Annotated in this window: 60 protein-coding genes (1 of these 60 running past the window's edge); 32 read left to right on the top strand and 28 right to left on the bottom strand. The window is 32.8% G+C overall.

Annotated elements, in window-relative coordinates; translation table 11 throughout:
• From DPN68_RS06085 to DPN68_RS06070, 4 genes are all read left to right on the top strand, one after another.
• Positions 1-846, top strand: the 3' end of a protein-coding gene (locus DPN68_RS06085) for a glycoside hydrolase family 3 N-terminal domain-containing protein (protein ID WP_113988763.1). Its footprint begins 2,037 nt before the window's first position; the window shows 846 of its 2,883 coding nt (coding positions 2,038-2,883); the start codon falls outside the window, past its left edge; it ends in the stop codon at positions 844-846.
• Positions 847-848: 2 nt separating this feature from the next.
• Complete coding sequence (locus DPN68_RS06080) at positions 849-1,304, top strand: iron chaperone (protein ID WP_113988762.1); 456 nt, start codon at positions 849-851, stop codon at positions 1,302-1,304.
• A gap of 64 nt (positions 1,305-1,368) precedes the next feature.
• Complete coding sequence (gene bshA / locus DPN68_RS06075; protein ID WP_113988761.1) at positions 1,369-2,499, top strand: N-acetyl-alpha-D-glucosaminyl L-malate synthase BshA; 1,131 nt, start codon at positions 1,369-1,371, stop codon at positions 2,497-2,499.
• 6 nt (positions 2,500-2,505) lie between these two features.
• Positions 2,506-2,934 carry a protease complex subunit PrcB family protein gene (locus DPN68_RS06070; RefSeq protein WP_113988760.1) on the top strand — a complete coding sequence of 143 codons (429 nt, stop codon included), beginning with the start codon at positions 2,506-2,508 and terminating at the stop codon, positions 2,932-2,934.
• Between the two features lie 47 nt (positions 2,935-2,981).
• On the opposite strand, the gene DPN68_RS06065 is transcribed toward DPN68_RS06070, so the two are convergent.
• The 3 genes from DPN68_RS06065 to DPN68_RS06055 form a co-directional block, all read right to left on the bottom strand.
• Complete coding sequence (locus tag DPN68_RS06065; protein WP_113988759.1) at positions 2,982-3,476, bottom strand: hypothetical protein; 495 nt, start codon at positions 3,474-3,476, stop codon at positions 2,982-2,984.
• 77 nt (positions 3,477-3,553) lie between these two features.
• Positions 3,554-4,357 carry a hypothetical protein gene (locus tag DPN68_RS06060; protein ID WP_113988758.1) on the bottom strand — a complete coding sequence of 268 codons (804 nt, stop codon included), beginning with the start codon at positions 4,355-4,357 and terminating at the stop codon, positions 3,554-3,556.
• Positions 4,358-4,404: 47 nt separating this feature from the next.
• Complete coding sequence (locus DPN68_RS06055) at positions 4,405-5,229, bottom strand: UDP-2,3-diacylglucosamine diphosphatase (protein WP_113988867.1); 825 nt, start codon at positions 5,227-5,229, stop codon at positions 4,405-4,407.
• 169 nt (positions 5,230-5,398) lie between these two features.
• Between DPN68_RS06055 and aroC the strand changes: the two genes are divergently transcribed.
• Together aroC and DPN68_RS06045 are read left to right on the top strand one after the other, a co-directional pair.
• The gene (gene aroC / locus DPN68_RS06050; RefSeq protein ID WP_113988757.1) at positions 5,399-6,442 is read left to right on the top strand and encodes a chorismate synthase; all 1,044 of its coding nucleotides are present in this window, start codon (positions 5,399-5,401) and stop codon (positions 6,440-6,442) included.
• Between the two features lie 44 nt (positions 6,443-6,486).
• Positions 6,487-7,407 (top strand): T9SS type A sorting domain-containing protein, encoded by a 921-nt coding sequence (locus tag DPN68_RS06045; RefSeq protein WP_113988756.1) that lies wholly within the window; start codon positions 6,487-6,489, stop codon positions 7,405-7,407.
• A gap of 36 nt (positions 7,408-7,443) precedes the next feature.
• Here the strand turns inward: DPN68_RS06045 and DPN68_RS13235 are convergent, their stop codons facing one another.
• The 3 genes from DPN68_RS13235 to DPN68_RS06035 all read right to left on the bottom strand — a co-directional run bounded on the left by DPN68_RS13235 (position 7,444) and on the right by DPN68_RS06035 (position 10,320).
• Positions 7,444-7,587, bottom strand: a complete 144-nt coding sequence (locus DPN68_RS13235) for a hypothetical protein (RefSeq protein WP_164496738.1) — start codon at positions 7,585-7,587, stop codon at positions 7,444-7,446.
• A 77-nt stretch (positions 7,588-7,664) separates the two neighbouring features.
• The gene (locus DPN68_RS06040; protein ID WP_113988755.1) at positions 7,665-8,078 is read right to left on the bottom strand and encodes a thiol-disulfide oxidoreductase DCC family protein; all 414 of its coding nucleotides are present in this window, start codon (positions 8,076-8,078) and stop codon (positions 7,665-7,667) included.
• A gap of 73 nt (positions 8,079-8,151) precedes the next feature.
• Complete coding sequence (locus DPN68_RS06035; RefSeq protein ID WP_113988754.1) at positions 8,152-10,320, bottom strand: endonuclease MutS2; 2,169 nt, start codon at positions 10,318-10,320, stop codon at positions 8,152-8,154.
• 84 nt (positions 10,321-10,404) lie between these two features.
• Here DPN68_RS06035 and ung point away from each other — a divergent pair, with 84 nt between their 5' ends.
• On the top strand, positions 10,405-11,073 hold the full coding sequence (ung, locus tag DPN68_RS06030) for a uracil-DNA glycosylase (RefSeq protein WP_113988753.1): 669 nt from the start codon (positions 10,405-10,407) through the stop codon (positions 11,071-11,073).
• A 3-nt stretch (positions 11,074-11,076) separates the two neighbouring features.
• On the opposite strand, the gene DPN68_RS06025 is transcribed toward ung, so the two are convergent.
• From DPN68_RS06025 to DPN68_RS05995, 7 genes are all read right to left on the bottom strand, one after another.
• Complete coding sequence (locus tag DPN68_RS06025) at positions 11,077-12,027, bottom strand: toxin-antitoxin system YwqK family antitoxin (protein ID WP_113988752.1); 951 nt, start codon at positions 12,025-12,027, stop codon at positions 11,077-11,079.
• Positions 12,028-12,030: 3 nt separating this feature from the next.
• Entirely contained in the window at positions 12,031-12,957 is a 927-nt protein-coding gene (locus DPN68_RS06020) for a transglutaminase domain-containing protein (RefSeq protein ID WP_113988751.1), read from the bottom strand.
• Between the two features lie 28 nt (positions 12,958-12,985).
• A complete protein-coding gene (locus DPN68_RS06015) occupies positions 12,986-13,831 on the bottom strand; it encodes a substrate-binding domain-containing protein (protein ID WP_113988750.1) in 846 nt (281 codons plus the stop codon).
• Positions 13,832-14,139: 308 nt separating this feature from the next.
• Complete coding sequence (locus DPN68_RS06010) at positions 14,140-15,006, bottom strand: nucleoside phosphorylase (protein ID WP_113988749.1); 867 nt, start codon at positions 15,004-15,006, stop codon at positions 14,140-14,142.
• Between the two features lie 110 nt (positions 15,007-15,116).
• Positions 15,117-15,449, bottom strand: a complete 333-nt coding sequence (locus DPN68_RS06005; protein WP_113988748.1) for a translation initiation factor — start codon at positions 15,447-15,449, stop codon at positions 15,117-15,119.
• Positions 15,450-15,494: 45 nt separating this feature from the next.
• Entirely contained in the window at positions 15,495-15,893 is a 399-nt protein-coding gene (locus DPN68_RS06000) for a GxxExxY protein (protein WP_113988747.1), read from the bottom strand.
• A gap of 168 nt (positions 15,894-16,061) precedes the next feature.
• The gene (locus tag DPN68_RS05995) at positions 16,062-17,015 is read right to left on the bottom strand and encodes an isopenicillin N synthase family dioxygenase (protein WP_113988746.1); all 954 of its coding nucleotides are present in this window, start codon (positions 17,013-17,015) and stop codon (positions 16,062-16,064) included.
• 344 nt (positions 17,016-17,359) lie between these two features.
• Between DPN68_RS05995 and DPN68_RS05990 the strand changes: the two genes are divergently transcribed.
• Both DPN68_RS05990 and DPN68_RS05985 read left to right on the top strand, forming a co-directional pair.
• Positions 17,360-19,336, top strand: a complete 1,977-nt coding sequence (locus DPN68_RS05990) for an alpha-ketoacid dehydrogenase subunit alpha/beta (RefSeq protein WP_113988745.1) — start codon at positions 17,360-17,362, stop codon at positions 19,334-19,336.
• A gap of 77 nt (positions 19,337-19,413) precedes the next feature.
• Positions 19,414-20,031, top strand: a complete 618-nt coding sequence (locus tag DPN68_RS05985; protein WP_113988744.1) for a matrixin family metalloprotease — start codon at positions 19,414-19,416, stop codon at positions 20,029-20,031.
• A gap of 76 nt (positions 20,032-20,107) precedes the next feature.
• On the opposite strand, the gene DPN68_RS05980 is transcribed toward DPN68_RS05985, so the two are convergent.
• The 10 genes from DPN68_RS05980 to DPN68_RS05935 form a co-directional block, all read right to left on the bottom strand.
• Positions 20,108-20,731, bottom strand: a complete 624-nt coding sequence (locus DPN68_RS05980; RefSeq protein ID WP_113988743.1) for a hypothetical protein — start codon at positions 20,729-20,731, stop codon at positions 20,108-20,110.
• 76 nt (positions 20,732-20,807) lie between these two features.
• A complete protein-coding gene (locus DPN68_RS05975; protein ID WP_317047766.1) occupies positions 20,808-21,554 on the bottom strand; it encodes a maleate cis-trans isomerase family protein in 747 nt (248 codons plus the stop codon).
• Positions 21,555-21,572: 18 nt separating this feature from the next.
• A complete protein-coding gene (locus DPN68_RS05970) occupies positions 21,573-22,481 on the bottom strand; it encodes a fumarylacetoacetate hydrolase family protein (protein WP_113988742.1) in 909 nt (302 codons plus the stop codon).
• Between the two features lie 83 nt (positions 22,482-22,564).
• Positions 22,565-23,677: a cupin domain-containing protein gene (locus DPN68_RS05965; RefSeq protein ID WP_113988741.1), complete on the bottom strand. Its 1,113-nt coding sequence runs from the start codon at positions 23,675-23,677 to the stop codon at positions 22,565-22,567.
• Positions 23,678-23,708: 31 nt separating this feature from the next.
• Positions 23,709-24,689: a carbon-nitrogen hydrolase family protein gene (locus DPN68_RS05960; protein WP_113988740.1), complete on the bottom strand. Its 981-nt coding sequence runs from the start codon at positions 24,687-24,689 to the stop codon at positions 23,709-23,711.
• A gap of 58 nt (positions 24,690-24,747) precedes the next feature.
• Positions 24,748-25,170 (bottom strand): acyl-CoA thioesterase, encoded by a 423-nt coding sequence (locus DPN68_RS05955; protein ID WP_113988739.1) that lies wholly within the window; start codon positions 25,168-25,170, stop codon positions 24,748-24,750.
• 38 nt (positions 25,171-25,208) lie between these two features.
• Complete coding sequence (locus tag DPN68_RS05950; RefSeq protein ID WP_113988738.1) at positions 25,209-26,798, bottom strand: AMP-binding protein; 1,590 nt, start codon at positions 26,796-26,798, stop codon at positions 25,209-25,211.
• A 9-nt stretch (positions 26,799-26,807) separates the two neighbouring features.
• Positions 26,808-29,105, bottom strand: coding sequence for an oxidoreductase (locus DPN68_RS05945; protein ID WP_113988737.1), 2,298 nt, complete (start codon positions 29,103-29,105; stop codon positions 26,808-26,810).
• Between the two features lie 72 nt (positions 29,106-29,177).
• Positions 29,178-29,633 (bottom strand): SRPBCC domain-containing protein, encoded by a 456-nt coding sequence (locus DPN68_RS05940; RefSeq protein WP_113988736.1) that lies wholly within the window; start codon positions 29,631-29,633, stop codon positions 29,178-29,180.
• Between the two features lies 1 nt (position 29,634).
• The gene (locus DPN68_RS05935) at positions 29,635-30,240 is read right to left on the bottom strand and encodes a flavin reductase family protein (protein ID WP_133256571.1); all 606 of its coding nucleotides are present in this window, start codon (positions 30,238-30,240) and stop codon (positions 29,635-29,637) included.
• Between the two features lie 179 nt (positions 30,241-30,419).
• Here DPN68_RS05935 and DPN68_RS05930 point away from each other — a divergent pair, with 179 nt between their 5' ends.
• The 12 genes from DPN68_RS05930 to DPN68_RS05875 all read left to right on the top strand — a co-directional run bounded on the left by DPN68_RS05930 (position 30,420) and on the right by DPN68_RS05875 (position 44,227).
• The gene (locus DPN68_RS05930) at positions 30,420-30,839 is read left to right on the top strand and encodes a transposase-like zinc-binding domain-containing protein (protein WP_113988734.1); all 420 of its coding nucleotides are present in this window, start codon (positions 30,420-30,422) and stop codon (positions 30,837-30,839) included.
• 97 nt (positions 30,840-30,936) lie between these two features.
• Positions 30,937-32,175 (top strand): hypothetical protein, encoded by a 1,239-nt coding sequence (locus DPN68_RS05925; protein ID WP_113988733.1) that lies wholly within the window; start codon positions 30,937-30,939, stop codon positions 32,173-32,175.
• Between the two features lie 27 nt (positions 32,176-32,202).
• Positions 32,203-32,460: a DUF4212 domain-containing protein gene (locus tag DPN68_RS05920; protein ID WP_193477835.1), complete on the top strand. Its 258-nt coding sequence runs from the start codon at positions 32,203-32,205 to the stop codon at positions 32,458-32,460.
• Between the two features lie 28 nt (positions 32,461-32,488).
• Positions 32,489-34,201 carry a sodium:solute symporter family protein gene (locus DPN68_RS05915; protein ID WP_113988731.1) on the top strand — a complete coding sequence of 571 codons (1,713 nt, stop codon included), beginning with the start codon at positions 32,489-32,491 and terminating at the stop codon, positions 34,199-34,201.
• A gap of 100 nt (positions 34,202-34,301) precedes the next feature.
• Positions 34,302-34,496 carry a hypothetical protein gene (locus DPN68_RS05910; protein ID WP_113988730.1) on the top strand — a complete coding sequence of 65 codons (195 nt, stop codon included), beginning with the start codon at positions 34,302-34,304 and terminating at the stop codon, positions 34,494-34,496.
• The gene (locus DPN68_RS05905; protein ID WP_113988729.1) at positions 34,489-37,182 is read left to right on the top strand and encodes an ATP-binding protein; all 2,694 of its coding nucleotides are present in this window, start codon (positions 34,489-34,491) and stop codon (positions 37,180-37,182) included. The genes DPN68_RS05910 and DPN68_RS05905 overlap by 8 nt, the downstream gene beginning before the upstream one ends.
• Positions 37,183-37,188: 6 nt before the next feature.
• Entirely contained in the window at positions 37,189-37,551 is a 363-nt protein-coding gene (locus DPN68_RS05900) for a response regulator transcription factor (RefSeq protein WP_113988728.1), read from the top strand.
• Positions 37,552-37,568: 17 nt separating this feature from the next.
• A complete protein-coding gene (locus DPN68_RS05895) occupies positions 37,569-38,123 on the top strand; it encodes a hypothetical protein (protein WP_113988727.1) in 555 nt (184 codons plus the stop codon).
• Positions 38,124-38,213: 90 nt separating this feature from the next.
• Positions 38,214-40,127: an acetate--CoA ligase gene (locus DPN68_RS05890; RefSeq protein ID WP_262510104.1), complete on the top strand. Its 1,914-nt coding sequence runs from the start codon at positions 38,214-38,216 to the stop codon at positions 40,125-40,127.
• A 220-nt stretch (positions 40,128-40,347) separates the two neighbouring features.
• The gene (acs, locus tag DPN68_RS05885) at positions 40,348-42,255 is read left to right on the top strand and encodes an acetate--CoA ligase (protein ID WP_113988725.1); all 1,908 of its coding nucleotides are present in this window, start codon (positions 40,348-40,350) and stop codon (positions 42,253-42,255) included.
• Positions 42,256-42,386: 131 nt separating this feature from the next.
• Positions 42,387-43,514, top strand: coding sequence for a chromate efflux transporter (gene chrA / locus DPN68_RS05880; protein WP_113988724.1), 1,128 nt, complete (start codon positions 42,387-42,389; stop codon positions 43,512-43,514).
• Positions 43,515-43,555: 41 nt separating this feature from the next.
• Positions 43,556-44,227, top strand: coding sequence for a hypothetical protein (locus DPN68_RS05875; protein ID WP_113988723.1), 672 nt, complete (start codon positions 43,556-43,558; stop codon positions 44,225-44,227).
• Between the two features lie 5 nt (positions 44,228-44,232).
• Here DPN68_RS05875 and DPN68_RS05870 read toward each other — a convergent pair whose 3' ends face one another.
• Positions 44,233-44,838 (bottom strand): 3'-5' exonuclease, encoded by a 606-nt coding sequence (locus DPN68_RS05870; protein ID WP_113988722.1) that lies wholly within the window; start codon positions 44,836-44,838, stop codon positions 44,233-44,235.
• Between the two features lie 3 nt (positions 44,839-44,841).
• A complete protein-coding gene (locus tag DPN68_RS05865) occupies positions 44,842-46,761 on the bottom strand; it encodes a DUF294 nucleotidyltransferase-like domain-containing protein (RefSeq protein WP_113988721.1) in 1,920 nt (639 codons plus the stop codon).
• Positions 46,762-46,937: 176 nt separating this feature from the next.
• On the opposite strand from DPN68_RS05865, the gene DPN68_RS05860 reads away from it, so the two are divergent.
• The 7 genes from DPN68_RS05860 to DPN68_RS05830 all read left to right on the top strand — a co-directional run bounded on the left by DPN68_RS05860 (position 46,938) and on the right by DPN68_RS05830 (position 51,432).
• Positions 46,938-47,306, top strand: a complete 369-nt coding sequence (locus tag DPN68_RS05860; RefSeq protein ID WP_113988720.1) for a hypothetical protein — start codon at positions 46,938-46,940, stop codon at positions 47,304-47,306.
• A gap of 131 nt (positions 47,307-47,437) precedes the next feature.
• Positions 47,438-48,046, top strand: a complete 609-nt coding sequence (locus tag DPN68_RS05855; protein ID WP_113988719.1) for a short-chain dehydrogenase — start codon at positions 47,438-47,440, stop codon at positions 48,044-48,046.
• Positions 48,043-48,330: a DUF3817 domain-containing protein gene (locus DPN68_RS05850; protein ID WP_113988718.1), complete on the top strand. Its 288-nt coding sequence runs from the start codon at positions 48,043-48,045 to the stop codon at positions 48,328-48,330. Before DPN68_RS05855 ends, DPN68_RS05850 begins: the two co-directional genes overlap by 4 nt.
• Positions 48,331-49,569 carry a mechanosensitive ion channel family protein gene (locus DPN68_RS05845; protein ID WP_113988717.1) on the top strand — a complete coding sequence of 413 codons (1,239 nt, stop codon included), beginning with the start codon at positions 48,331-48,333 and terminating at the stop codon, positions 49,567-49,569.
• Between the two features lie 85 nt (positions 49,570-49,654).
• Entirely contained in the window at positions 49,655-50,044 is a 390-nt protein-coding gene (locus DPN68_RS05840) for a glyoxalase (RefSeq protein WP_113988716.1), read from the top strand.
• 66 nt (positions 50,045-50,110) lie between these two features.
• The gene (locus DPN68_RS05835; protein WP_113988715.1) at positions 50,111-50,497 is read left to right on the top strand and encodes a hypothetical protein; all 387 of its coding nucleotides are present in this window, start codon (positions 50,111-50,113) and stop codon (positions 50,495-50,497) included.
• A gap of 71 nt (positions 50,498-50,568) precedes the next feature.
• Positions 50,569-51,432 (top strand): HAEPLYID family protein, encoded by an 864-nt coding sequence (locus DPN68_RS05830; RefSeq protein WP_113988714.1) that lies wholly within the window; start codon positions 50,569-50,571, stop codon positions 51,430-51,432.
• Between the two features lie 80 nt (positions 51,433-51,512).
• Here the strand turns inward: DPN68_RS05830 and DPN68_RS05825 are convergent, their stop codons facing one another.
• The gene (locus DPN68_RS05825) at positions 51,513-52,178 is read right to left on the bottom strand and encodes a DUF2461 domain-containing protein (protein ID WP_113988865.1); all 666 of its coding nucleotides are present in this window, start codon (positions 52,176-52,178) and stop codon (positions 51,513-51,515) included.
• Between the two features lie 108 nt (positions 52,179-52,286).
• On the bottom strand, positions 52,287-52,673 hold the full coding sequence (locus DPN68_RS05820) for an acyl-CoA thioesterase (protein WP_113988713.1): 387 nt from the start codon (positions 52,671-52,673) through the stop codon (positions 52,287-52,289).
• 79 nt (positions 52,674-52,752) lie between these two features.
• Between DPN68_RS05820 and DPN68_RS05815 the strand changes: the two genes are divergently transcribed.
• The 4 genes from DPN68_RS05815 to DPN68_RS05800 all read left to right on the top strand — a co-directional run bounded on the left by DPN68_RS05815 (position 52,753) and on the right by DPN68_RS05800 (position 56,907).
• Positions 52,753-53,490: a hypothetical protein gene (locus tag DPN68_RS05815; protein ID WP_113988712.1), complete on the top strand. Its 738-nt coding sequence runs from the start codon at positions 52,753-52,755 to the stop codon at positions 53,488-53,490.
• 59 nt (positions 53,491-53,549) lie between these two features.
• Positions 53,550-55,049 (top strand): hypothetical protein, encoded by a 1,500-nt coding sequence (locus tag DPN68_RS05810; RefSeq protein WP_113988711.1) that lies wholly within the window; start codon positions 53,550-53,552, stop codon positions 55,047-55,049.
• A gap of 134 nt (positions 55,050-55,183) precedes the next feature.
• A complete protein-coding gene (locus DPN68_RS05805; RefSeq protein WP_113988710.1) occupies positions 55,184-56,263 on the top strand; it encodes a DUF262 domain-containing protein in 1,080 nt (359 codons plus the stop codon).
• Positions 56,263-56,907, top strand: a complete 645-nt coding sequence (locus DPN68_RS05800; RefSeq protein ID WP_113988709.1) for an MAE_28990/MAE_18760 family HEPN-like nuclease — start codon at positions 56,263-56,265, stop codon at positions 56,905-56,907. Before DPN68_RS05805 ends, DPN68_RS05800 begins: the two co-directional genes overlap by 1 nt.
• An 11-nt stretch (positions 56,908-56,918) precedes the next feature.
• On the opposite strand, the gene hisIE is transcribed toward DPN68_RS05800, so the two are convergent.
• Positions 56,919-57,518, bottom strand: a complete 600-nt coding sequence (gene hisIE / locus DPN68_RS05795; RefSeq protein WP_113988708.1) for a bifunctional phosphoribosyl-AMP cyclohydrolase/phosphoribosyl-ATP diphosphatase HisIE — start codon at positions 57,516-57,518, stop codon at positions 56,919-56,921.
• Positions 57,519-57,671 lie beyond the last annotated feature (153 nt).

Below are 57,671 nucleotides of genomic sequence, written 5' to 3'. Positions count from 1 at the left end.
ACGCATCAAGCGCGTTTTCATCCGTGGATTGCTTTTTATAAAGCTACTTTGGATAGTGTTAACAAACCGAGTTTAAAATATTACAGAAATCGTTATTCCGAAGAATTTCCAATTAATGTAGCCGAACAATTGTATTTGAGAAAAGATTATAACGATACTATTTTAAAAACGATTGCTAATAGCAAATTATTGCCAAAAGTACAGTACAAATACAGCGATTTCTCTTTTATTTTGATGAAAGAATATTTAGAGCGAATTACAGATAAACCTTTGGACGAGCTTTCCAATGACAATTTTTACAAGTTAATTGGCGCTAACCGAATGTTATACAATCCGTTGAAAAAGTTCAAAAAAGAAGCAATTATTCCATCTGAAATTGACAATTATTTCCGTTACGATACCATTCAAGGTTATGTTCATGATATGGCCGCGGCAATGCAAGGTGGAGTAGCAGGTCATGCCGGAATTTTTTCAAATAGTCTTGATGTTGCTAAAATGATGCAACTCTTCCTTCAAAAAGGGAATTATGGCGACCATCAGTTTTTCACGGAAGAAACGTTCCAAAAGTTCAATACGTGTTACTTTTGTAAAGATCAAAACAGAAGAGGTTTAGGTTTTGATAAACCACAATTAGGTCAGGAAGGTCCAACTTGTGGTTGTGTTTCGATGACAAGTTTTGGTCATACAGGGTTTACAGGAACTATGGCTTGGGCTGATCCTGATAAAGAATTGGTTTATGTATTTTTGTCAAATAGAACGTATCCAGATGCGAATACAAATTTATTATCTAAGGAAAATATCAGAGAAAAAATTCAAAAAATCATTTACGAAGCGATAATGGAATAATCATGCAATCAAAAGCAACAACCGTAGATCAATATATAGCAGAAGCTCCTGAAGAAAGACAAGTTGCTTTGCAAAAACTTAGAACAACTATTTTAACACATTTACCAAAAGGTTTTGAAGAAGCAATGGGTTACGGAATGGCTGGTTATGCGGTTCCGCATAGTATTTATCCGGCTGGATATCATTGTACACCTCATTTACCATTACCATTTATGGGTTTTGCTTCTCAAAAAAATAGCATCAATTTTTACCACATGGGAATTTATGCAGATGAAACGCTTTATAATTGGTTTTTAGCCGAATATGCTAAATTTTCTAAGAACAAATTAGACATAGGAAAAAGTTGTATGCGATTTAAAAAACCAGAAGATATTCCGTTTGATTTAATTGGAGAATTGGTTACTAAAATTTCTGTTCAAGATTGGATTGCGACTTACGAAAGCAAGTTTAAAAAATAATTTAACTTAATTTTAAAGTGAGTTCAGTCCAAAAAGCCCTACTTTTATTCATTAAAAAAGAAACATGAAAATAGCAATAGTTTGTTATCCAACATTCGGAGGAAGTGGCGTTGTAGCTACTGAATTAGGTTTGGAATTAGCAAAACGAGGTCACGAAATTCACTTCATTACGTATAGCCAACCGGTTCGATTGGCATTACTTAGCAAAAACGTATATTATCACGAAGTTCACGTTCCAGAGTATCCTTTGTTTCATTACCAACCTTATGAATTAGCATTATCAAGTAAGTTGGTGGATATGATTAAGTTGTTCGGTATAGAATTGTTGCACGTACATTACGCTATTCCACATGCCTATGCAGGTTATATGGCAAAAAAAATGCTACAAGACGAAGGAATCAATATTCCAATGGTTACCACGCTTCATGGAACCGATATTACTTTGGTAGGAAATCATCCATTTTACAAACCAGCGGTGAGTTTTAGTATCAATCATTCGGATTATGTTACGAGTGTTTCCCAAAGTTTAAAGGATGATACGTATCGTTTATTTGATATTGATAAAGAAATTGTGGTTATTCCAAATTTCATTGAAAACAATAAGGAATTAGTAAAAAAAGACGAACCTTGCCATAGAAATTTAATGGCGAATGAAAATGAAAAAATTATTACGCACATTTCCAATTTTAGAAAAGTAAAACGAATTGATGATGTAGTAAAGATTTTTTACGAAATCCAAAAAGAAGTTCCATCCAAATTAATGATGGTGGGTGAAGGACCAGAAAAAGAAGCAGCAGAAAATTTATGTGCCCAACTAAAAATTCATGATAAAGTAATTTTCTTTGGAAACAGTAATGAAATTGACAAAATTCTATGTTTTTCAGATTTATTTTTGTTACCATCTGAAACGGAAAGTTTTGGTTTAGCAGCATTGGAAGCTATGTCGTGCGGAGTTCCAGTGATTTCAAGTAATTCAGGAGGTTTACCAGAAGTAAATCAAGATGGAATTACGGGTTTTTTGAGTAATGTAGGTGATATTGAAAGCATGAGTAAAAATGCTATTTCTATTTTAAAAAACGAAGCTACTTTATCACAATTTAAAGCAAATGCTAGAGAAGTAGCTAAGACTTTTGATATTCAAAATATTCTTCCGTTGTATGAAGATTTGTATTTTAAAGCGCTACAAAACAAATAAAGTGATATGAAAAAACTAGTTCTTTTATCAGGTATTATTCTTTTTGCATGTAATGCAACATCTAAATTGAATAGTAATGATTTTTCAGTTATTCTTCAAGGTGAATATGGTGGGAAAGAAGAAAAAAGGCATGAAATAATTACCAATAATAATGATTTTATAAATTCCATTGAATCTTTTCCAATTACAGAAGAAGAACTTTCTAAATTAATTTCAATTGATTTTTCGCAACACAACGTAATTATTGTTCATGCAGGACAAAAAAATAATGGCGGATACAGTATTACCATTGATAGAGTAGAAGTTATTAAAAACGAATTATTGGTTTACGTTAAAGAATCAGGACCAAAAAAAGGGGAGAATGTTACAATGGCTTTAACTAATCCATATTGTTTAGCTACCATTCCAAAGGCAAAAAAAGTTATAATAAAATAAAAGTCCCGATTTTTATCGGGACTTTTCCTATAATATATTTCAAAAAATTAGTTGAATCTATATCTAATTCCTAAAGCGATATCAGGTCCAAATCCATCTCTAAAATCAGCATAGTCTCCACCAAAGTAAATCTCTGGTCTAAAATCTAAAGATAATTGTAGTGGAAAATCGAAATTGTATTCGATACCAATATCACCTGCTAAGGCTACAAAAGAACCACTATCCTTAAAACCATCTCTGTTGTAGTTCCAGCTACCAACACCACCACCAACACCAGCATACCAATTGAAACCACCTTCAATGTTCCATACCCATTGGTATAAACCAATTAATTTAAAGGCATCAACATCTTTGCTATTTCTCCATCCTAAGTCAAATTCTAGTCTATTTTTTGCAGATAATCCTCTTTGGTACGAAATTTCGCCACCAAACCCATCATTATCACCTAAACGAAGACCAATAGCGTTTTTAGAAAAGTTTTGTGCTTCAGCGCTAAATGCTAGTCCCACTAACATAATAGCTGTAAATAATAATTTCTTCATAAATAAATTGATTTTATCAAATGTACGAAAAAAATATCAACTATTGTGCCAAAATGAAATAAATAATAAGATAATTCTTAATTAATTTGATAATCGTCTAAAAATTCCTTCTGATTTTGACTTCCCGAAGCTGGAATTCCAAATTCATCTGCAATTGAACTATTAATAGTGTATGAAGTAGTAGTATTGGTATGAACAACACCGATTCCAGAAGCTATATATTGGGTTGATACAATTACGTCTTGTGGAGTTAAAACATTTATGGTTACTGGAAAACCCAAAATTTCTTGAACAGTAGTTACCGTTACATTAAGTTTAATAAGAACTGACTTTACGTTTTCGTAAGAATCGCCATTAGGTGAAGTATATGTATTTAATGTTTCTCCGCCAAAAGATTTCAATGAATAATTGATAGTAACAGGAACTCCATCAAAATCTTCTTCAATAGTTCCAGATTTTGTAGAAAGTAATTGACCTGAAGTGGCATTTCTATTAAAAATAATGAAATCATCTAAGTTTAAGTCAAAATCTAAACCTAAATCTGCCCCACCTGCCAAAGATAAATCTCCGGACATTAATAATTTTCCATCTAAAAATCTAACACCATTGTTTCTTAATGAAGATGAATAAAATCCAGTGGCTATATTATTTTTAGTCTTGAATTTTTTATACGTTTTAGAATTGATAATCGTATCATTGGAAATGTATAATGAATCACGTGTGTTTTCCGTTTCGTTTTCTACATTGTAAGTCCAAAAACTACCATCTGTTAAAGAAATTTGAAAAGAAGAATTATCATTATTGCCACTATTATCGTCACTTGAGCAACTAAAAAAGATTAATGAGTTAATTAAGACTAAGAAAATTTTAGTAAGCTTCATTTGGGTTTTAATTTAAAGTTTGAGCTAAAATACTAATTTTCTAATAATTATTTAACAAAATTCATTAAACTTTGTAATTGCATCTCAATTTCGTTTTCTCTTTCAAATAATTCTTCTTCAATTTCTGAATCTACTACTTGATATTGGTATAATTTCCAACGTTTTCTGTTGTATTCTAATGCAGTAAGATTTTCTATCCAATCGCCCGAATTTAAATAAAGCGTAGAACCATTTGAATTTGATTTTCGAATGATTATTGGTTCGTGAATATGACCACAACAAACAAAATCATATGCATTATCAATGGCAATTTCTGTAGCCGTATTTTCAAAATCGGAAATAAATTTAACTGCTTTTTTTACACTTCCTTTTATTTTTTTTGATAAGGAATACGGTTCTTTCCCTAATTTATTTAAAAACCAATTGACCAATCGATTTAATAAAATTAAATAATCATAACCAATTCCTCCTAATTTTGCAATCCATTTGGCACTGTGAACAGAACTATCAAAAACATCACCATGAAAAAACCAGGCTTTTTTACCATCAAGTTCCAGAACTAATTTATCCAAAAGAGAAAAATTACCCATGTGAACATCACTAAATTTTCTTAACGCTTCATCATGATTTCCTGTTAAATAGTAAATTTTTGTACCTCTCGATGCTAAACTGATCAATTTCTTTAAGACCTTTAAATGAGATTTTGGAAAATACGATTTTCTAAACTGCCAAATATCAATAATATCGCCATTTAAAATTAGAGTTTTTGGTTTTATACTATTTAAGTATTGTAGCAATTCTTTAGCATGACAACCATAAGTTCCTAAATGAACATCAGAAATAACTACTAATTCAATATTTCGCTTTTTCACAAATTCAATTTTCATCAAATATCAAAAATGATTGTAATTATAATATCATCTAGAGATTATATTTCTATTAATAAACAAAATCTCAAATTCTTTAATGTTTAAATTAAATTATGCTTAATTTTGATACAGCATTTTTAAAACTTTATAAAAGTTATATACAAATAAAATCATGGCAGGAAATACTTTTGGTAAAAAATTTAAAGTAACCACTTTTGGTGAATCGCACGGAGAAGCCATTGGAGGAATTATAGATGGTTGTCCAGCTGGAATCGAATTAGATTTTGAATCCATTAGAAAAGAAATGCAACGCAGAAAACCTGGACAATCTTCCATTGTTACCCAAAGAAAAGAAGAAGATGAAATCAAATTCTTATCAGGAATTTTTGAAGGAAAAACCACTGGAACACCAATTGGATTTGTTATAGAAAACACCAATCAAAAATCACAAGATTATTCAGATATAAAAGACACTTACCGTCCAAGTCATGCTGATTTTGTTTACGAAAAAAAATACGGCTTTCGAGATTATCGCGGTGGCGGAAGAAGTTCGGCTAGAGAAACTGCCAGTAGAGTAGTAGCTGGAGCAATAGCTAAGCAAGTAATTCCAAATATCAAAATAACCGCTTTTGTTTCTTCTGTTGGCGAAATTTTTATCGATAAACCTTATCAAGATTTAGATTTTTCAAAAATTAAAAGTAACGCTGTTCGTTGTCCAGATGAAGCAATAGCTCAAAAAATGGAAGCTTACATTAAAGAAATCAAAAAGCAAGGTGATACCATTGGCGGAACCATAACATGTGTAATTCAAAACGTTCCAATTGGACTTGGTGAACCTGTATTTGATAAATTACATGCTGAATTGGGAAAAGCAATGCTTTCAATAAATGCAGTAAAGGGTTTTGAATATGGAAGTGGATTTTGTGGTGCTAAAATGAAAGGAAGTGAACACAACGATTTATTCAACGAAGACGGAACAACAAAAACGAATTTATCAGGAGGAATACAAGGTGGAATTAGCAACGGAATGGATATTTACTTTAGAGTAGCATTCAAACCTGTAGCCACATTAATTCAAAAACAAGAAGTTTTAACCAATGATGGTAAAATTATTGCCCAACAAGGAAAAGGCAGACACGATCCATGTGTTGTTCCAAGAGCTGTACCAATTGTTGAAGCTATGGTGGCATTAGTTTTAACAGATTTTTATATTTGATATATTTTTTTTTACTATATTTGTTCAAACTTAAATTTTATATTATGAAAAAAACATTACTTACTTTATCTTTTTTATTAACAATTTCTCTTTCTGCTCAAGAAACAATTTCTTTTGAAGCTTCTGAAGGTTATACTTTAGATATGATTGATTTTCAAGGAGAAGTTGGTAACGAATGGAGTTTGTTAAATGCAAGTGCAACAGACGTTATGGACGGAGCATTAGCAACTGTTGCTAATAATAGAGCTGTAACTGGAACAAATTCTTTAAGATTTGAATCTGATAATACTCAGTGGGGATATTATGCAGGAGTTCTTTCGCCTTTTTTTCCAGGTTATGATGATGAGTTTATTGTTACTCATCAGTTTTATCCTGATTCTGCTGCTGATTCAGATTATCTTTTTCAAATTTTTGACTATGATGGAACAGATTTAATTGCTGTAGCGACTTTAAGATTTGACTGGCAGGGAACAATTGATTTTTCAGACGGTACTACATTAAACAGTAATCTAACTACCTACACTGCTGGACAATGGTATGAAGTTCAAATAGAAAGAACGCTAACAAATATTATTTTAAGAGTTAATGGAACTCAATTGGCTTCTTATCCTAACTTCGGAACAGGAACCTCTGCTAAATTTGTTGGAATTCGTTATGATAATTATGGGTCTGGTTTTAATGTAGATGATTTAACTATTGAAGTTCCTGCATCTTCTGCATCATTTATTTCAAATTCAATTTCAGTTTATCCTAATCCTGCAACTTCAGCTATTAACTTAATTAGCAAAGATGGTTTGACTTTTGAAAATGTTACCATTGTTGATGTTAATGGAAGAACTGTTAAAACTGTTGTGGTTAACCAAACACAATCACAAATCAATGTTTCTGATTTAACTTCAGGTGTTTATTTCTTAAATATCGAAACTAACGAGGGAAGTACAGTTAAGAAGTTTATCAAAAACTAATCAATTTTAAAATACAATATCAAAAACGACCAGTAATTACTGGTCGTTTTTCTTTTTCTTATCGGTGTTCATCATGAACATTACGGCACCAACTAATCCTATTATAACTAAGGAAAAAATCCCAATCATTATAAAAGCACCATTGTTAAAGTCAAATAAAGGAATAAAGAGATTTTTCATAAAATTATCTTTTAGCGGTTCACTACAAAACTAGTTTCTTTTGTTGATAAAAAAACTGACAATTATCATATGTAAAATTACAAAAATTTAGCTTTCAATTCTGGTGTTGGAATCATACAAGCTTCTTTTTTTCCATACCATTTGTAACGATTTTTAGCTACGTAATCGTAAACTGAGTTTTTAAAACCTTCACTTAAAAAGGAAAAAATTGGTAATAAACTATACCAACCTTTCAAGTGTTTAGCAATTCGTAAAGCAGCATCAGCTTTTAAATAATAAGCAATTCCAGGTTCGTATAGAATAATAGAATCCGTTTTTGAGGTGTCAATTCCTAAATAATGGATAATTTCTTGTCCCAATTCTGATTGAATAGCAACAAATCGGAAAATATCTTTATCATCATGCTTAATCACTAATTGAATAGACGATTCGCATAAATTGCAAACGCCATCAAAAAGGATTATTTTTTTATCTTGGGGTAAATCTTTCATAATCAAGGTCAATTTCAAGTTCAAAAATCAAATTCAAGTTAAATCCGAAAATCAGAATATCCGAAAATCTTTCTTAAGCCGGTTGCACGTATTCCAAATCTTCCAAACTCACTTTAGAAACAAACATACCATAATTTACCGTAGCTTTTTTCTTTTCAATCGCTTCCAAGGTTCCAATGGCTTTCCCATCTTTCATACGAACTCGGTCGCCAATTTTTAAAACTACTTTTGGTTTGTTTTCTTCTTCGACTTTGGCTTTTATTTTTTTCTCTTTTTTAACTATGCGAATTTCTTCGACTTTCATTTTTACTTCTTCTTCAACCTTTTTCTGAATCACTTCTTTGACTTTCTTTTCTTTGACTGATAATTTTTTTCGCTTCGAATTTTCAATTTCTACGATTTTTAAAAATTCACCAATCAACGTCTTTTTGTCTTTATTATTGAAGTATTTCTCAGCAATATCATCCAACTTTTGTCCCATGTAAATCAACCGTTGGTTAGCATCGTACAACTCTTGATAACGCTCTAATTTCTCTTGAATTTTTGCGTTAATTGTTTCCATTTTTTTACCTTCTTCACGTGCTTTTGTTTCTTCAACTTTCAACGTTTGTGAGGTTTTCTCTAATTTGGAACGCTCTTTTTGTAACGTGGCGATGGTTTGGTCAAAACGCACTTTACTTTTCTCAATTTTCTTTTTCGCACGATTAATCAATCCGTAAGGAATACCATTTTTCTGCGCAACTTCAAACGTAAACGAACTTCCCGCTTGACCTAAATGCAATTTATACAATGGTTCCAATGTCTTCTCATCAAACATCATATTCGCGTTGATGGCGTGCGGCAATTCATTGGCCAAAATCTTCAAATTCGTATAATGCGTGGTGATAATTCCAAAAGCTTCTCGTGCATAAAATTCTTCCAAAAAGGTTTCTGCCAAAGCACCACCGAGTTCCGGATCAGAACCCGTACCAAATTCATCTATCAAAAATAAGGTTTTGTCGTTGCACTTTTTTAAGAAATAATTCATATTTTTTAAACGATAGCTATACGTACTCAGATGATTTTCAATGGATTGGTTGTCTCCAATATCCGTTAAAATTCTATCGAATAAAAAGGTTTCGCTTCGCTCGTGAACTGGAATTAGAATACCACTTTGCAACATCAATTGCAACAATCCAATGGTTTTCAAGGAAATCGTTTTTCCACCAGCATTGGGTCCAGAAATGACGATGATTCTTCCTTCATTGGTCAATTCAATGGTTTGTGGATGTGTAACTTCATTTTTTACTTTGTTGTTCAAATACAAAATAGGATGGAAGGCATCTCTAAAATACAAACGCTTTTCATTGGTAATTTGGGGTAAAATAGCATTGATTTTGTGCGCATATTTTGCTTTGGCAGCCACCACATCAATATCACTCAGAAATTCTTGATAATCCGCCAAATCCTCTCGATACGGACGAATTGTATTGGTCAACTGCTTTAAAATTCGGATAATTTCTTCACGTTCTTCGTATTCCAATTGGTTGAATTCGGAAGCATAACGAAACGTAGCTTCAGGTTCAATATAAATGATACTTCCTGTTTTGGAACTGCCTAAAATTGGCCCTTTAACTTTCTTTCGATACATTGCTAAAACCGCTAAAACTCTACGATTATCAACAACTGTTTCTTTTATATCATCCAAATAACCAGCGCTGTTGTATTGCGAAAGTGCCAAACCAAAACTCTGGTTAATTTTTCCACGTAACAATTGAATATTTCTACGAATGTTCAACAAATCAGGCGAAGCATTGTCCTTAACTTCTCCGTATTTATCAAAAATTTCTTCAATGTGTTTGATGATGGCTTTTACAATGTTTAACTGCGAACTTTTGGTATGTAAAGCGGGATAATATTCTTTAAATTTATCTAAAAATTGCAATAAAGTGATAGCAGTTGCTGTCAATCCTGAAATCTTGTGAAAACTGGCTACATCCAAATAACTGTCTTCGATGTTTAACAGTTGTAATTCTTTGGCAATCGCTTCAAAACCGTGGTTTGGAATGGCATTATTATTGGTAAACGACGCTAAATATTCCGAAGTTTGGTTCAAAACAGGCAATAAAGATTCGGCATCTTTGAAAGGTGTAATTTCCAAAGCTTTTTGTTTGCCCAAATCGGTATTGCAACGCTCCGAAATGGTGTGTAATATGGTATGAAATTCTAAATCTTGTAAGGTTTTCGACGTTACCGAAATCATAAATTGAAAATTTACACAAATGTACAAAGAGCAAGTCTGAAATTGCTAGTATATTTGTATTTTTAAACAAATTTAAGACTTGTTATGCAAATTCCTTTAACTGCTGATTGGCAAACGGTATTAAAAGACGAATTAAACCAACCGTATTTTCAAAATTTAATGCACCAAGTGGCAGATGAATATGAAAATTTTACATGTTTTCCACCAAAGGAATTGATTTTTAATGCGTTCAATTCGTGTTCGTTTGAAGCAACAAAAGTGGTGATTCTAGGTCAAGATCCGTATCATGGCGACAAAGAAGCGAATGGATTGGCATTTTCAGTGGCTGATGATGTTCGAATTCCGCCTTCGTTACGAAATATTTTTGCTGAAGTACATTCCGATTTGCACCAAATTTTATTACCCAATTCAGGCAACTTAGAACGCTGGGCCAATCAAGGTGTTTTGTTATTAAATGCAACCTTAACTGTTAGAAAAGATACGCCAAATAGCCACAAACATTTGCATTGGCAAGATTTTACAGATGCAGTCATTGGTAAACTTTCGGATGAAAAAGAACATTTGGTTTTCTTACTTTGGGGCGCATTTGCTCAGAAAAAAACTAAATTAATTGACACCAACAAACATCTAATTTTAACTTCTGGACATCCTTCACCCATGAGTGCCAATCAAGGCAAATGGTTTGGAAATAAACATTTTAGCAAGACGAATGATTATTTGGAAGGAATTGGCAAGAAAGGGATTGAGTGGTAAGGATTAGTCAGTTGATAAATTTCCTTTTTCATCCCAAAACTTAGTTTCTTTAGTTAAATGATTGTATTCACTCATTAAATTACCATTTTCATAGTAATCTTTACTAATATTTTTTATGTTGTCAAATTCGTTACGAATATTTCCGTTTTGATAATAATTTCTATTAAAAATATGTTTTCCTTTAAAGAAATTGCCTTCATATTTTAAAATTTTATTTCCATAATAACAATAGTATTTTCCCTCGCATTTACCGTCTATCATATTCATGTATAATGATATTTTTCCATCAAGAAAATAGCATATTATCTCCCCAGTAAATTTTTTCCCATTTTTGTAATAAAACTTATTATCATATTCACCTTCAAAAACTTTTGTTCCATTTTCATTGTAAACATTTACAAAACCACTATTTTTAATTTCATTATTTGAATCAAATTTATGAATGAATTCTTCAAACTTATTTCCATTATCATAAAAAAATATCCTTTTCTTGCTAGAGTTTAATTCACTTGGTTTTCCATTTTCAAAAAACCAAGTTGTCTCTTCAGTCTTTGAATTATATTCTTGTTTTTTTTGTCCATTTTCATGGAAGGTTATATTTAAACCAATTTGATGTCCTTTATCATATTCTCTTTTCCATTGAATTTTTCCATTTTCATACCAATCAAAATATTTTCCTTCACATTGTCTATTTTTTACTCTTTTTAAAGACTTCTTGAAACCACTTTCATAGAAACTAAAATCAATATATTCATTATTTGATTTATGAAATCTTAACTTAGTAATTATTCCTTTTTTGTTTTTTGTAGTATCAATTCTAATATTGTCGACAAAATTATTTTTCAAAGAATCAATTTCTTTTTCATGAATAGTCTTTTCTTTGGCAGTATTTATATCAAAACAACTTATTAATGTTGAAAAAAATAAAACTATAAATATAATTGCTTTCTTCATATTTTATAATGTTAATGCTCCCAAAATTTCTTCTTTCATAAAAGGTCCGCCAGGATATTTGGCAGTGTAATCTAAATTTAACCAAATGTTGCCGCGTTCGTCAATATGGTAATGAATGTCTTTGTCTTTACTTTCGTTTACAAACAAGACTTCTTTAATCAAATAAATTGCAGTTTCTAAATCGGAGTTATTGCCAATTAGCATTTCTGGATACAAATGTCCGCCCGTGTGAATGATTCTGGGTGTGCCACCAATAGCTTTGATACAAGCTGCCATCAAAACCGCATGATCGTCGCAATCGCCTGAAAAATGTTGCAAACTTTCGGAAGCGTAAGCTATGTATTCCCTTCCTTTTGGATCGTTGACGTAATTCCAATTGTTTTTGATTTCTTTGAAAACGGCAAAACATTGGATCATTTTTCGGTTTTGGTTGAATCCTTTTACATCTCTGAAATGTTTTGTTGTTGCGTACAAAGCAAAATTTCGCACTTTGGGATTGGTAAAATCAACAGATTTTATGATTTTGGATTTGTTAGGAAACGGTAATAATTTGGCTACAATCAAATCTTGTGGATACGGATCTTCGCTCATGGCATAAATCATGTAGCGGTAATCCTCAAAAACACGATAAAAACCGTAGTTTCCAAATAAGGTTCCATAAATTAAAGCCACCAAATAAAGTGCAATACAAATGATAATAATCGTTTTCAACATCCTTAAAATCAATTGAATAACAACTAAAAGTAAAATAAAAAGTAAAATTCGATCCAAATTATAAATCCAATCTAACTCGATAAGATTTTGGTGAAGAATTAGAAAAGTAGGAATTGCAATTAAAATGTTTAATAAAAAAATGACAACAGTATCCCATGGCTTTGGTAAAGAAAGCTTTTCTTTGATTTCAGCTATGGTTGGTATTTTTAAGGTCATTTCGTTTTAAAACGATAAAATTACGGAATTATTTAAGGATAGTTTCTTTTGGTGGTTTTTTATCTATAATTTGTAGCTTCAAAAGTTGTTCCATAATTGTATTTAGTGTAGTGGTATTCATCTGTTTTTGCGACCAACGCGTCAATTGCAACCATTCTTGAATGGCTTCCACTTTTTGGTTGTATTTGGAAGCCAACGTTCTATCAATACTTGGAATCATTTTGAACTCTTCGGTTGTGGTATTGATGATGTCCAAAATTTGTTCTATTACTCTTGGATTTTCTTCCAAAACTTCATTTCGAACCGCAATTACAAAACAAGGCCAAGGCGTTGGACAATCCGCAATTCTTCTGAAAATTCCTTGATCTACCAATGGTTGGGTCATAAATCGTTCCCACATGAAATAATCTGCTTTTCCCGAAGTCAGACTTTTAACCGCACCATCAATAGTATTCACGATTTCGAATTGTAAATTTTCGGTGTTCCAATTTTGGTTTTGCGCATTCACAATACTCATCAAATGCGAACCCGAACCCATTCGAGAAATCGCCACTTTTTTGTTTTCTAAATCGGAAAGTGTTTTATAATTGGAATTAGCAGCCACGTGAATGCCCCAAATCAAAGGACTTTGCACATAAACTTGTACAATCTTACTCGGATTTCCAGCAGCGATGTCTTTGATGATACCTTCGGTTAGAATTACGGCAATATCGGTTTCGCCATCACGCAACATTTGACACATTTTTCCTGTGCCTTCTGGAACATCGGTCCATTGTAAATCGATTCCAACGGCTTCAAATTCGCCATCTTCGATACACATGTGCCAAGGTAAATTGAAATGCTCAGGAACACCAGCTATTTTGATTGTTTTCATTCTAAAGTTTAAAAGGTTAAATGGTTATGAGTTTAAAAGTTATTTGCTAACCCGCTTAAAAAATAGATTAGAGAAATAGCTAAAATTATACTTTCAAAAATTATAAGTTTTGAAAATTTAATTCGCTTTTGCAAATTATAATCTATAATCCACAGCAATATTGATAAAAATAACGGTAATAATAGATTAATACTAAAATCTAGCAACAAATGTCTAATTATTAACAATAAAGAAATAATGAATAATATGACCGAAAATATATTGAATGGAGTATAACTATAATTTTTCATTAAAACTATCATTTTTCATTACTCTGCTAACTTGTTTAAAGTGTATTCAATTAACTCATCTACAGATTTGTATGGGTCTTCACTGAAAGTTCCAGTTGCACGGTTGGCTATGATTGCGTTTAACGATAAACATTCGTGACCCAATAGTTTTCCTAAACCATAAATAGCGCCAGTTTCCATTTCTAAATTGGTCATTCGTGTTCCGTTGAAATTGAAACTATCCATTTTAGCATTTAATTCTGGGTCTTGAATTCCTAAACGCACGACACGACCTTGCGGACCGTAAAAACCGCCAGCGGTTCCTGTGAATCCTTTGAAAATTTTATCGCTTTCTAAACGTTTTTCTAGAGTTTTACTGCATGAAATCACGTACGGACGCCCTTTTCTCATGTCCCAATTAGTTTGCGCAATAAACGCTTCTTCTATTTCGATTTCCGAAATTTCATCAATTAAATAGGAGCGAAGCATATTGTCTAATCCTAAACCATATTGACTCATTACAAAACTATCAACTGGAATATCCGCTTGTAACGAACCAGAAGTACCAATGCGAACGATATTCAATGAAGTTAATTCATTTTTAACAGTTCTAGTTGCTAAATCAACGTTTACCAAAGCGTCTAATTCATTCATTACGATGTCAATGTTATCTGGACCAATGCCAGTTGACATTACTGTAATTCTTTTGCCTTTGTAAGTTCCAGTTTGTGTTTTGAATTCACGTTTTTGAGTCGTAAATTCTATAGAATCAAAGTGTTTTGTGATTTTCTCCACACGATTTTGGTCACCAACGAAGATAATATCGTTAGCAACTTGTCCAGGTTTTAGATTGATGTGATATACACTTCCGTCTGGGTTTAATATTAATTCTGATGATTGTATCATATGTTTATTGTTTTTGCCACAAAGACTCTAAGTCGCAAAGTTTTTTTAATTTAAGATTTTTATTTTTACAGATTCAACTAAATACTATAAACTGAATACGGAACACTTTTTTATCCGCCTACACGTTTTGTTTTGAATCCTTTGTCCTGTAATAGTTTCATGATTCTATCACGATAATCACCTTGAATGATGATTTCGCCATCTTTAAACGTACCACCAACAGCTAGTTTGCTTTTGATTTCTTTTGCTAAGATTTTAAAATCTTCATCTTCGCCTTCATATCCTGAAATTATAGTAGTAGGTTTTCCTTTACGTTTCTCATATTTGCAAATCATAGGTGCTGCCTGAACGAATAATTCATGTTGCGTTTCCTCGACAGTTTCTGGTTCGTTTGAAACTTCGTGGTTAGGGAATAGTTTTTTTAGTTGTTCTTGTAAGTCCATAGTTTAGCACGCGGATAAAACGGATTCGCTAAAGCGAAGCGCGAATTAAAACTGATTTTTTCTATTTTTTCTCTTGTTTTCGTAAATTTTTCTTTTGAATTCAGGTTTCTTGCCAAAATTTAATAATAAACCAATTTCGCAATCAGTTCCTTTTAGGTAATTGAGTAATTGATTCTCAAACTCTTCAACAATATAATCAGCTGCTTTTAATTCTAATATGATTGTATTGTTTACAATGATATCAGCATAATAATCACCAACATTTTCTCCTTTATAATAAACTTTAATTTTCTTATTAGGAGTTGCTTCAAGTCCATTTTTTCTTAACTCAATCAATAAAGCATTTTGATAAACTTTTTCAAGAAAACCAAAACCTAATTCATTGTAAACTTCGTAAAAAGTTTTTAAAATTAACGATGTTAAATCTTGATGTAATAAGTGCATATATTCTTTTTTTATGGTTTAAAATCTGTTTTAATCTGCGTTTTACGAAGTAAATCCGTTTCATCCGCGTGCTAATATGGCGTGTATGTATTTTCAATCTTTAAACAAAAAACCAAACCCCAATGTTACTTGGAATTTGGAATTTTATTTATTGGAATTTTATTTTCCTTATTTCTTAATCAAACCTAATTCCACCAAACGTTCATGTAAGAATTCACCAGCAGTGATGTCTTCATATAATTTTGGATTGTTTTCATCAATGCATTCTGGTAAGCAATTTAAACTCATATCGCTTACTGGGTGCATGAAAAAAGGAATGGAAAAACGAGAAGAACCCCACAATTCTCTTGGTGGATTAACCACTTGGTGAATCGTTGATTTCAACTTGTTATTGGTGTGTCTTGATAACATATCCCCAACGTTAATCATCAATTCGTCTGGTTGTGCCATAGCATCTACCCATTCGCCATTGTGATTTTGTACTTGTAATCCTTTTCCTTGAGCGCCCATTAATAAGGTAATCAAGTTGATATCACCATGAGCAGCAGCTCTTACAGCACCATCTTGAGGCTCGTCAGTGATAGGTGGATAGTGAATTGGACGTAAAATACTGTTTCCATCTTTGATGTATTTATCAAAGTAGAATTCGTCTAAACCAATGTAAAGTGATAATGCTCTTAATACATAAACACCAGTTTTTTCTAACATTTGGTAAGCTTCTTTACCAACAGAGTTAAACTTTGGTAATTCAGTTACTTCCACGTTATCTGGATATTCACCAGCGTACTTTGAACCTTCGCTAACGTATTGTCCAAAATGCCAAAACTCTTTCAAATCTCCAGCAGAACGACCTTTAGCATGTTCTTTACCAAAAGAAACATAACCACGTTGTCCGCCAATACCTGGAATTTCGTATTTAGCTTTGGTTTCTAAAGGAAGTGAAAAGAAGTTACGAACTTCTGAATACAAGCCTTCAACTAATTTGTCATCTAAAAAATGACCTTTTAATGCTACGAATCCGATTTCTTCGTAGGCTTTTCCGATTTCATTTACAAATTTTTGTTTACGTGCCGGATCATCCGACAGGAAATCACGTAAGTCAACACTAGGAATTTGTTGCATACTTAAGCTTTATTGTTAATAAATCAAATTGGGTTTGAACCCAAGTAAATACAAAGATAATTAAATATTTTTATTGTGAAAGTGGAAAGTTGTTAACATTGATGGGTTATGGATGATGGGTGAAGTTTGCACGCTGATTTAAACGGATTTTTTTTGGAAGACAATTTTTGAAATTACTAAAATAATACTTTGTATTCTTTGCGAAAAAACTTTGCGTCTTTGCGTTTAGACTTGAAATTGTACTTGTTCTTGCACTTGAAATTTGTCTCATCTTTTTTTATAACAATTCACTTTCAAAATGTTATTTTTAGTACTTTTGGGCAAAATTTAATTGTTCCACTATCATGAACTTTGAAAGAAAAGAATTATCGAATTCGCAACTACTTGATTTATACAAGAAAATCTTAAAACCACGTTTGATTGAAGAGAAAATGTTGATTCTAATCCGTCAAGGAAAAGTTTCTAAATGGTTTTCTGGAATTGGACAAGAAGCTATTTCTGTTGGAATTACTTCAGTCTTGGATAAAGATGAATATATTTTACCAATGCACCGTAATTTGGGTGTTTTTACCACTCGTGATATTCCGTTGCACCGTTTATTTTCGCAATGGCAAGGTAAGAAAAACGGATTTACAAAAGGTCGTGATAGAAGTTTCCACTTTGGAACACAAGAATATAAGATTATTGGAATGATTTCGCATTTAGGTCCTCAATTGGGGATTGCAGACGGAATCGCTTTAGCCAATAAACTAAGAAAAAACGGAAAAGTAACTGCAGTATTTACAGGTGAAGGCGCAACTTCGGAGGGTGATTTTCACGAAGCGTTGAATATTGCTGCTGTTTGGGAATTACCGGTTTTATTCGTGATTGAAAATAATGGTTACGGATTATCAACTCCAACCAACGAGCAATACCGTTGTGAAAACCTTGCAGATAAAGGCATTGGTTACGGAATGGAAAGTCACGTTGTAGATGGAAATAACTTGTTAGAAGTAGTGCATTTGATTTCAGAGTTAAAAGCTTCTATGGTCGAAAATCCACGTCCAGTATTATTAGAGTTCAAAACGTTTAGAATGCGTGGACATGAAGAGGCGAGTGGTACGAAATACGTTCCGCAAGAATTAATGGACATTTGGGCTGTGAAAGATCCAGTAGAAAATTATAGAAATTATTTAAAAGCTACTGCGGTTTTATCAGAGGAAGAAGATGAAGCTATCAGAGCCGAAATTAAGAAAGAAATCGATACGGATTGGGCAAAAGTTCAAGAAGAGCCGGAAATTGTAGCTTCATTAGAAGAAGAATTGGGGGATGTTTATGCACCTTATGAATTTGAGGAATTCAATCCTTCTTCAGAAATAGAAAACATCCGTGTGATTGATGCGATTTCGAATGGTTTACGTCAGTCGATGGAGCGCCATGAGAATTTGGTAATCATGGGACAAGATATTGCTGAATACGGTGGTGCTTTCAAAATTACGGATGGATTCGTAGCCCAATTTGGAAAAGAAAGAGTACGAAATACACCAATCTGTGAAAGTGCTGTAGTTTCAGCCGCTAACGGATTGTCAATAAACGGATTTAAAGCGGTAATGGAAATGCAATTTGCGGATTTCGTTTCTACAGGTTTTAACCCAATAGTAAACTTATTAGCGAAGCAACATTACAGATGGTTAGAAAAATCGGATGTAGTGGTGCGTATGCCTTGCGGTGGTGGTACTCAAGCGGGACCTTTCCATTCGCAAACTAACGAAGCTTGGTTTACGAAAACGCCAGGATTAAAAGTAGTGTATCCAGCATTTCCTTATGATGCAAAAGGGCTATTAAATACTGCAATTAACGATACAAATCCAGTATTATTCTTCGAACACAAGCAATTGTATAGAAGTGTTTATCAAGATGTGCCTAAAGACTACTACACATTACCTTTCGGAAAAGCTTCATTGATTAAAGAAGGAAATGATGTTACGATTATTTCTTTTGGAGCAGGCGTTCATTGGGCTTTAGAAACTTTAGCTAAAAATCCAGAAATTAAAGCGGATTTATTGGATTTAAGAACCTTACAACCAATGGATTGGGATGCGATTTACGCTTCGGTTAAGAAAACGAATAAAGTAATTATTTTACAAGAAGATACTTTATTTGGTGGAGTTGCTAGTGATATTTCAGCAATGATTATGGAAAACTGCTTCGAATACTTAGATGCACCAGTTAGAAGAGTTGGAAGTTTAGAATCACCAATTCCGTTTATGAAATCATTAGAAGATCAATATTTACCAAAAGCAAGATTTGAAAAAGAATTAAAGGAGCTTTTGGTTTACTAGGATTTTTTAGATATATAAAATGAAACCCTGAAATACTAAATTTCAGGGTTTTTCGTTTTAAAGCAATATGTTATTTTATGCGAATTCTTTTACTTACAATTAGCTTCTTTTTATTTTCTTGCCAAAATAATAAAACCCAAAAGTTAACCGTTGGTATTCAACCTTATGGTGATTTTCTAAAAGATAAAACAGATACCATTGCCAAAACTATTGCAGATTTTTATCAGATTAAAACTGTTATTCTTCCAATGAAATTGCCTTATAAAGAAGCGTTTGTCACTTTAAAATCGCCAAGATATCGTGCAGATAAGCTGATTGCTATTCAGAGAGAAAACAAACCAGATTCCTTGGATTATATTTTGGGTCTAACTTCAAAAGATATTTCGGTTACCAAAAAAGATGCTTCAGGGCAAACCAAAAAACCAACTTATAAATATGAAGATTGGGGCATCATGGGATTGGCGTATTGTCCAGGAAATAGTTGTATTGTTTCTACTTTTCGAATCCAACATCCTAATCCAAAAATACATTTTTCTCGATTAAAAAAAGTCACCGTTCATGAATTTGGACACAACTTAGGCTTACCTCATTGTCCAGACAAATCTTGTGTTATGACCGATGCTGTAGAAAGTGTAAAAACGATTGATAATGCTAAATTGGAGTTGTGTGAAAAGTGTAAAAAACGTTTGGATTAACTTTTTTTTAATGACTATATGACCTTAATTTAAACAAAACCTGCTCTTTCTAAAAAGAATTTTGTGTAATTTCTTTTCATTTTATGTTTTTCTTTTCGTAGAACTCTGAGAAACATTGTTGACCTATAGCTCCACCAATGTATTCCAATACTATATTGTCTTTATAAAAAATATTTGTGCATCCATCATTATACTCTTCAATTTTTCCTTCATTTAAATTTTCCTCGAATACTAAATAACTGAACATTCCCATTCCGCTTCTTTGCCAACCTATAACCACAGGTTCATAACTACCAATTGAGATGCAGTTTGCTTTGTCAAGTTTTTCTTTTAATGTTTTTAATTCTTTATTTGTCCAATTTAATTGGGTCAATATAGAATCTACTTTGGGTGATTCAATTTTTAAATTCCAATTACTTTGATAAATACTATCTGTCTTAATATGGAAAACCGCTATTTCTTTGTTGTTGTTGAATTCTATTGTAACATGTGCACCTTCTGGAAGTATTGATTTGAAGTATTTTTCAGCATCTACAATATCATCTTTCCTTTTTTCATAATTTTCAATAAGGTCTTTTTTACTATATGATGGTTCTGAAAAAATCCCGTCAAAAGCAACATGCAAGAAAAGGTATAACCCACTTAAAATAGTTAATAATAATCCGAATAAAATTAAAAACCCTTTTAAAGCTCTATTCATTCAGTAGTTGTTTAAAGTTGTAAATTTGTAAGATAAAATAGAAATGGTGTTTGAGTAATTAAAAAAACGCCATCATTTAATACTTCCCACTCAATAATTCCCCACCAATAGCTGATTTCGCTTCGATTCCCAATTTCTTCATCATTTCATACGTCGTACAAACTGCTGCTGATGTTACTGGAATTCCACATTCCGCCTGAATTAAATCGATAGCTTCTAAAGAAGGCATTTGCACACAAGCCGAAACTACTAAAACATCAACATCAGTTAAATCCAATTGTTTGTAGATTTCTAATAAATTCATTGGGTTTTGAGCAGCCACTTCCAAATTATCTGGAATTTCCAAAGCAATACTTTCTTTTACTTTTACGCCTTGATGTTCAATATAATCTACCACCATATCCGTTAATGGACGCATATAAGGTGTAATAATCGAAATTTGTTTCGCACCCAAAACTTTCAATCCATTAATCAAAGCACCAGCTGAAGTTACAATAGGAGTAGGGAAGTCATTCGCCACCGTTTCTTGGTGTAAATTAACTTCCGAAACGCAATGATACCCGCGTCCCATACTCATAATGGCTACTAAACATGCATAACCCATAACGTCAACATGAGCATCTGAAAGTTCTTGTGCACATTTTAAACTCATCGCATCCATAGCTTCCAATTCTTCTTTGGTCACTTTTTTCATGCGCATTCTACTGCTGTGAAACGTAAAACGTTCTGGTAAAATGGTTTCACGCGAGCGGAAGATTGCTGGTATTTCGGTTTCCATCGTTACGTTGGATGATGGAACTATTTGGCCTATTCTGTATTTCATTTGTAGTGTTTCTTGTAATTATATTTCCCTAACAGTATTCACGATTGTACCAATTCCTTCCACAGTTGCCTCAACAACATCGCCATCATGCAACCATTCTTGCGGTTCTCTTCCGGCGCCTACACCTGCTGGAGTTCCTGTTGCGATGATGTCTCCTGCTTCTAAAGTGAAAACGGTACTTAAATCTTCAATTAAATCGTTTATATTGAATAACATGAATTGCGTGTTTGAATTTTGCTTTTCAACGCCGTTTACTTTTAATGACAAATTCAAGTTGTGTGGGTTTTCGATTTCGTCTTTTGTAACGATAACTGGTCCCATTGGAGCAAAAGTATCTTGTCCTTTTGAAACAATCCATTGTCCTTCACGACGACAATCACGAGCAGAAATATCGTTAATTACAGTGTATCCAAACACGTAATCTAATGCTTCAGATTTAGGCACATATTTTCCTTTCTTTGAAATGATTACAGCTAATTCACATTCCCAATCCAATTGAGAAGTCAACTTTGTGTTTTTAATGATTTCTGTATTCGTTGCTGTAACAGATGTTGGTGGTTTTGAAAATATAATCGGTTTGGTTGGCAATTTTCCTGTGGTGTCTAAAGTACGAGCGCTTTCTGCAACATGTTCTGTGTAATTCAAACCAATTCCAATGATGTTTTTTCTTGGTTTTTCGATAGGAGCCAAAATCGTTACTTCGCTAATTTCATAAGCGATTTCTTCGAAGAAATTTTCTGGAGTTTCATCAATCATTTCTGTAATTTCAGCAATGATTTCAAATCCCATATCAATTAATTCCAACATATCATTAGGTAATGGGAAATTGGATATCTCTCCAAAATCCTGCATATCGATTACTTGGTTTTTATGAATGAATCCTAAACGAGGCTCGGTGTCTTGTGTTTTGTAAGTAAGTAATTTCATATTCTGCCGCTAAGACGCAAAGGCGCCAAGTTTTTTGTTATTATTGATTTTTGAACTTGATATTGTTATTGAACTTGATATTGTTATTGAACTTGTTGATGTCCGTTATTTTCTGTAAATTCTCTTCCTTGAAATAAACCTAAACCTTCAATTACAGGTAAATCATTAAAATTGAATAAGCAAGCATCTTCAGTTTCGGATAGGTTGTGATGTTCGTGCCAAGCCCAACTCGGTACACAGAAAATATCTCGTTCTTTCCAATCAAAACGTTTTCCGTTGATAATAGTGTAACCTTTTCCTTTTGCACATTGGTAAACGAAAGAACCCGTGTGTTTGTGTGCTTTTCCTTTGAATCCAGCTGGTAATAATTGCATCGCTGCTCCCATAGTTTGCATAACGTGTCCGCCAGTTAACGGATTCGAATATTGCATAAAAGTGCCATCAAATGGATTGACTTCATTTACTTTTTGCGCTTCTAATAATGCCGGATACACATTTTTCCAAGAATATTTGAATAATGGTGAATACGGTTTATCCCAAGTTTTATCAGCAGGAATTAAGCCAGCACAGCCATACGTAATAGGCGAGAAGTTTAATGGTTTTACCAATTCTTGTTTTCCATCATAAACTGCGTAATCATTGGCTTCTAAAGCATTCACTAACGGAATATCCAAACCGTCTTGCCAAATACACGTTTTTCCGCCTTCTTCAACACCATGCTCGTGCCAAGTAGAATTTGGTGTAATCACAAAATCATTGACTTCCAACATGATTTTATTTCCATCTACAATGGTATATCCTTTTTCGCCTTCCATAATAAAACGTAGGGCAGAAGCACGATGACGATGTGCCGAAGTGAATTCGCCTGGTCGAGTTACCTGAATTCCTGTATACAACCAACCCACAGCGGCAGCCACTTCTTTACGTTTTTCGTTGATAAGATAAACCACGCGTCTTCCGGCTTCCTCAGGCGTTACCAATTCTGATGATTTAAGCACTAATTCGCGTAAATCATCGTATTTCCAGAGCATTGGAACAGAAGTAGATCGTGGTTCCCAAGGCTCGATATCATTGGCGACTGTCCATAAAGCACCAGCTCCTAATGATTCTAGTTTTTTATAATAGGCTTTTAGTTCTTCAGAATCTTGAACTCGAGCTCTTCCGTATTGGTCGTCTGAATAGTTATTTGTTTCCATAGTCTTAATACTTAATTCATTTATCTTAATACTATTTTTTATTAAACTCCTCGTGATTATCAATAAACGTAATTTTTCGAGTAGGAGCGGTGTTTACACGCAAATCGAAAATATCAAATCTATTGTAATGACCTAAAATATCGTGCATTTGTTTGGGTTGGATGCATTTTGCTAAATCAATTTCGGCATAAACCATTCCTTCTTCATCGATTAGTGGTTGCCCAATAACAGCGCCATTTGGACCAATAAATCCAGAGAAAGCCGAACTTTTTCTATCCAATAATTCATCAACATTTGGAACATCAGCACGTAAAGCATCTTTTATTTCTTGCGAAACTGTTGAACACGAAACAATCGTAAACAATTTTCCTTCAAACGAATGCGCAGCCGCACGAATTTTAATCGCTTCCGCCATATCGTAATCTGGTGGTGCTACTGGAAGTGAAATGTAATTGGCAATATGAATCAATTCGCCTTGAGAAAGTAGGGTGAAACGTGCTAATGTATTCGTGTTTTCGCCACAAGCTAATGTTCCGATTGGACCAATTTCTGTATTGTAGACTTTTAATGAAGAACCATCTCCTGAAGACCACGTTAGTTTTTCGGCCCATGTTGGGACTAATTTTCTGTGTTTTCCAACGATAACGCCTTTATTGTCGATGATTAAATTGGTATTGTAAATTTCGCCATAGCTTTTGCCTCGTTCATTTATTCCCATCACAATATGAATATCATTGTCTTTAGCAGCTAAGCAAAGTTTCTTGATTTCTGGACCTGTTACGTCAACCGAATTTTTATATAATTCTTCATACCATTTACTACCTTGAACCGGAGTCATAATCCAATTCCAATACGGATATCCAGCGATAAAAACCTCCGGAAAAGCGATTAATTTTGCTCCGTTATTGCTGGCTTCTTTAATAAAAGAAATGGCTTTGTCTACTGTTTTTTCTACATTAAGAAATACAGGTGACGTTTGAACGGTAGCGGCTTTGAATTTTTTGAATTCCATTTTTATATGTTGTTACACAAAGTTTCACTAAGTTAACACAGAGTTTCACTAAGTTTTTTTATGAATTTAAATATATTTTGATTTTCTCTTTCATTTCATCACTAAAAGGTTCGGCTTTAATACCGTTTCTTTCTGGACTGAAAGCTACGTTTACCAATGTCACTTCTCCTTCTAAAGCGGTGTTTTCTGATTCATTTACAAACTGAAAACCGCAAAGTATGGATGAGTTTTTTAATTCTTTTACCCAAAGTTTTTTAGTTAAGATTTCGCCTAATCTTGCAGCATTTTTAAATTGAATTTTTAAATCTACCGTTGGAATCCCATTGGTTTCGTGCATTTTTGAAAAAGGTCGATCTAAGGCTTCTTCAAACCAATCTTCTACTAAACAATTTAGCATTTCTAAAAATCGGGGATAGAAGACAATTCCAGCATAATCAACATGTTGGAAGCGTACTTTTTCTTGTTTTGTGAATTGACTCATTATATATGTCTTGATACTTAATACTAAAATCTTGATACTTATTTCAACTTAAACCGCTGTATTTTTCCAGTCTCCGTTTTCGGTAAACATTCTACGAAATTAATCACTCTTGGATATTTATATGGAGCTGCTACTTCTTTGAACCAGTGCTGAATACTTAGTTTCATTTCATCTGATGCTTTAGTTGTATCATGTAACACAATATGCGCACAGACTAACATTCCTCGTTCAGAATCTGGTAAACCTACTACGGCACATTCCAAAATAGCTTCGTGGGTTAAAAGTACGGATTCTACTTCAATTGCTGCAATATTATAGCCAGAAGAAATAATCATATCATCGCCACGCGCCACAAAATAAAAATAACCTTCTTCATCTTGACGAAAAATATCGCCTGTTATGTTCCAACCGTTTTCTACGTATTCTCTTTGTTTTTCTTCTCTGTTCAGGTATTTGCAACCTGTAATTCCTCGAACGGCTAATCTTCCAGCTTCATTTCTTGGTAATTCGTTGCCTTGTTTATCTATGATTTTAGCTTCGTAACCGGTGATGGCTTTACCTGTAGCGCCTGGTTTTATGTTTTCTTCATTGGAAGAAATAAAGATATGCAACATTTCCGTAGCACCAATTCCGTCAATGATTTTTAAACCTGTGACATCGTACCAATCTTGCCAGACTTTCAATGGTAAAGTTTCGCCAGCAGAAACGCATTTTCTCAAACTTGAAATATTGTAATCTTGAACTTTAGTAGTGATAATTCGCCAAGCGGTTGGTGCGGTAAAACAAATCGTAATTTTAAAATCTTGAATTGCTTGTAGTAACAAATCCGGGCTAGGTTTTTCTATTAAAAATGTTGAAGCACCAAAATACATTGGAAACAAAACCAATCCACCTAAACCAAAAGTAAATCCTAATGGCGGACTTCCTGTAAAAATATCATTTGGAGTTGGTTGGAGTGAATATTGTGGAAACGCTTCACAAATATTTAAAATATCTCTGTGGTAATGCGCAGTCATTTTAGGTAAACCCGTTGTTCCAGAAGTAAATCCAATTAAAGCAACCGAATCCGATTTTGAATGATAATTGTCGAATGTTTTGGTTTTAGAAGCCATTAATTCTTCCAATTGTGAATTGCCATAAAAACAGGTTTGTTTAAGAAAATCTGATTTTACTAGGTGCATTTCTTCTTCCAAATCCTTATCACACAACACATGCGAAATTTCAGCACAATCGATAATAGTTGTTAATTCTTTAGAACGAAGCAATGGCATGGTCGCTACTACAATTCCGCCCGCTTTTAAAATAGCAAACCAACAAGCGACCATCATGGGATTGTTAGCCGAACGAATCAAAACACGATTGCCTGATTTCAATCCTAAATCATCCACCAAAACATGCGCAATTTGATTCGCTTTTTCAAATAAATCTTGATACGTCCAAGTTTCTTCAAATGTTCGAATGCAACTATTATTTCCACGACCTTCTCGAATGTGATTGTCTAATAATCTATCTACACAATTCAGCATTTCTGGCTGTTGGAACTGCGGTAAATCCAAAAAGGTATATTCTGGTTGTAATTCTAGATCTGGTAAGCTATTGTGAGCAAAATTATCTTCGTAATGTTTCATAATTCCTAATTACTTCTTATTACTTTTAGGTTTTAATGCCTTTTTCATACTTTCCACTTGTTTTCTTTCCGAAGCTTTTAGCGGATATAAATGTGAAATACCCATTTTGTATGGATTTGGAATGTCATTCGCTTGAAATTGTTCGTAAGCTTGTGTGTTTCTCACGAAATTAGCATCCAACAATAATGGTCTACCTAATGCAACTAAATCAGCTCTTCCGTTTAAAAGAATCGTATTGATTTGGTCGATATCTTGAATATAGCCAGCAGTTATAGTTGGAATATGAACCGTATTTCGGACAACATCTGAGAAAGGCGTTTGCCACATTCTACCCGTTAGTGGTTTTTGACCTGAGACTGTATTTCCTGTTGAAACATTGATAATATCTGCTCCAGCGTTTTTGAAAGCAGTTGCAATAGTAATCACTTCTTGTTCTGAAATTCCGTTTTCTGCCCAATCGGTTGCTGAAATTCGTACTGAGGTTGGTTTTTCAATTGGAAATACTTCACGAATTGCTTTGAATACTTCTAATGGATATTTTAAACGGTTTTCGATGTTACCACCAAATTCATCCTTACGAATATTGGTTAATGGCGATAAGAAAGAAGCCAATAAAAAGCCGTGATGCGCTTGCAATTCAATCATATCAAATCCAGCTTCGTCTGCGTTTTTTGTCGCTTGAACGAATTGTGCTTTGATTTCCGCCATATCTTCCAAAGTCATTTCTTTTGGAGTAGCAAAATTTTCGTTGAACGGAATAGGAGAGGCAGAAATTAAATTCCAAGGTGTTTTCATTGGTCCGTTGCCTTCCCAAGGTTTTTTGGTAGCGCCTTTTCTTCCTGAATGCCCTAATTGAATTCCTATTTTACTTGAAGTATTATTATGAATAAAATCGGTAATTTTTTTCCATTGGTTTACTTGTTCTGCATTGTAAATTCCCGCACAACCTTCTGTAATTCTTCCAGTTTCAGAAATGGCGGTCATTTCGGTAATAATTAACCCAACACCACCAGTAGCTCTACTTCCGTAATGGACTAAATGCCAGTCGGAAACTAAGCCATCTACAGCGGAATATTGTCCCATTGGCGCCATAACGATGCGGTTTGGGAGTTCTAAATCTCTAATTTTAAATGGAGTGAAAGCTGCAGAGTTGGAAGTTGGGAGTTGGGAGTTGGAAGTTTCCAAAAATTCTTCTAAAACTTTATCAGTAAACGAACTATCTCTCAAACGTAAATTCTCATACGTTACTTTTTTAGAACGTGTCATACATCCAAATGCAAATTGTTGGAACGGATGTTGCATGTGACGATCCATATTTTCGAACCAATCTAAAGAAACGATTGCGGCATATTGAATCATTTCTACCGTATTTCTTCTGGATTTATCGTATTGTTCAAAAGCAGCTTGCACGTTATTTGGATTCGCAATTACGGCATCTGATAATCCGATAGCGCAATCCATTGCTAATTTTGTTCCTGAACCAATAGAGTAGTGGGCTGTAGCTTTCGCATCGCCTAATAAAACAATATTGTTATGATACCAATTTTCATTCGTTACATGCGGAAATTGACGCCAATGTGATTTGTTTGAGATTAGCGGATGACCATCTAATTCTTCTTTGAAGATTTCTGCGATTTTGGTCATGGTATCTTCTTCGTTGGTCACTTCAAAACCATGTTTTTGCCAAGTTTCATCGCTACATTCAAAAATCCAGGTGCTCATGCCTTCTTCATATTGATAGGAGTGAGCAACTATAGTTCCGTGAGGTGTACTTCTGAAAAAATAAGTGAAAGCATCAAGGGGTTTTGTGGAACCTAACCAGACGAATCGGTTTTTCTTTAATTCGATTTTGGTTCCAAATTCTTTTTGGTATTGGGTACGAATAGCACTTGCAATTCCATCAGCTGCTAAAATAATATCGGAATCTGAGAATTGCGATAAATCATCAACATTTTGTTCGAAGTGAAGATTTACGCCTTCTTCGATACAACGTTGTTGTAATAATTGTAAAAGTGTTTTTCTAGAACAACCACAAAAGCCATTTCCTGCAATACTAACTTCTTCACCATCACGAGCTACTATAATATCATCCCAATAGGCAAATTTGCTACGAATTAATTCATACGATTGCATGTCGCGTTTTAGGAATTCACCTAAGGTTTCGTCTGAAAAAACGACGCCAAAACCAAAACTATCGTCGGGTTTATTACGTTCGTAAATATCGATTTGGCAATGAGGCATTGCTTTTTTGGTTAATATCGAAAAGTAAAGTCCTCCTGGACCACCACCTATAACTGTTATTTTCATATGTATTAGCACGCGGATAAAACAGATTTGCTTTGGAAAAACGCGAATTTCCGCAGATTTTATTTATTAATTTTATTGTCTCATGAAATCAAAAGCGCCTTTACGCAAATTGATTCCGTATTCTAAATAAGCTTTTAAGCAAGCTAAGAAATTAGACCATCCAAAAGAATTTCCGGCAAGCCATTTTAAACCTGCTTCGCTATTTTCCATGCTTTTTTCGGAAATAGAAACTAAGGTTGAATTATTTTCTTTCTCTGAAAGAGTGATTTCTACCAACAATTCAAATCCATCATTATCCCAATAAAAAGAAACGTACTTGTTATTTTCTACTTTTCCCACTTTAACTGGACATTCAATATCAAATTCGGGGAATTTCCAAATGAGGTTTTTTCCTTCTTCCATTATTCCTGTGCTGGTTGCAATGAAATAATTGGACATTTTTTTGGGATTTACTATAGCATCAAAAACTTCATGAATTGGTTTCTGAATTTGCATAGCACAATTTATTTCTAATCTATCAGAATTCATTTTAGCCTCTTTTTATGGAGAAAATTTCTCCTAATTTACTGTAATTTGAACCTGCTAAACGTGCTACAGGTTTGTATTTATCTAAGTTAATTCTATGATTTTCCATTAGAATAGAATCATCAATGTGTATGGTAATTATTTTACCAATGATAATGCAAGCACCACCATTTTGATGATTTTCGATAAAATAATGATGTACCATTTCGCATTCAAAATGAACTAAACTTTCTTTAACTCGTTTTGGTCTGATGTAAATAGCATCAATAGGAGTAACACCAGCTAATTTGAATTCATCAATATCAGCGGCAACGCTTTGAGAAGTGGCATTCATTTTTTCTACAACTTCTTCTGTCACTAAATTGACAACGAATTGTTTATTTTCGAGTATATTATTTAAAGTGTCCTTATTTTTATTTCCTGTTCGAACCGTTGAAAACATCACATGTGGCGGATCTTCGCTCACTACATTAAAAAAGGAAAAAGGAGCTAGGTTGTTGATTCCGTTGTTGTCAATTGTTGAAATCCAGCCAATTGGTCTGGGAATTACTGTTCCAGTTAATAATTTGTATAAAGTTGACGAATCTGTATTGTGTATATTAAATTGCATTTCTGAATATAAACTAGGATGTATTGGGTTTGCTAATTTAATGAAATTTCCATAAAAATAAAGTTTTTGCAATATTTTCAATCTAAAATTATGGATAGTAAAAAAATCAATAGAAATTATTATGATATTGTTTTTTGTATATATTGCAAAATTAGTATATTTATGCAAAAATTATATATATGGAAATTTTAGCTTGTCCGAAGTGTCAAAGTGATACAATTGTTAAAAGCGGAATTATCAAAGACAGACAGCGCTATTTGTGCAAATCATGTAATTATTACTTCACGGTCAATAAATTAGGAAAAAAGATTGATGACTATTATGTTACCAAAGCCTTACAATTGTATTTAGAAGGTCTAAGTTATCGTGAAATAGAGCGAATTATTGGTGTTTCTCACGTTTCTATAAGTAATTGGGTAAAAGAATTTAAAATTAAAAAACCACCACATCCTAATTATCATCCTACTTATAAGATTTTCAAGCATGCTGAATTGGTTGAATTCCTTCAGAATAAAGATCAATTATCGGGAGCTGGTATGATTATTACAGAGCTTGGGGATAAGTTTATGTTGATAAAATGGGAACGTTTTAAAGATTAACTATAGTATTTAACAAATATATATATCATAATTTTTTTCGTAGCTAGAATTTTAGAATTTGGCAGTGTTCTAACCAAACACTAACTAAATTCTAATTATGAAAAAAATAACATTAATTCTTTTCCTAATTGCCGCAAATCTAACTTTTGCACAGGAAGAGACAAAAACTGAAGATCCCTATAAAATTTCATTATATGGATTTTCTAGAGTCGATTATATTTGGGATTCCAGACAATCCGCTCAAGTTAGAGAGTATAACTTAAACCTATGGCCACTTGATGAAAAATTAGATGCTAATGGAAATGATATTAATAATGCTGGAGCCAACAACTTTCTTTCATTAGTTACAAGAGTAGGAGTTAAATTTTCTGGTCCTGATGTTTGGGGCGCTAAAATTTTTGGTGTTATTGAAGGGGATTTCTTTGGAAATACTGAACAATCGGTAGCTTTGTTTAGAATGCGTCATGCTTATGCCAAATTGGCTTGGGAAAAAACAGCTATTACTATGGGACAAACTTGGTATCCACAATTTATTCCAGAAGTTTTTCCTGGTGTGGCTAACTTTAGTACAGGAATTCCTTTTAATCCTTTTGGTTGGGCTTCTCAATTTCGTTTAGACCAAAAATTAAATACCAACTTTACTTTTACATTTATTACTTATAAAGATAGAGAATTTGGTGCGGTTCCTGCCGATAATATTCAAAATTCTGCCAATTACAGAAGTGTTATTCCAAATTTACATGGAAAAGTAGAATTCAGAAATAAAAGCATCATTGCTGGAGCTGGATATGAATTCCGTCAAATTAAACCTCTTTTAGAATCCAATGGTTTAAAATCGGAAGAAACGCTTCAAACCACTTCTGTTTTAGCGTATTTTAAATACAATCATGATAAATTTCATATCAAAGCTTATGCAATTTCAGGTGAAAATTTAACAAATTTTGTAATGCTTGGAGGTTATGCAACTGTTGATAATGGTGTTGATCCAGTAAGTTATGTTGGTACTAAAACAAATTCTGTTTGGTTTGATATTGCAAGTAATAATGCTAAAACAGCACCAGGTTTCTTTTTTGGATATACCAATCAAGAAGGAACTGATGCAAATTCAGGGATTACAAATGTTTATGCTCGCGGACTTAGCATGACTAGAGGTGTAAAAGACATGTGGCGAGCATCAGCAAGAGTAGATTTCAAACAAAATAAATTTAAACTAACTCCAGAGTTAGAATATACCGCTGCAACTCATGGCGACGCACAAAACGATTTATCTATTTCTGGAAATGAAAATAAAGTTGGGAATTTTAGAGCCAATATTGTAATGGTTTATTCCTTTTAATATCACTAACCTTTAAACAAATTAATAATGAGTAGTCAAGAAAAAGCAACCGCTTATTGGAAGGAAAACTTACGTTACCTTTTAATCTTATTGAGCATATGGTTTTTAAGTTCTTATGGAGCTGGAATCTTATTCGCTGAACAATTAAACGCATTCAAAATTGGTGGATTTCCACTAGGATTTTGGTTTGCGCAACAAGGATCAATTTACGTTTTTGTCATCTTAATTTTTGTCTATGTTCGTTTGATGAACAAATTGGATAAAAAATACGGTTTCGACGAATAATTACTAACACTATTAAAAATTAAAAATCATGGATGTACAAACTTGGACGTATATAATTGTTGGTATTACTTTCGCAATTTACATTGGAATTGCTATTTGGTCAAGAGCCGGTTCAACAAAAGAGTTTTATGTAGCTGGTGGTGGTGTTTCTCCATTAGCAAACGGAATGGCAACTGCTGCCGATTGGATGTCAGCCGCATCTTTTATATCAATGGCTGGAATTATTTCCTTTATGGGATTTGATGGTGGTGTTTATTTAATGGGTTGGACTGGCGGTTATGTGCTTTTAGCCTTATTACTTGCGCCATACTTGAGAAAATTTGGAAAATTTACTGTGCCCGATTTCATTGGAGATAGATATTATTCAAAAACAGCTCGTTCTGTGGCCGTATTCTGTGCCTTAATTGTTTCTTTTACTTATGTAGCTGGACAAATGCGTGGTGTGGGTGTTGTTTTTTCTAGATTTTTAGAAGTTGACATCAATACTGGTGTTGTAATTGGAATGGTAATCGTTTTATTTTATGCTGTTTTAGGTGGAATGAAAGGAATTACTTATACGCAAGTAGCACAATACTGTGTTTTGATTTTTGCTTTTATGGTTCCTGCAATTTTTATTTCTATCCAAATGACGGGAAATCCAATTCCACAATTAGGAATGGGTGGCACTTTAGCTGATGGTTCTGGAACGTATCTTTTAGATAAATTGAACGGACTTCAAGCGGAATTAGGTTTCAACGAATACACAAGTGGTTCAAAATCTATGATTGATGTTTTTGCAATTACACTAGCTTTAATGGTTGGAACTGCTGGATTACCTCACGTTATTGTTCGTTTCTTTACCGTGAAAAAAGTTAAAGATGCAAGAAAATCAGCTGGTTATGCTTTACTTTTAATTGCTATTTTATATACAACTGCTCCAGCTGTAGCTGTTTTTGCTAAAACCAACTTAATTGAAACGGTTAGCGAAAAAGAACACAAAGAAATGCCAGAATGGTTTTCTAAATGGGAAAAAACAGGTTTATTAAAATTTGAAGACAAAAATGCAGACGGAAAAATCCAATATGTAGCTGATAAAGAAAAAAATGAGTTAACTATTGACAACGATATTATGGTATTAGCCAATCCTGAAATTGCTAAATTACCAAATTGGGTTGTAGCTTTACTTGCAGCTGGGGCATTAGCAGCAGCTCTTTCTACAGCAGCTGGATTATTATTAGTAATTTCATCTTCTGTTTCTCACGATTTAATCAAGAAAATGATTAAACCAGATATTTCTGAAAAAGGTGAACTTTGGGCAGCTAGAGGTGCGGCAGCAGTAGCTGTTGTAATTGCAGGATATTTTGGAATTAATCCTCCAGGATTTGTAGCTGCGGTTGTAGCATTAGCCTTTGGTTTAGCAGCTGCTTCGTTCTTCCCAGCTATTATTCTTGGAATTTTTTATAAGAAAATGAACAAAGAAGGCGCCGTTGCCGGAATGGTAGTAGGTATGGCATTAATGATATTCTACATGTTGAAATTCAAATTCGGAGTTTTTGATGGAGGTAAAGAAGTTGTTGATAGCTTAAAGCCTGATTGGTGGTTTGGAATTTCACCAGAAGGTTTTGGTACAATTGCTATGATTGTAAACTTTATTGTGGCTTTAGTAGTAAATAGATTTACGCCAGAACCACCACAAGATGTTCAAGAAATAGTGGAAAACATCAGAATTCCGTCAGGAGCTGGTGAAGCAACTGGACATTAATAAATTAGTTTAATTGGTTGTAAAATAATCTCTGTATTTTTATGCAGGGATTATTTTTATTTACAGATAAATTGTATTTTTAAAAATTGAAACCAAGAAAATGAAGAAAAGACATCAACAAAAATTAATTGTATTGACTTTTGTGCTGTTGCTAGCGCTCAACTTACCCATTTTATTACTTTTTGATTCGATTCAAGAAATCTTTGGGTTGCCAGCCATTTACATTTATATATTTTCCATTTGGTCAATTTCAATTTTTACTTCATTATTAATCGTAAGTCGTTATTATGAGTAGTTTTGCGTTAATCTTGATATTGTTGGTTTACCTAGGAATTCTTTTTCTCATTGCACATTGGGCAGAAAAAAAGGAAAATATCAAGTGGGCAAACAATTCGTATGTCTACACTTTTTCATTAGCGGTTTATTGTACAGCTTGGACGTATTATGGAAGTATTGGTGTTGCTGCCAATTCGGGATTAAACTATTTGCCTATTTACATTGGTCCAATAATAATTATTCCGGCATGGATTATTATTATGCGAAAAATCATCCGAATTTCTAGAGTCAATAACGTTTCTAGTATTGCTGATTTTATTTCGCTTCGTTACGGAAATAGTAGATTTTTAGGCGCAATTGTCACCGTAGTTTGTTTGACTGCCATTTTACCTTACATTGCCTTACAAATGAAAGCCATTTCTGAAACTTTTCATATTGTGACCAAAACACAAGCCAATTCTTTAATTCTTTTTGATACCACAACTTATGTTGCCATTGCTTTGGCACTTTTTGCATCCTATTACGGAACAAGATACGTTGATGCTTCCGAAAAAAGAAAAGGCGTAATCACAGCCGTTGCTCTAGAAAGTATTTTGAAATTATTCTTCTTTATTCTAGTTGGAATTTACGTGACGTTTTTCGTTTTTGATGGTTTCGAAGATATTTACAATCAAGCCGTTACTTTAGAAAATTTCAAAGAAAAAAATACCATTGGCGGACTAGAACAAGCTATCAATTGGTTCTTTTTGTGTGTGATTGCTATGTTTGCCATTTTTCTTTTACCGCGCCAATTTCATGTTTCCATTGTAGAAAATAACCGCGAGCGACACTTGAAAACAGCGATTTGGTTGTTTCCTTTGTATTTGTTGTTGTTCAATTTGTTTGTTTTTCCAATTGCTTGGGGCGGCAATGTTTTATTCCAAGGCGAAAATGTAAACGCCGATACCTATTCGCTTTTGATTCCTCAGTTTTTTGAGAATACCACCATGACTGTTTTAGTGTTTTTGGGCGGATTTTCAGCAGCCATTTCCATGATTGTAATTTCAAGTATTGGATTGTCTACTATGTTGAGTAACAACTTGTTAATTCCATATACTTTTCTTGGGAAATTAATCAGTGAAAATCAGGTTTCTAATAATAAAACCATTGTAAACATTAGAAAAATTGGTATTTTTTCACTGATTATTATTGCCTATTTAATCTATCGTTTTTTTGCATTAGATTATAGTTTGGTTTCCATCGGATTGATTTCGTTTGTAATTATTGCCCAATTAGCGCCGTCGTTTTTTGGTTCGTTATTTTGGCGAAGAGGTTCGCGTTTAGGCGCCATTTGGGGAATTATCATTGGTTTTTCTATTTGTTTATTTTCCTTATTAATTCCGTATGCAATTGGAATCACTTCAACTTCGAGTAGTTTTATTACCAATGGTTTATTCGAAATAGCATTACTAAAACCTTTTTCCTTGTTTGGATTGGATTATTTAGCGCCTGTCCAACATGCCTTTTTCTGGAGTATGCTAGGAAACACTTTGACTTATTTTGCTGTTTCTGTTAGTTTTAAAGGCAATTACAGAGAAAGAAATTACGCCGAAATGTATGTCGATATCGACAAATACAGCAACAATCACGAAAATGCTTTCGTTTGGAAAGGAACAGCGTACACTAGCGATATTGAAAAAGTTTTAGTAAAATTTTTAGGCGAAGAACGCACCAAACGCGCCATGAATATTTTTAATGTAAAATACAATGTTGCCAAAGATCAAGAGTTAGCCGATGCTCGATTAGTGAAATTTGCAGAAAACTTATTGACCGGTCATATTGGAACGGCTTCGGCTAGAATTCTGATTTCGAGTGTGGTAAAAGAAGAAAAAATCACATTACCCGAAGTGTTAAAAATTTTGGAAGAATCCAAAGAAAACATCACCATCAATAAAAAATTGACAGAAACTTCGAACCAACTCCAAAAAATCACTTCCGAATTACAAAAAGCAAATGAAACTTTGGTACGAAAAGACGTTCAAAAAGACGAATTTTTAGATACGGTAACACATGAACTTCGAACGCCTATTACCGCTATTCGTGCGGCGAGTGAAATTTTACACGATGATGACGAAATTCCAGAAGAGTTACGCAAACAGTTTTTGCAAAATATCATTTCAGAATCTGACAGATTGAATCGTTTGATTGATAAAATCTTGGATTTAGAGAAATTCGAAACGGGTAAACAAACACTTTATCCAAGTCAAAACAATTTAATTGCAACTATAGAAAATTCAATTGAACCGCTGCAACAGTTGATTAAAAACCGAAACATCAGCGTTTATGTAGAAAGTAAAGACACCGTTTTGGCTTATTTTGACAATGATAGAATTGTTCAAGTGGTTACCAATTTACTTTCCAATGCCATTAAATTTTGTCCCGAAACCGATGGTTTAATCACGATTCAAGTAAAAAAGAAAGATGATTTTATAGAAACTTCAGTTCAAGACAACGGAAAAGGTATCAATCCTAACGATTTTGACGTTATATTTGACAAATTTTATCAAGCATCCAATCAGAATTTCAAAAAACCGGTTGGTAGCGGATTAGGATTGGCCATTTGCAAACAAATTATTGAACATCACAAAGGTAAAATTTGGGTAGAACCAAGTGTAAAAGGCGCTTGCATTGTATTCACTTTACCGATAAAAAATATTGAAAATTAAAAGACCATGAAGAAGATTTTAATAGTAGACGACGAACCCAACATTGTAATGACGCTTGAATATACGTTCAAGAAAAGCAATTACGAAGTTTTCATAGCCCGCGACGGACAAGAAGCTTTAGATATTTTAAAAACCAATTTTCCTGATGTCATCATTTTAGATATCATGATGCCAATGGTTGACGGTTTTGCCACTTTAGAACAAATTAGGAAAGACGACAATTTGCAACACACCAAAGTCATGTTTTTATCCGCAAAAAACAAAGAAAGTGATATCGAAAAAGGATTAGCACTTGGCGCTGATGCCTACATGACAAAGCCATTTTCAATTAAGAAAGTGGTGGAAAAAGTGGAGGAGTTGTTGGGATAAATTATAAAATAGCAACTATGAGTAAAGTTTCAATCCTAGATAAAATTAATGATTTTACAATTAAAAGAAAATATTGCAAAATTTCTAGAATTGTCAATAAAGAAGAATTGAGTTCTAAAACAGGTTACATCGTTGATTTCTCCAATGATTTTGTTCTTTTTAAAGAAGTTGATGATTTTTTTATTAGAGGTTTTTTAGTTTTTCCAATTCATCAAGTTTCTAAAATTAGGAGAAATAAAAATGATGTTTTCTTCGATAAGATTTGTAAATTGGAAGGCATAAAAGATTCAATTAAAAAGCCAAATATTGAATTAAATAATTGGGAAAGCATATTTAATTCTATTCATAAATTAGGATTCAATGTAATTATTATAAATGAAATTTCTGATAAAGATACATTTGATATTGGTCCAATATTAAAAGTAACAAGCAATAAAGTTGTTATAAATTATTTTGATGCTACTGGTAAATTTGACGAAGATTTAACTGAAATTCAATATTCTGATATAACTCATATTGATTTTGACGATATTTATACCAATACGATTTCAAAGTATTTAAAAAATAAATAATCCAAATCAATAATTACCTATATCTATTTAGCAATAATATTTCATTTAGCATTATTTTATTTTCTACATTTACTAAAGAAAATAAATCACATAAATGAAATAATACAAATGAATTATTGCGATATTTATAATAAAAGTATAACTTCTTCTGAAGAATTCTGGAAAGATCAAGCCAATCAATTAGAATGGTACAACCAACCTTCCAACATTTTATCAACCGATACAAACGGTTATCCTTTATGGTTTGCTGATGGCCAACTTAACGCTTGCTACTTGTCAGTTGATAAACACATTCAAGATGGCTATGGCGAACAAGTAGCTATCATCTATGATTCACCCGTTACACAAACTGTTAAAAAGTATACATTTAACGAAGTTAAAACCGAAGTAGCCAAATTAGCGGGCGGTTTATTATCACTTGGTTTAGAAAAAGGCGATACTGCTGTTATCTATATGCCAATGATTCCTCAAGCTGCATTTGCTATGTTAGCTTGCGCTCGAATAGGAGTAACGCATTCCGTTGTTTTTGGAGGTTTTGCGCCACATGAATTAGCGATTCGAATTGATGATTGCGAACCCAAGGCGATTATTACGGCTTCATCAGGAATTGAAATCGATAGATTAATTGCTTACAAACCTTTGGTAGATGAAGCTATCGAATTAGCGAATCACAAACCTGAAAAAGTCGTGGTTTTCAATAGAAAATTAGGAGCCAGAGTTCCCTTTAAAAAATACGATGTCGATTATGAGGCGTTGGTTTACGGTTCAGAAGAAACGCCTTGTATTCCTGTAAATGCTACACATCCTTTATACATTTTATACACTTCCGGAACAACAGGAAAACCAAAAGGAATCGTCAGAGATACAGGTGGTTATACAACCGCACTTAAATTTTCAATGCAACATATTTACGATGCAAAAGAAGGCGATGTTTTTTGGGCAGCTTCCGATGTGGGTTGGGTTGTAGGGCATAGTTACATCGTTTATGGACCTTTAATCAATAGAAATACTACTGTTTTATTCGAAGGAAAACCAATTCGAACTCCTGATGCAAGTACGTTTTGGCGTGTTATTGCTGAGCATAAAATAAATGTCATGTTTACTGCACCAACAGCCATTCGTGCTATTAAAAAAGAAGATCCAAACGGTGAGTTCATCAAACAATACGATTTAAGTAGCTTACGTATTCAATTTTTAGCTGGCGAACGTTGCGATGTAGCAACTTTAGAGTGGTATCGCGAACATGTTCCAATTCCAGCTATCGACCATTGGTGGCAAACAGAATCGGGTTGGCCCATGATTGCAAATATGATGGGAGTAGAATATTTACCAATAAAACCAGGCTCAGCAGGAAAAGCAGTTACAGGTTACGACATTCGAATTTTTGGAGAAAACGGACAAGAATTAGGTCCAAATGAAGAAGGTTACGTGGTAATCAAATTGCCATTGCCTCCGGGAACTTTATTAGATTTATGGAAAGATAACGAACGTTTTAAAGCGGGATATTTGAATAAATTTCCAGGTTATTATTTTTCAGGAGATGGCGGATTTAAAGATGAAGACGACTATATTTTCATAACGGGACGAGTAGATGATGTCATCAATGTAGCAGGTCACCGACTTTCAACAGCGGAAATGGAAGAGATTGTAGCTTCACATCATTCAGTTGCGGAATGTGCTGTTATTGGTATTAATGACGAATTGAAAGGACAAATTCCATTAGCATTGGTTGTTGCCAAATCTGGCGATACCGTTGAAAAATTTCAATTGCAACATGAAGTAGTGCAATTGGTTCGTGAGAAAATTGGTGCTGTTGCTGCTTTACGTGATGTAGTGGTAGTGCAACGCCTTCCAAAAACACGCTCTGGAAAAATCTTAAGAAAAATGATGCGAAGTATTGCTGATGGAGAAAACTTTCAAGTTCCTTCAACCATTGATGATGAAGCCATTATTGATGAAATCAGAGAAGTTTTGGAAGAAGCTAAAATTGGAAGTTTTAAATAGGATGTTCTGATTTTCATATATTCTAATTTTTTAACCACTAAGAACACAAAGAAAGCACAAAGTTCACTAAGTTTTTTTGTTTCATGTTTCAAGTTTAAAATTGATTTTTGAACTTGAGCTTGTTCTTGAAAACCTAGCTATATCTATTTAGCAAGAAATTACAGAAATGTAAAAATAGAATAGTTATCTTTACATTATCAATTAAAAATCAACTAAAAAAATGAGTTATTATAAAATACACGATTTAGAAAACTATTTTAAAATGTATAAGAAATCGGTACGCGAACCTAGAAAATTTTGGGATCGTATTGCTGATGAAAACTTCACTTGGTATCAAAAATGGGACAAAGTGTTCGAATTTGATATGGAAGAAGCACAATTTAAATGGTTTTTAAATGCCAAAGTAAACATTACTAAAAACTGTATCGACAGACATTTAGCTAAACGCGGTGATAAAACGGCTATTATTTTTGAACCCAATAATCCAGATGAGGAAGCACAGCATATTTCGTATAATGAATTGTATGTTCGTGTAGCAAAAATGGCTAATGTTTTACAAGAACAAGGTATCAAAAAAGGCGATAGAGTTTGTATTTATTTACCAATGATTCCTGAATTAGCGGTTGCTGTTTTGGCTTGTGCTAGAATTGGCGCCATACATTCTGTAGTTTTCGCCGGATTTTCATCTTCGGCAGTTACTGCAAGAATTAATGATTCGGAATGTAAAATGGTAATTACTTCAGATGGCGGTTATCGTGGCAATAAAACTATCGACTTGAAAGGAATTATTGATGAAGCCTTAGAAAAATCACCTTGTGTGGAGAAAGTTTTGGTTGTAAAACGCACCAATGAAACTATAAACATGAAAGAAGGTCGCGATTTATGGTTACAACCGTTGTTAGATACGGCTTTAGGAAATCATATAGCCACCATTATGGATGCGGAAGATCCTTTGTTTATTTTATATACATCAGGTTCAACAGGAAAACCAAAAGGAATGTTGCATACTACAGCAGGTTACATGGTTTATACTGCATACACTTTCAAGAATGTTTTCAATTACGAAGAAAATGATGTGTATTGGTGTACCGCTGATATCGGTTGGATTACTGGTCATTCTTATATTTTATACGGACCACTTTTAAATGGTGCTACAACAGTAATTTTCGAAGGTGTTCCATCGTATCCTGATTTTAGCCGTTTTTGGGAAGTAATTGAAAAACATAAAGTGAGTCAATTTTATACGGCACCAACAGCTATTCGTGCTTTGGCAAAAGAAAGCATTGATTATGTGCAAAGATTTCAATTGGATACATTAAAAGTAATCGGTTCTGTGGGTGAACCAATCAACGAAGAAGCTTGGCATTGGTATAACGATCATGTAGGAGGAAAGCGTTGTCCGTTAGTGGATACTTGGTGGCAAACCGAAACGGGTGGTATTATGATTTCGCCAATTCCATTTGTAACACCAACAAAACCAACCTATGCTTCCTTACCATTACCAGGAATTCAGCCTGTTTTAATGGATGAATTACGCAATGAAATAGAAGGCAATCAAGTGACTGGAAGTTTGTGTATTAAATTTCCATGGCCGTCTATGGCTAGAACCATTTGGGGTGATCACCAACGTTATAAAGAAACCTATTTTTCAGCTTATCCAGGGAAATATTTCACTGGTGATGGCGCTTTGCGCGATGAAGTTGGGTATTACAGAATTACGGGTAGAGTAGATGATGTAATTATTGTTTCTGGACATAATTTAGGAACTGCACCAATTGAAGATACAATCAACGAACATCCAGCGGTTGCAGAAAGTGCAATTGTAGGTTTTCCACACGATATCAAAGGAAATGCGCTTTACGGTTTTATTATCTTGAAAGAAACAGGCGAAGGACGTGATAGAACTAACTTAGCCAAAGAAATTAATCAATTGATTTCTGATCAAATTGGTCCAATTGCGAAACTAGATAAGATTCAATTTGTTAGTGGTTTACCAAAAACCCGCTCGGGTAAAATCATGCGTAGAATTTTAAGAAAGATAGCAGAAGGTGACTTCTCAAACTTTGGCGATATTTCTACCTTATTGAACCCAGAAATTGTAGAAGAAATCAAAAACGCAAAATTGTAAAACAGGTTTTGTTTCATTATTTGGAAAAACTGCTTCATTATTGGAGCAGTTTTTTGCTTTATAACTATTGGTAACAATTTCTTAATCTTAGTGAATTTTTAAAAAGTGGTAAAAATTACTATTTTTATAGCATGGAAGAACAAGCAAGCTTAAAAGACATCGCTAAATTATTCTTGAAGCTAGGAATTATTGGTTTTGGCGGTCCAGCAGCTCACATTGCCATGATGCAAGATGAAGTAGTAACCAAAAGAAAGTGGCTATCCGAAACACATTTCTTGGATTTATTAGGCGCAACCAATTTAATTCCAGGTCCAAATAGCACCGAAATGGCGATTCATATTGGTCATGAAAAAGGAGGTTGGAAAGGCCTTTTAATTGCTGGATTGTGTTTTATTTTACCAGCCGTTTTTATCACTGGAATTTTCGCTTATTTTTATGCTGAATACGGCCAACTTCCTTCAGTTCAACCTTTTATTTATGGAATTAAACCGGCGATTATTGCGATTATTTTAGCGGCGATTTATCCGTTAGCCATTCGTTCTACGAAAACAAATGTGTTGCGAATTCTTGGGATTTTAGTGCTTATTGGTTCAATTTTATCTTTTAATGAAATTTTTCTGTTGTTTGGTGCTGGATTTTTCATGTTGGGTTATCAATACTTCCAAAAAAATAAAAATCAAGGTTTTTCAATTGTTCCAATGGCCTTTTTTAGCATTTCAACTGCTGCTATTTCGAATGATTTGAATACTAGATTATTTCTGATTTTCTTGAAAATTGGCGCTATTTTATACGGAAGTGGATATGTTTTATTTGCTTTTCTTGACGCGGAATTAGTAACTACAGGATTATTAACTCGCCAACAATTAATCGATGCAATTGCAGTAGGACAATTCACGCCTGGACCCGTTTTTTCTGCAGTAACATTTATTGGGTATCAAATTAACGGTATTTCTGGAGCTGTTTATGGTACATTGGGAATTTTTCTTCCGTCATTCTTGTTTGTGGCTTTGTTGAATCCATTGGTGAAAATCATGCGGAAATCGGATATTTTCGGTTCGTTTTTGGATGGTGTAAATGTGGCTGCTGTTGCCATTATTTTAGCTATTTGCTATGTTTTAGGTAAAGAAACGATTACCGATTGGAAAACAATTTTTATCGCCATCATCAGTTTGGTTTTTACTTTCGGATTTAAAAAAGTAAATAGTGCTATTGTAGTTTTGGGTGGTTCACTTTTAGGTTATATTTTGAACTTGATTTAATTTTTGGAACGACTTTTGAAAAGCTATAAAAAACGCCCTTTATGAAAAATGGTTTAGCATTTCTTTTCATTCTTTTGGTAGCATGTAAACCCGATGTTACTGAAGTTTCTAATTTACAACAACAAATAGATAGTCTTTCTTTAGAATTAAAAACTTTAAAACAAGAAATTCAAAAAGATTCAATTCCAAAAGAAGTTTTGGTTGAAGAAAAAGAATCACAACCCAATAAACCAACTGTTTTAAAAGAAGTTGAAGTTCCACAACCAAAAGAGGAAATTGCTCCTAAAAAGAAAGAAAATCCAGTTGTTTCATCCAAAAATGATACTACTTACCATTATTTCAACGACGGAAGACTTTCTGTAAAAATTGCACCTAGATCGGAGCGACAAAAAATTTGGATTTATTTACCCAATGGTGAAGTAATTTATGAATTGGAAAACATTTTGATGAGTTATTCGTCTCACAATACGTTATATTTCAGAACTGATGGCTCGTTGGAAAGAGTTTCTAGTAGTTTTAATCCTGGAGCGAGTTTGTACATGTATAAAACGGAAACTTATTTTCAAACCAATAACGAACCTAAATATAAATTAGAAGAAAAAACACCAAATACTTTGGAAGAACAAATGAATAATAAATGGCTTTGGAACAGCAAAACAAGGAGTTGGGTCAAACAAGAAATTGTAATAGAAACTAATTTCCCAAAGCAATAAGAATTCTAAATTTCTAACTTTCGTTTTAATTTTAAAAAGAGTAGTGCGGTTATGTAAGCGTCACCACTTGCAGTATGTCGGTCTGATTTTCTAATTTTATAAACATCGCATAATTCATCTAGCGAAGTGTGTTGGTCTTGTTGAAAATGCTTTAGTTTTTGGTACATAATATCCGTATCCATGTATTCATTTTTCAAAGTACCCAAATTCATTCTGTTTAAAGCTTGATTAATCATTTCGATATCAAAACTTACGTGATGTCCTACCAAAGTAGCATCTTTTATAAAATCTAAAAAGCGAATTAAAGCTTCTACTTCAACTACTTTTTCTGGACCTTCTTTCAAAATTCCGTGAATAGCAACTGTTTCTGGATTGAAAATATCTTGTTTGATAAAAACTTCTATAAAATCATTAATTTCTACTCGATTATTGAGAATTCCAACGGCTCCAATTGATAAAATTCGGTCTTTTTTGTAGTTTAAACCCGTAGTTTCGCAATCAAAAACCACATAGCGCTTGATTTTACTCTTATTTTCATCGAAATAGGAGAGATAGGTTTCCCAAAATTTGGGATGGTCTTGCACTATTTTTTTAAACCAATTGAACTTCATTTATTAAGTGAAATAAGTTAATTGAAAGCGGTTTTTGATGACTTCTTGCACATCATTTATAGGTTGAAATGCGTTCTTAAGTTTTACTTTATCTAACTTCGATAACTCATTTAAATTCAAATACCTACCATCTGAATTCATATTTAATCCTTCTTCTGTTCTGAACTTTAAAAGACTTAAAAAAGCTTCGGCACAAGCTTCATAAATTACAGCATTTTGCGGTTCTTTTTCTGCTAATTTGGTAAAGCGATAAACGGTATTGGTACTTTTTTTAATTCCTTGGTGTAAACTTAAAATTCTAGCGGCATCAATTAGCGGCATCAAAGCACGACTTTTGATATCGAAAGCATCTTTATGTTCGCCATCACTTTCTACCAAAAACTGGCGGAAAAAGCCTAATGGTGGCGGATTTTTCAAAGCATCGGCGCCTAAATACGCAAAAAATAAGTCGTTCTTTTTAGTTTCTTCAAAAATAGTTGCCGTGATTTCATTTACCAAGGTTTCATTTCCAAAAACAAAGTTATAATCGAAGAAAATCGTACACATTAAAATACCTTTTTCTCCAGGCGAGTGAATCCAACCTTTGAACTGACTTTTCCAATCGGTTACTGATTTGCACCATTTGGGATTCATAGCCATCATTTCGGCAGGACAATATTCGTAGCCAATTTTATGCAATCTTTTATTTACTTTTTCCGCTAGTTTTACAAAATACGTTTTTACTTCATCGTATTTTTCATCTTCTACATCTTCAAAAACAATGGCATTGTCTTGGTCGGTAAGTAAAAGTTGTTCTTTTCTTCCTTGACTTCCAATGTTTATCCATGAAAATTGGGCTGGAGGAGGAGTTTCCATTTTTTCTAGCGAAAGTTCAATGCAGCGTTGGGTTATGGCGATATTGATTTCACCTACAATCGAACAAATATGGTTAATTGGAATGTTTTTATCGATTGAATTTTGGATTAAATCGGTTACTTTTTCTCTTACAACCTTTAATTCCTCTGTATTTGTTGCTCTTTTTGTTTGTTTTAAAAGAACGCCAGGATTATTCGCTTGTGCAACAATAACATCATGCTCGGAGATAATTCCTGTGATTTCGGATTGATCGGTTCCATCTTTGGTTACACATAAATGACCGACATTGTGTTTTAGCATCATCATTTGTGCTTCGGCAATCGATAAGTTCTCAGGAACAGTAATTACGGGAGTCGACATGATTTTATCAATAGTAACATCGATGGAGAACAAACCTGTTGCGATTTTGGAACGTAAATCTTTATCGGTAACAATTCCAATAGGTAAGCGGTTTTCATGAATAATGATACTTCCAATTTTTCTACTGGACATCGTTTGTGCTACGTAACGAATAATATCTGATTTTGAAGCCGTTATTGGTGATTTGGTATAATTAATAGGTTGATAATGTTGAATATTATCGGTTTGTGAATCATAAATAACATTTTCCGAAATTAATTTTCCTTTGTGATTTTTATCGTAAGGATTTCTAGTATTGGAAGCAAAACTTTGGAGTAAAAACTGCAAAACTTCCACATTATTAATAGCGATTGGGCGGAAAATTTCAATTGGAATAGCATAAACAATACTTTCTTCACGAGCTTTAGCTGTCATTAAGTAATTATCTTTGGCAAAAAACGGACGTAAGCCTAAAATATCACCTTCGTCACATTTGTCAATTAAAACTTCATCAGCATCAGAAGTTACTGATAAACCAATAGCGCCGTTAGCTACTACATAAAAACAATCATGTATAGCATCATTAATTTTAAAAAGAACATCATTTTTTTCTAAGTAAATAACTTTAATATGATTGGCAACTATAACCAATTCTGCATATTGTATTTTAGAAAAGGGATGATGTTTTTTTAAAAAATCGGATATCCGTTCTGCAATAGGGTTTTTCATGACTTTGTAAAACTTTGTACGAAGTTACAATATCTTTTAAATAGAATGAAATTAAATTTTCTATTTTACATAATGTATATTATAGTTCAAAAGTAAATAATATAAATTTCAAAAACAATTGTATAAAAACGAATTTAATACTATTTTTGCAATCCTTATTAAATATACTCCAAAAAATGGAAAATAAATACGCACAGAAACTAATTGAAAAGATTCAAAAAGAACTTTTGCAAAATCAATTTGATGTAGCATCTATTGTTACTGATTTGAAAAAAATTCGTGAATATTCTTTAGAAGAACAAAATCCTGTTGTTACCAAAGCTTTACGTTTGGCTTACGAACATTTAGAAGCAAATAATGCCTTTTTAATTGCGATTCCAGATGATGAACCAATTGAAGATGAAGTTGATTCAGATACAGCTAACTTTTCAGATGAAAATAATATGGAAAGTTTTGAGTATTTCTTGTCGTTGATTCACGATTTAACTAAGAAAAACAACTTGTTAGATTTAAAAGAATATAATGCTGCTTTTTTAGCTTTTTAATCTTAAAAACTAGCTTCTATTTTACATAATATCAAATCGGTCCAAAAGACCGATTTTTTTATACATTATTTAACGTTGTTATTTCACTAAAAAAATTAAATTTGTTTTCCCAAATTTAGTTACTCAAAAACATGAAAGTAAGAAAAAAATCAAGATCGCAATTATTGCATCAGTATTATAAATATACGGGATTCTACTCGTTTATTTGGCAAGGTGTTAAAAGCGCTATTTTGCCAACAGCTGTTATTGTTGGTATATTATTTTATGTTAATTATAAAGTTATAAATTTAAATGAAGGTTTGCAGCAACTCACTCAAAATTTGAATGATTTTGCAATTTTTGGAGTTTTTCTTGCTTCCGAAACGATTTTAGGAATTATTCCACCAGATATTTTTATTGCTTGGACAAAAAGTACCAGTTCACCACTACTCTATCTGGCTATTTTAGCTATATTATCCTATATTGGTGGTGTTTTAGCCTATTTTATTGGAATGACAATTGCTGCTATTCCAGCGGTAAATAATTTCTTGTACGGAAAAATGGCGCGTCACATTATTAATATGCAAAAATGGGGTGGCTTTTTAATTGCTGTTGGTGCTTTACTTCCATTACCATTTGCAATGGCTTGTTTGGCTGCCGGAATGATTAAATTTTCGCGTAAACATTTCTTTTTATTCGCCTTATTACGATTTTTCCGTTTTATTATTTACGGATTCCTTATCTATTCTGCTTTATCATGATGAAATTTTTTAAAATAATCGCTTGGTTAGAAGGCGTTTCGTTATTGGTTTTGTTTTTTAACATGTTAGCTATAAAACCAACAAATTTTGATATCTATAAAATGTTGTTATTTCCAATTGGAATGGCTCATGGAATATTATTCATTCTCTACATTGCTTTAGCGACTTTATTGAAAATTGAGCTGAAATGGGATTTTAAAAAGTATTTCATTATTTGTATTGCTTCGTTTATACCATTTGGTACGTTTTACATAGAAAAGAAATACTTGAATTCACCAGCGTAAATGAAATTATTTAATTGGGCATACGAAATATTAAAAAACTTTGATTGCAACGAAACCTTCGCTGTTTATACCAATTTATTTGTAAATATTGCGGTATTAATTGTGGTTTCGTTCATTTTAGATTATATCTTTAAAAAGATTTTTATCATTATTTTGGCCATTTTTGCTGCTAAAACTAAATCAACTTTCGATGATTTTTTGGTTGCTAATAAAACAGCTAAATACATCGCGCATTTGGTTCCGTTGTTGTTTATTTACAAAACGGTTCCTATTATTTTACACGATTTTACGTATTGGGAAGGCATTTTTGAAAAAGGAGTTAAAATCTACATTATTATTCTTTCCCTTTGGATAACTCGAAGTGTTTTCAATGCATTAAAAGATTATCTAAAGGAACAACCACGTTTTAGCGACAAGCCAATCGATAGTTACATTCAAGTAATTATGATTGTATTGTGGACGTTTGGTATTACTTCATTCATCATGATTTTGTTTGATACGAATGCTAAAACCTTATTCACCACTTTTGGAGCGATTTCGGCTTTAATTATTTTGATTTTCAAAGATACCATTCTTGGATTTGTGGCTAGTATTCAGGTTTCTGTGAATGATATGGTGCGAATTGGCGATTGGATTACTTCTGATAAATTTGGAGCCGATGGTGACGTAATTGAAATTAACTTGGCAACCGTTAAAGTGCGTAATTTTGACAATACCACAACAACAATTCCAACGTACAGTTTAATTACAGATAGTTTCAAAAACTGGCGTGGTATGCTTAAGTCCGACGGAAGAAGAATCAAACGTCATGTTTTAATTAAAGCCAATTCTGTTCGTTTTATTGAAACACAGGAATTGGAAAAGTTCAAGCAAATTCAACACTTGACTAATTATATTGAGCATCGTCAATCGGATATTGATAAATTCAACCAAAATAATAATGTAGACAAGTCGGTTATTGTAAATGGTAGAAACTTGACGAATTTAGGTTTGTTTCGAAAATACATCAATCAGTACATTCAATCGCATCCTGGAATTAATAAAGACATGATGTTGATGGTACGACATTTACAACCAACAGAAAAAGGAATTCCAATAGAAATTTATTGCTTTTCAAAAGATAAAACTTGGGCAAGCTATGAATACATCATGGCTGATATTTTTGATCATGTGATTGCATCAGTAAAATACTTTGATTTGGAAATCTTTGAATTGCAATTTACACACGAAACTAATTAACAATAGATTCTTAATAACTTACTATAACCTTCAAGAAATTGAGGGTTATTTTTTTTAACTTTAGATAACTATAAATCAAATTGCTATGAAAACTAAAGATGAAACCATTTTGGAAATTAGAGGCGCTTCCATTGGAACAATTTTTGAAAATTCTAGTGCCGAGGAAAAGTTTCAAAATCAGACGTTGCGACCTATTTTGAAATTTCAAAACGATTTATTTTTGGAAGTATTCAAAAATTATGCTACCAAACAAAAAGGCGTTTTTTTTACGTTGAATCCGGATAAAAAAATGCAATACATTGAGAATGTCATTCAAAAAGACATCAAATTTAGAAATTCATTAAAAGGAATTATTATTGGTCTTTTTACCATTTCTGAATACAAAGAATACATTCAAAATTCGTCTAATATTAATAAACGTATGATGAATTTATTAATCGAACGATTGAGAAGCCAAGTGCAACTTTTAGAGTAAATCACTTTAACAAAATAGTAACAGCAACTGCTTTGCAAAATCAGTAATTAAATTTACATTTGCGACATGAAATTGTATGCTATTGCTAAAAATATAAGATTCCAGAAAGCCTTATGGTTATTCATGGCTTTCTATTTTATAAATAGTATCGTAGACGCACCAAACGTTGTTGGTAATACTGTTGCTCCTTTCAACGAACAAGAATCTATTATTGAGTTAGTAATAGAAAAAGTATTGGATTTTGGTGATGTTATTCCAGAAACCAATGATACGGATAACCAAGAGCAAACTTCTCTCAAAAAACTAAAGTTGGAAGTTTATTTTTCTGCTTTAAAGTTAATGTTCTTGCAACCCTTATTTAATTTCAATACCAAAACGTTTGGCTACACCAGTTCTAGTGTAGAAAATCCATTTTATACCATTTTTTCACCACCGCCCGAAACGATTGTTTAATTTATGCAAATGCACTCTTATTTTCAAATTTATAAATAAGAATCTTGTTAATTTAAATCAATCAATACCTTATGAAAAATAATTTATTAGGCATGTTCATCATTGCCATGTCTTTTCACGTTTCAATACTTTCTGCTCAAGTTGATGAAGAAAAAATCAACCAAATTAAAGATAGTTTATATATTTCTGCAGTTGAAAAAAAATCTGGTAAACCAAAAGTTTTACACGCCGAACCTTTGTATATTGACCTTATTAGAGATTTAGGTGCTCGAAAGGGTGAAAAAGAATGGAACGTAGGTTTAGGCTTGACGGATAACCAAAGTTTTGACGAATATTTAGCTTTGGTGGAATACGAATGGGCGCCAATAGACCGATTAGGTTTAGAAGTGGAATTACCCTTTTCTTTTTATTATCCAGTAAATGGCAATCAAACCGCACCCAATAACCGCTTGAATAGTTTGAAAATGGCTGCACAATATACTTTTTTAGTTTCCGAAAAAGCAAAAACATCTTTAGCTTTAGGTTATATTCACGAATTTGAATTGACGGATTTCAATAGTTATAATAGCGACCGATTGGTAACAGGAAACGTCTACAATCCGTTTTTTGTTGGTGCGAAACGTTGGGGAAACAATTTCCACACTTTAGTTTATACTGGTCCTTTGTTTTTTCATCATTTTGCTGATAATAGTACTTATACCTCATGGCAAGTTAATAGTAACTTTCACTATATGATTCCTGGTACTCGCAACTTTATTGGAGTAGAATTCAATAAAGAATTCCAAAAAGATGATTTTGATATGACTATTCGTCCGCAAATGCGTGTAGAAGTAACCAAACAAATCCTGATTGGTATCGTAACGGGAATTCCAATTGAAAGAGAAAACCAACGTTTCAGTTCGTTTTTACGTTTAATTTACGAACCCGGACATTAATAAAATTCTCGAAAAGTCGCAGATTAGCAAAAGTTGGATTCGTCTTTCTTTGCTTCTTTGCGACTTTGCGAACTTTTTATCTAATAAATCGATTCACCATTCAAATCCGTACTCAAGACTTCGCTCATATAATTAAAAAATGGTCGCATGGCTTGAAAAGTGGCTAAAACTTCTTCTTGAAAATTAGGCGCCAAAACCTCTTTATCAGAAAAACTGCGACTAAGCAAATATTGTTTTTTACGAATCAAATCAATGGCTGGATGTGTTTTATCGAAACCTTTTGGAGCGGTTTTTAATTCTTCGCCTTTTAGTTCTCCAAAGAATTTCTTGAAAGTGGCATCAGCAATTATGGTTCTAATTTCATCATCATCCATTTCAAATTCTTTACGGATGCGATTCAAATCTACAGGATTGGGTTCCCAAAATCCGCCACCAACAAAACTTCCACCAGGTTCAATATGCAAATAATAACCACCACGAAGCAAAGGTTTGGTTCGAGTAAAACCAACACTAAAATGATTTTTATAAGGCAATTTATCTTTAGAAAAACGCACATCGCGATAAATTCTAAAAATCTGAATGCGTTCAATGCTATCTATTTTTCCCAACTGCTCACCTACTGATGTAAAAAACGCTTTGGCTAATTTTTGTTCCGTTTCAAAAGCTTTTTTATGTTCTGCAAACCAATCGCGGTTGTTGTTTGCTTGGAGTTGGTTTAGAAATTCTAAGGTTGATTTTTGTAACATATTTTTTAATTTATTTAGCCATTTTTTAGCCACAGATTACACTGATTAGCACAGATTACATACTTTAAAAATCCTTTTAATCCTTTAATCCGTGGCAATAATGAATATTTATTTCTCAAAACGATTTTTTAAATCCATTAAGGTTTTTCCGTGCGGATTTGGTTTTTCGTTTTCGTCTAAATTTACCATGGTGATGTTATCGATGGTGATAATTGTTTCTTTGGTCATCATGTTTCGTACCACACTTTTCAGCACTACGGATGATTTTCCAAATTTTGCCACATCAATACCAATTTCCACGATATCACCTTGTTTAGCGGCACTCATGAAATTGATTTCACTAATGAATTTGGTAACTACTTTTGGATTATTCAATAAAACAATGGTAAATAAAGCGGCTTCTTCATCAATCCAAGCGATTAATTTTCCACCAAATAAAATGCCATTGGCATTCAAATCTTCTGGTTTAACCAGTTTGCGCGTATGAAATTGCATTTTTGTTTTAAAGGTAAGAATTTTGGGAGAAATTTGGATATATTTGTTTCTATTTAGTTGTTGACAGAATTATTACAAAATGAAAAAAGAAAATATAGCACCCAACATACAATCGCACGTTGAAGTTACTAGTTCAGATGAACGTATAAAAAGTGCTAATTTATTGGTACATCCAGATTCGCGTTTGGATTCCGCTTTAGCAAAATTTCACCCAATTAGCGATTCTAATATTCCTTTTCGAGATTTAACAAATGCTGAAACCAAACGAGAAAGTATTAGAAAACTCATAGATAAATTAGACGTTACCAAGAGCCAAAGGTATCAACGAACACTCGAAGACACCTATTGCAATGTGTATTCTTATGATTTTTGCTATTTTTCAAAGGTGTATTTACCTACGATTTGGTGGACAGATGAATCCCTTGAAAAAATACGTAATGGAGAAGATGTTGTTCCTGTTTTTAACGAAACGGTTCTTCCTATCTACTCTAGCGCAATACATGATTGGTTTTTAAAATGGGGCGCTAGTTTTGGTTGGAAAAAAATGACAGATTTAGATGAAATTCAACATAAAGTAAATACAGAAGGTGGAGTTGGAATTATTTGTGCCAAACGAAAAATTGTAGGTCTTTCAGGACACATCGTACCTATTGTTCCTGAAACCAATTTAAAAAAGGCTTACCGTGAAAATGGTAAAGTTATTTATCCGTTGCAATCACAAGCTGGAAAAATAAATTACAACTACTTTTCAAAAGCAAGAAAAGATTGGTGGAATCAGGAGCGCTATTCTTCACATGTTTTTTATTACCATGAATAAACGCTTATTTAACAACCAATTATAATTAATTTATTACTTTACTTAGTCCATTAAAATCAATGAAATCAAATCAGAAAAACAACTATTACTGGGGAATTGGATTAGAAAACGAAACGTACATGCAGTTCGAAGAATCGCTTATTGTTCCAGGTACATTTATACAAGAAAAAATTGGTTGTGAACGATATAGTATTGATTACAGAAAATGTTATAAATCGGGAAGTTTTTTAAGTGTTTTGGAAACCGCTTTTGATAAGACTAAAAATTATAAAGTAAGTAGAATGATTAATAGTCATTCACTGGATAAACTAGATGTTAACTTTCAACATAAAACATTAACCAACATAATACCATTGGTAGACAATCCAGAATACCAAGGAAAATCAATTCTAGAGGTTTTTTTAAAAGACCAGCCGTATAATATTCAAAGTATGCTTACTCAAAAAAACAATCCTATGGGATCTGTAAATTTTGATGGCGATTCAATCGAATTTGTAACAAAATATTTTGAAAATAGAACAATAACCGATTCGTGTGAGGAATTAAAAGCTACAAAACAGTTATTTATTGATAAAATTAATGAATCCAATGTTTTTTCAGAAAAGTTGAATTTTCCAGATTATAACATCGGACTCAATATGTTTATATCCAATCAGGAAAACATAGTGCTGTTTAATAATGGAACCTACCATTTTCATATTACTTTACCAACACTTACTGAAAAAAGCAGGATTGTAGATTACCCTAGTTTTGATGCTAAACATGCCAACGCCATCTACTTACTACAATGGTTTGAACCTTTTTTCATTACAACATTAGGCAGTCCAGATATTATGGGTGTAATTAGTACAAAGTATAACTTAGATGAAAAATTTGCTTCAGGTTCTATGAGAAACGCCATGTCGCGATACACAGGAGTGGGTACCTTTAATAAAGCTATGCCAAAAGGAAAAATTCTAACTTATCAGGTAGATGAATTTAGAAAACTTTTGCGCTTTAGTAAAGAAGACGCTATTTGGTGGCGCGATCAAGTTGAAGCTACTTTAGATTACGAATTACTTACCGATATTGGTCTTGACTTTAATCAGGAAAAAATGTACCAAAGCGGTTTTGAATTTAGAAGCTTTGACGAATTTCCTTCCAGTTATTTAAACGATGTGCTTTTAGCAATTGTATTGATTTGCGAACACTCCTTACATCTTCCAAATGTACCTTGGGGACACGATAGTATTGTATGGAATAATTTAGTTTTTAAATCATTAAAATACGGTTTTCAAACAGAAATTACTACCGAAGAAAAACAGGAAATTTTGGATGTATTACAACTGTTAAACCCTGCCGACGAAAACTTTAGTACACTACAAACAGAATTACAAGCAATTGTGCAACTCGATGAATTTTTCTTTAAAATTCTAACACTATTATATGCTACTTACAAAGATAGTAATAGCTGTATTGATGCCATGTTGGGACAAAAAATGAGCGCACCTCCTAAGTGGGATAATTTTAATAAATACCAAGTAGAACAACACCTAAAACAGATTGCAGCTTTGGAATAAAAACACTACTAGCATTCAAATCTAAAGACTTAACCAGTTTGCACGTTTAAAATTGCATTTTTGTTTTAGAGGTAAGAATTTTTGGAGAAATTTGGATATATTTGTTAATATTTAAATTAATTTAAAAATTGATTATGGAAGAATTATTAAGACAAATTGAAGAAAGAAGAACAAGTTTTAAAACTGACAGTTATTCTATGTCAATTGGCGAATTGGTTAATTTATATGAAAATAATGAGATAATTATAAGACCTGAATATCAAAGATTGTTTAGATGGTCACATGGTCAAAAAGTAAAATTAATAGAATCAATTATGTTAGGAATTCCAATTCCCTCAATTTTTGTTTATCAAGATGAAAGTGGTATTTGGGAATTAGTTGACGGTTTACAAAGAGTATCAACTATATTACAGTTATTTGGTGTTCTATCTGAAAGTGAACCTCTTGTGCTTGAAGGTACAAAACATATACCAAGCTTAGAAGGTTATAAATGGGATAATGAAGACAAAGACAAAGAATTACCTCAAGGTATTAAATTAGCAATTAAGAGAGCAAAAATACATTTAACAATAATTTTAAGTGAGTCTGATAAGCGAGCAAAGTTTGAAGTTTTTCAAAGATTGAATACTGGTGGGTCAAATGCATCAAATCAAGAAGTTAGAAATAATGTTATGTTAATGATTAATCCCGAAAGATATAATTGGTTTAATGAATTAGCTACAAACCCAGATTTTCAAGAAACTTTATCTCTATCTGACAGATTGTATGAAGAACAATATCATATGGAATTAGCGTTGAGATTTATAGCTCTTGCACATTATAATTATAATCATAAAAAAGATGTAGGAGATTATTTAGACGATATAAATGAAGATATACTGAATAGTGAAATCTTTGATTTTAATGGTGTTAAATCAAATTTTGACTTAACCTTTCAAACTTTGAATAGGATCCTTGGAGAAAAATCCTTTAAAAAGTTTAATGGGGCTGATTTTAAAGGTAAATTTTTAGAATCTTCTTTTGAAGCTATTTCAGTTGGAATATCATCTAATATTTCGAATTATGTATTACCAGAAGAAGATGAAATTATCCGAACAAAAATTAAATTACTTTATGAACAAGAAACTTATATTCAAACTTCAGGTTCGGGCTCAAATGCAAAAAATAGAATTCCTAAATTAGTACCATTTGCAAAGGAACATTTTGTTAAATAATGGCAAAAAAGGTATACACTTTTGATCAACTATCCAAAACGATTGGAGAAGATTATGCTTGGAGACGTAAAGAGTTAAAATTAGTTAACGATTTAGTTTCTAATAATCCTAGTCCAAAACAAAATGCTGCATTAAGATTTGCAATACCAATTTTGTATGCGCATTGGGAAGGTTTTGCAAAAAAATCAACGGAAATTTATCTTGAATTTGTTGCAAAAAAATTTTTAAAACACAGTGAGCTTAAGTCTCAATTTATTGCTCTTTCATTATCAAAAAAACTGGGTAGTTTAGAAATTAAAAACATTGAAGAAAAGACAAAAACAATTGATTTTTTAATAAATGAATTTGAAAAAAAATCAAATATTTTAACTACGAATGTTATTCAAACTAAATCTAATTTAAGATATGATATTTTTAGAGAAATTATTTTTATAATAGGTCTTGATGAAACAAAATTTATAAACTATAAAGGTTTAATTGATGATTTGGTAGATTCAAGAAATAACATTGCACATGGAGAATTTTTAAAAGTAGATTTTAATACTTACCAAATTATTTTCAATGAAATACAAGAGTTAATGGACTTATTAAAGACTGAAATTGAAAACTCTGCATTACTTGAAGAATTCAAAAAAAGTGTTTGATTTTAAAAATTTTATCTTTCCCTTCCTTTCAAAACTTCCACCACATCATTTAACTCAAAACCTTTTGCTTGCAATAGAATCAAATAGTGAAACAATAAATCGGCACTTTCAGATAAGAACAAATTGTCGTTGTTGTCTTTGGCTTCAATGACTACTTCAACGGCTTCTTCACCTACTTTTTGCGCTATTTTGTTAATGCCTTTTGCAAATAATGAGGCAACATAACTCTTTTCTGAATCAGCATTATTTTTTCGTTCTGCAATCGTGTTTTCTAATTTTGATAAAAATCCAAATTCTTGATTATTAGTTTCTTGCCAACAAGTATCTAAACCTGTGTGGCATGTTGGACCAGCGGGTTTTACTTTTACTAAAAGTGTGTCGTTATCGCAATCTTCTTTAATGGAAATGAGTTCTAAGAAGTTGCCACTCTCCTCGCCTTTTGTCCACAATCGGTTTTTTGTACGACTGAAGAAGGTTACTTTTTTGGTTGCCAATGTTTGGTCTAATGCTTCTTGGTTCATGTAGCCTAGCATTAAGACGTTTTTAGTTTCGTTGTCTTGGATAATAGCTGGGATTAAGCCGTCTGTTGTTTTATTAAAATTTACTTTCATATTTTGTTTTTTTTATTTTTACCACATAGAAACATAGGTTTTAACTATATAGCTTTTAGTCGTTGTACTTTTCATAGTTTACATAGCTATGTCTAAATGCAATGCTATGATTTACTCTCTAAAATTGATTTTCTATGTTTCTATGTGGTTTGA

The sequence above is a fragment of the Flavobacterium tibetense genome (genome assembly GCF_003293845.1).
Lineage (GTDB): Bacteria > Bacteroidota > Bacteroidia > Flavobacteriales > Flavobacteriaceae > Flavobacterium > Flavobacterium tibetense.
The sequence above is the reverse complement of the archived record's forward strand: the minus strand, read 5'-3'. Positions and strand labels throughout refer to the sequence as shown.

What these genes read in the sequence shown, in the direction of transcription:
- DPN68_RS06080 (WP_113988762.1), top strand. Translation starts at nt 849, where the DNA reads ATGCAATCAAAAGCAACAACCGTAGATCAATATATAGCAGAAGCTCCT.
- bshA (WP_113988761.1), top strand. Translation starts at nt 1,369, where the DNA reads ATGAAAATAGCAATAGTTTGTTATCCAACATTCGGAGGAAGTGGCGTT.
- DPN68_RS06070 (WP_113988760.1), top strand. Translation starts at nt 2,506, where the DNA reads ATGAAAAAACTAGTTCTTTTATCAGGTATTATTCTTTTTGCATGTAAT.
- DPN68_RS06065 (WP_113988759.1), bottom strand. Translation starts at nt 3,476, where the DNA reads ATGAAGAAATTATTATTTACAGCTATTATGTTAGTGGGACTAGCATTT.
- DPN68_RS06060 (WP_113988758.1), bottom strand. Translation starts at nt 4,357, where the DNA reads ATGAAGCTTACTAAAATTTTCTTAGTCTTAATTAACTCATTAATCTTT.
- aroC (WP_113988757.1), top strand. Translation starts at nt 5,399, where the DNA reads ATGGCAGGAAATACTTTTGGTAAAAAATTTAAAGTAACCACTTTTGGT.
- DPN68_RS06045 (WP_113988756.1), top strand. Translation starts at nt 6,487, where the DNA reads ATGAAAAAAACATTACTTACTTTATCTTTTTTATTAACAATTTCTCTT.
- DPN68_RS13235 (WP_164496738.1), bottom strand. Translation starts at nt 7,587, where the DNA reads ATGAAAAATCTCTTTATTCCTTTATTTGACTTTAACAATGGTGCTTTT.
- DPN68_RS06040 (WP_113988755.1), bottom strand. Translation starts at nt 8,078, where the DNA reads ATGAAAGATTTACCCCAAGATAAAAAAATAATCCTTTTTGATGGCGTT.
- DPN68_RS06035 (WP_113988754.1), bottom strand. Translation starts at nt 10,320, where the DNA reads ATGATTTCGGTAACGTCGAAAACCTTACAAGATTTAGAATTTCATACC.
- ung (WP_113988753.1), top strand. Translation starts at nt 10,405, where the DNA reads ATGCAAATTCCTTTAACTGCTGATTGGCAAACGGTATTAAAAGACGAA.
- DPN68_RS06025 (WP_113988752.1), bottom strand. Translation starts at nt 12,027, where the DNA reads ATGAAGAAAGCAATTATATTTATAGTTTTATTTTTTTCAACATTAATA.
- DPN68_RS06020 (WP_113988751.1), bottom strand. Translation starts at nt 12,957, where the DNA reads ATGACCTTAAAAATACCAACCATAGCTGAAATCAAAGAAAAGCTTTCT.
- DPN68_RS06015 (WP_113988750.1), bottom strand. Translation starts at nt 13,831, where the DNA reads ATGAAAACAATCAAAATAGCTGGTGTTCCTGAGCATTTCAATTTACCT.
- DPN68_RS06010 (WP_113988749.1), bottom strand. Translation starts at nt 15,006, where the DNA reads ATGATACAATCATCAGAATTAATATTAAACCCAGACGGAAGTGTATAT.
- DPN68_RS06005 (WP_113988748.1), bottom strand. Translation starts at nt 15,449, where the DNA reads ATGGACTTACAAGAACAACTAAAAAAACTATTCCCTAACCACGAAGTT.
- DPN68_RS06000 (WP_113988747.1), bottom strand. Translation starts at nt 15,893, where the DNA reads ATGCACTTATTACATCAAGATTTAACATCGTTAATTTTAAAAACTTTT.
- DPN68_RS05995 (WP_113988746.1), bottom strand. Translation starts at nt 17,015, where the DNA reads ATGCAACAAATTCCTAGTGTTGACTTACGTGATTTCCTGTCGGATGAT.
- DPN68_RS05990 (WP_113988745.1), top strand. Translation starts at nt 17,360, where the DNA reads ATGAACTTTGAAAGAAAAGAATTATCGAATTCGCAACTACTTGATTTA.
- DPN68_RS05985 (WP_113988744.1), top strand. Translation starts at nt 19,414, where the DNA reads ATGCGAATTCTTTTACTTACAATTAGCTTCTTTTTATTTTCTTGCCAA.
- DPN68_RS05980 (WP_113988743.1), bottom strand. Translation starts at nt 20,731, where the DNA reads ATGAATAGAGCTTTAAAAGGGTTTTTAATTTTATTCGGATTATTATTA.
- DPN68_RS05975 (WP_317047766.1), bottom strand. Translation starts at nt 21,554, where the DNA reads ATGAAATACAGAATAGGCCAAATAGTTCCATCATCCAACGTAACGATG.
- DPN68_RS05970 (WP_113988742.1), bottom strand. Translation starts at nt 22,481, where the DNA reads ATGAAATTACTTACTTACAAAACACAAGACACCGAGCCTCGTTTAGGA.
- DPN68_RS05965 (WP_113988741.1), bottom strand. Translation starts at nt 23,677, where the DNA reads ATGGAAACAAATAACTATTCAGACGACCAATACGGAAGAGCTCGAGTT.
- DPN68_RS05960 (WP_113988740.1), bottom strand. Translation starts at nt 24,689, where the DNA reads ATGGAATTCAAAAAATTCAAAGCCGCTACCGTTCAAACGTCACCTGTA.
- DPN68_RS05955 (WP_113988739.1), bottom strand. Translation starts at nt 25,170, where the DNA reads ATGAGTCAATTCACAAAACAAGAAAAAGTACGCTTCCAACATGTTGAT.
- DPN68_RS05950 (WP_113988738.1), bottom strand. Translation starts at nt 26,798, where the DNA reads ATGAAACATTACGAAGATAATTTTGCTCACAATAGCTTACCAGATCTA.
- DPN68_RS05945 (WP_113988737.1), bottom strand. Translation starts at nt 29,105, where the DNA reads ATGAAAATAACAGTTATAGGTGGTGGTCCAGGAGGACTTTACTTTTCG.
- DPN68_RS05940 (WP_113988736.1), bottom strand. Translation starts at nt 29,633, where the DNA reads ATGAATTCTGATAGATTAGAAATAAATTGTGCTATGCAAATTCAGAAA.
- DPN68_RS05935 (WP_133256571.1), bottom strand. Translation starts at nt 30,240, where the DNA reads ATGCAATTTAATATACACAATACAGATTCGTCAACTTTATACAAATTA.
- DPN68_RS05930 (WP_113988734.1), top strand. Translation starts at nt 30,420, where the DNA reads ATGGAAATTTTAGCTTGTCCGAAGTGTCAAAGTGATACAATTGTTAAA.
- DPN68_RS05925 (WP_113988733.1), top strand. Translation starts at nt 30,937, where the DNA reads ATGAAAAAAATAACATTAATTCTTTTCCTAATTGCCGCAAATCTAACT.
- DPN68_RS05920 (WP_193477835.1), top strand. Translation starts at nt 32,203, where the DNA reads ATGAGTAGTCAAGAAAAAGCAACCGCTTATTGGAAGGAAAACTTACGT.
- DPN68_RS05915 (WP_113988731.1), top strand. Translation starts at nt 32,489, where the DNA reads ATGGATGTACAAACTTGGACGTATATAATTGTTGGTATTACTTTCGCA.
- DPN68_RS05910 (WP_113988730.1), top strand. Translation starts at nt 34,302, where the DNA reads ATGAAGAAAAGACATCAACAAAAATTAATTGTATTGACTTTTGTGCTG.
- DPN68_RS05905 (WP_113988729.1), top strand. Translation starts at nt 34,489, where the DNA reads ATGAGTAGTTTTGCGTTAATCTTGATATTGTTGGTTTACCTAGGAATT.
- DPN68_RS05900 (WP_113988728.1), top strand. Translation starts at nt 37,189, where the DNA reads ATGAAGAAGATTTTAATAGTAGACGACGAACCCAACATTGTAATGACG.
- DPN68_RS05895 (WP_113988727.1), top strand. Translation starts at nt 37,569, where the DNA reads ATGAGTAAAGTTTCAATCCTAGATAAAATTAATGATTTTACAATTAAA.
- acs (WP_113988725.1), top strand. Translation starts at nt 40,348, where the DNA reads ATGAGTTATTATAAAATACACGATTTAGAAAACTATTTTAAAATGTAT.
- chrA (WP_113988724.1), top strand. Translation starts at nt 42,387, where the DNA reads ATGGAAGAACAAGCAAGCTTAAAAGACATCGCTAAATTATTCTTGAAG.
- DPN68_RS05875 (WP_113988723.1), top strand. Translation starts at nt 43,556, where the DNA reads ATGAAAAATGGTTTAGCATTTCTTTTCATTCTTTTGGTAGCATGTAAA.
- DPN68_RS05870 (WP_113988722.1), bottom strand. Translation starts at nt 44,838, where the DNA reads ATGAAGTTCAATTGGTTTAAAAAAATAGTGCAAGACCATCCCAAATTT.
- DPN68_RS05865 (WP_113988721.1), bottom strand. Translation starts at nt 46,761, where the DNA reads ATGAAAAACCCTATTGCAGAACGGATATCCGATTTTTTAAAAAAACAT.
- DPN68_RS05860 (WP_113988720.1), top strand. Translation starts at nt 46,938, where the DNA reads ATGGAAAATAAATACGCACAGAAACTAATTGAAAAGATTCAAAAAGAA.
- DPN68_RS05855 (WP_113988719.1), top strand. Translation starts at nt 47,438, where the DNA reads ATGAAAGTAAGAAAAAAATCAAGATCGCAATTATTGCATCAGTATTAT.
- DPN68_RS05850 (WP_113988718.1), top strand. Translation starts at nt 48,043, where the DNA reads ATGATGAAATTTTTTAAAATAATCGCTTGGTTAGAAGGCGTTTCGTTA.
- DPN68_RS05845 (WP_113988717.1), top strand. Translation starts at nt 48,331, where the DNA reads ATGAAATTATTTAATTGGGCATACGAAATATTAAAAAACTTTGATTGC.
- DPN68_RS05840 (WP_113988716.1), top strand. Translation starts at nt 49,655, where the DNA reads ATGAAAACTAAAGATGAAACCATTTTGGAAATTAGAGGCGCTTCCATT.
- DPN68_RS05835 (WP_113988715.1), top strand. Translation starts at nt 50,111, where the DNA reads ATGAAATTGTATGCTATTGCTAAAAATATAAGATTCCAGAAAGCCTTA.
- DPN68_RS05830 (WP_113988714.1), top strand. Translation starts at nt 50,569, where the DNA reads ATGAAAAATAATTTATTAGGCATGTTCATCATTGCCATGTCTTTTCAC.
- DPN68_RS05825 (WP_113988865.1), bottom strand. Translation starts at nt 52,178, where the DNA reads ATGTTACAAAAATCAACCTTAGAATTTCTAAACCAACTCCAAGCAAAC.
- DPN68_RS05820 (WP_113988713.1), bottom strand. Translation starts at nt 52,673, where the DNA reads ATGCAATTTCATACGCGCAAACTGGTTAAACCAGAAGATTTGAATGCC.
- DPN68_RS05815 (WP_113988712.1), top strand. Translation starts at nt 52,753, where the DNA reads ATGAAAAAAGAAAATATAGCACCCAACATACAATCGCACGTTGAAGTT.
- DPN68_RS05810 (WP_113988711.1), top strand. Translation starts at nt 53,550, where the DNA reads ATGAAATCAAATCAGAAAAACAACTATTACTGGGGAATTGGATTAGAA.
- DPN68_RS05805 (WP_113988710.1), top strand. Translation starts at nt 55,184, where the DNA reads ATGGAAGAATTATTAAGACAAATTGAAGAAAGAAGAACAAGTTTTAAA.
- DPN68_RS05800 (WP_113988709.1), top strand. Translation starts at nt 56,263, where the DNA reads ATGGCAAAAAAGGTATACACTTTTGATCAACTATCCAAAACGATTGGA.
- hisIE (WP_113988708.1), bottom strand. Translation starts at nt 57,518, where the DNA reads ATGAAAGTAAATTTTAATAAAACAACAGACGGCTTAATCCCAGCTATT.